This is a genomic window from Thioalkalivibrio sp. ARh3 (assembly GCF_000377265.1).
In the GTDB taxonomy this organism is placed as follows: Bacteria; Pseudomonadota; Gammaproteobacteria; order Ectothiorhodospirales; family Ectothiorhodospiraceae; genus Thioalkalivibrio; species Thioalkalivibrio thiocyanoxidans.
Genome location: NZ_KB897950.1, coordinates 225,083 through 280,279, shown reverse-complemented (window position 1 = coordinate 280,279; position 55,197 = coordinate 225,083). Strand labels below are relative to the sequence as shown.

General features: G+C 67.8%; 58 protein-coding genes and 1 pseudogene (2 of these 59 only partly in view). 30 read left to right on the top strand and 29 right to left on the bottom strand.

Annotated elements, in window-relative coordinates; translation table 11 throughout:
* Positions 1–171 carry the start of a YbhB/YbcL family Raf kinase inhibitor-like protein gene (locus C995_RS0109975; RefSeq protein ID WP_018864804.1) on the bottom strand. 306 nt of this gene lie to the left of the window's left edge, so the window shows 171 of its 477 coding nt (coding positions 1–171); its start codon is at positions 169–171; the stop codon falls past the left edge of the window.
* A gap of 99 nt (positions 172–270) precedes the next feature.
* Here C995_RS0109975 and C995_RS0109970 point away from each other — a divergent pair, with 99 nt between their 5' ends.
* Both C995_RS0109970 and C995_RS0109965 read left to right on the top strand, forming a co-directional pair.
* Positions 271–702 carry a hypothetical protein gene (locus C995_RS0109970; protein WP_018864803.1) on the top strand — a complete coding sequence of 144 codons (432 nt, stop codon included), beginning with the start codon at positions 271–273 and terminating at the stop codon, positions 700–702.
* Positions 703–712: 10 nt separating this feature from the next.
* A complete protein-coding gene (locus tag C995_RS0109965) occupies positions 713–1,675 on the top strand; it encodes a patatin-like phospholipase family protein (protein WP_018864802.1) in 963 nt (320 codons plus the stop codon).
* A 102-nt stretch (positions 1,676–1,777) separates the two neighbouring features.
* Here the strand turns inward: C995_RS0109965 and C995_RS0109960 are convergent, their stop codons facing one another.
* Positions 1,778–2,032, bottom strand: a complete 255-nt coding sequence (locus C995_RS0109960; protein WP_018864801.1) for a Smr/MutS family protein — start codon at positions 2,030–2,032, stop codon at positions 1,778–1,780.
* A gap of 7 nt (positions 2,033–2,039) precedes the next feature.
* Positions 2,040–2,528 carry a universal stress protein gene (locus C995_RS0109955; RefSeq protein ID WP_018864800.1) on the bottom strand — a complete coding sequence of 163 codons (489 nt, stop codon included), beginning with the start codon at positions 2,526–2,528 and terminating at the stop codon, positions 2,040–2,042.
* A 143-nt stretch (positions 2,529–2,671) separates the two neighbouring features.
* Here C995_RS0109955 and corA point away from each other — a divergent pair, with 143 nt between their 5' ends.
* The gene (corA, locus tag C995_RS0109950; protein ID WP_018864799.1) at positions 2,672–3,742 is read left to right on the top strand and encodes a magnesium/cobalt transporter CorA; all 1,071 of its coding nucleotides are present in this window, start codon (positions 2,672–2,674) and stop codon (positions 3,740–3,742) included.
* A gap of 234 nt (positions 3,743–3,976) precedes the next feature.
* Here corA and C995_RS0109945 read toward each other — a convergent pair whose 3' ends face one another.
* Positions 3,977–4,351: a PilZ domain-containing protein gene (locus C995_RS0109945; protein ID WP_018864798.1), complete on the bottom strand. Its 375-nt coding sequence runs from the start codon at positions 4,349–4,351 to the stop codon at positions 3,977–3,979.
* A 662-nt stretch (positions 4,352–5,013) separates the two neighbouring features.
* On the opposite strand from C995_RS0109945, the gene C995_RS0109940 reads away from it, so the two are divergent.
* The 3 genes from C995_RS0109940 to C995_RS0109930 all read left to right on the top strand — a co-directional run bounded on the left by C995_RS0109940 (position 5,014) and on the right by C995_RS0109930 (position 7,870).
* On the top strand, positions 5,014–5,961 hold the full coding sequence (locus C995_RS0109940) for a nitroreductase family protein (protein WP_018864797.1): 948 nt from the start codon (positions 5,014–5,016) through the stop codon (positions 5,959–5,961).
* A 204-nt stretch (positions 5,962–6,165) separates the two neighbouring features.
* Positions 6,166–7,344, top strand: a complete 1,179-nt coding sequence (locus C995_RS0109935) for a trypsin-like peptidase domain-containing protein (RefSeq protein ID WP_026279061.1) — start codon at positions 6,166–6,168, stop codon at positions 7,342–7,344.
* A 193-nt stretch (positions 7,345–7,537) separates the two neighbouring features.
* Entirely contained in the window at positions 7,538–7,870 is a 333-nt protein-coding gene (locus C995_RS0109930; protein ID WP_018864795.1) for a DUF3634 family protein, read from the top strand.
* Between the two features lie 258 nt (positions 7,871–8,128).
* Here the strand turns inward: C995_RS0109930 and katG are convergent, their stop codons facing one another.
* On the bottom strand, positions 8,129–10,321 hold the full coding sequence (gene katG, locus C995_RS0109925) for a catalase/peroxidase HPI (protein WP_026279060.1): 2,193 nt from the start codon (positions 10,319–10,321) through the stop codon (positions 8,129–8,131).
* A 780-nt stretch (positions 10,322–11,101) separates the two neighbouring features.
* Between katG and C995_RS0109920 the strand changes: the two genes are divergently transcribed.
* From C995_RS0109920 to C995_RS0109905, 3 genes are all read left to right on the top strand, one after another.
* A complete protein-coding gene (locus C995_RS0109920) occupies positions 11,102–11,368 on the top strand; it encodes a YlcI/YnfO family protein (protein ID WP_018864793.1) in 267 nt (88 codons plus the stop codon).
* A 22-nt stretch (positions 11,369–11,390) separates the two neighbouring features.
* Positions 11,391–11,690, top strand: coding sequence for a type II toxin-antitoxin system RelE/ParE family toxin (locus C995_RS0109915; protein ID WP_018864792.1), 300 nt, complete (start codon positions 11,391–11,393; stop codon positions 11,688–11,690).
* Between the two features lie 651 nt (positions 11,691–12,341).
* Complete coding sequence (locus C995_RS0109905) at positions 12,342–13,541, top strand: NnrS family protein (protein WP_018864790.1); 1,200 nt, start codon at positions 12,342–12,344, stop codon at positions 13,539–13,541.
* Positions 13,542–13,569: 28 nt separating this feature from the next.
* On the opposite strand, the gene C995_RS0109900 is transcribed toward C995_RS0109905, so the two are convergent.
* From C995_RS0109900 to C995_RS0109890, 3 genes are all read right to left on the bottom strand, one after another.
* A complete protein-coding gene (locus C995_RS0109900) occupies positions 13,570–15,000 on the bottom strand; it encodes an RtcB family protein (protein ID WP_018864789.1) in 1,431 nt (476 codons plus the stop codon).
* 76 nt (positions 15,001–15,076) lie between these two features.
* Positions 15,077–15,523 (bottom strand): archease, encoded by a 447-nt coding sequence (locus C995_RS0109895; RefSeq protein ID WP_018864788.1) that lies wholly within the window; start codon positions 15,521–15,523, stop codon positions 15,077–15,079.
* 15 nt (positions 15,524–15,538) lie between these two features.
* Positions 15,539–15,808, bottom strand: a complete 270-nt coding sequence (locus C995_RS0109890) for a hypothetical protein (RefSeq protein ID WP_231362424.1) — start codon at positions 15,806–15,808, stop codon at positions 15,539–15,541.
* A 321-nt stretch (positions 15,809–16,129) separates the two neighbouring features.
* On the opposite strand from C995_RS0109890, the gene C995_RS0109885 reads away from it, so the two are divergent.
* The 5 genes and pseudogenes from C995_RS0109885 to C995_RS14025 all read left to right on the top strand — a co-directional run.
* The gene (locus tag C995_RS0109885; RefSeq protein WP_018864786.1) at positions 16,130–16,759 is read left to right on the top strand and encodes a MarC family protein; all 630 of its coding nucleotides are present in this window, start codon (positions 16,130–16,132) and stop codon (positions 16,757–16,759) included.
* 116 nt (positions 16,760–16,875) lie between these two features.
* Positions 16,876–17,709 (top strand): M48 family metallopeptidase, encoded by an 834-nt coding sequence (locus C995_RS0109880; RefSeq protein ID WP_018864785.1) that lies wholly within the window; start codon positions 16,876–16,878, stop codon positions 17,707–17,709.
* 82 nt (positions 17,710–17,791) lie between these two features.
* Complete coding sequence (locus C995_RS0109875; RefSeq protein ID WP_018864784.1) at positions 17,792–18,358, top strand: DUF99 family protein; 567 nt, start codon at positions 17,792–17,794, stop codon at positions 18,356–18,358.
* 107 nt (positions 18,359–18,465) lie between these two features.
* On the top strand, positions 18,466–19,200 hold the full coding sequence (locus C995_RS0109870; RefSeq protein WP_018864783.1) for a DUF72 domain-containing protein: 735 nt from the start codon (positions 18,466–18,468) through the stop codon (positions 19,198–19,200).
* Between the two features lie 13 nt (positions 19,201–19,213).
* A pseudogene (locus tag C995_RS14025) lies at positions 19,214–19,312 on the top strand (DUF3012 domain-containing protein); the annotation flags it as partial.
* Positions 19,313–19,420: 108 nt separating this feature from the next.
* Here the strand turns inward: C995_RS14025 and C995_RS0109865 are convergent.
* A complete protein-coding gene (locus tag C995_RS0109865) occupies positions 19,421–20,185 on the bottom strand; it encodes an SDR family NAD(P)-dependent oxidoreductase (protein ID WP_018864782.1) in 765 nt (254 codons plus the stop codon).
* 142 nt (positions 20,186–20,327) lie between these two features.
* Complete coding sequence (locus C995_RS0109860) at positions 20,328–20,714, bottom strand: nucleotide pyrophosphohydrolase (RefSeq protein WP_018864781.1); 387 nt, start codon at positions 20,712–20,714, stop codon at positions 20,328–20,330.
* A gap of 264 nt (positions 20,715–20,978) precedes the next feature.
* Here C995_RS0109860 and C995_RS0109855 point away from each other — a divergent pair, with 264 nt between their 5' ends.
* On the top strand, positions 20,979–21,398 hold the full coding sequence (locus C995_RS0109855) for a hypothetical protein (protein ID WP_051075147.1): 420 nt from the start codon (positions 20,979–20,981) through the stop codon (positions 21,396–21,398).
* 46 nt (positions 21,399–21,444) lie between these two features.
* On the opposite strand, the gene C995_RS0109850 is transcribed toward C995_RS0109855, so the two are convergent.
* Positions 21,445–22,191, bottom strand: a complete 747-nt coding sequence (locus C995_RS0109850) for an RES family NAD+ phosphorylase (protein ID WP_018864779.1) — start codon at positions 22,189–22,191, stop codon at positions 21,445–21,447.
* A gap of 14 nt (positions 22,192–22,205) precedes the next feature.
* Positions 22,206–22,565, bottom strand: a complete 360-nt coding sequence (locus tag C995_RS0109845) for an MbcA/ParS/Xre antitoxin family protein (RefSeq protein ID WP_018864778.1) — start codon at positions 22,563–22,565, stop codon at positions 22,206–22,208.
* A 236-nt stretch (positions 22,566–22,801) separates the two neighbouring features.
* Here C995_RS0109845 and C995_RS0109840 point away from each other — a divergent pair, with 236 nt between their 5' ends.
* Both C995_RS0109840 and C995_RS0109835 read left to right on the top strand, forming a co-directional pair.
* Positions 22,802–23,644, top strand: coding sequence for a M48 family metallopeptidase (locus C995_RS0109840; protein WP_038070671.1), 843 nt, complete (start codon positions 22,802–22,804; stop codon positions 23,642–23,644).
* Positions 23,645–23,656: 12 nt separating this feature from the next.
* Entirely contained in the window at positions 23,657–23,983 is a 327-nt protein-coding gene (locus C995_RS0109835; RefSeq protein WP_026279054.1) for a DUF3634 family protein, read from the top strand.
* A 41-nt stretch (positions 23,984–24,024) separates the two neighbouring features.
* Here the strand turns inward: C995_RS0109835 and C995_RS0109830 are convergent, their stop codons facing one another.
* Both C995_RS0109830 and parE read right to left on the bottom strand, forming a co-directional pair.
* Complete coding sequence (locus tag C995_RS0109830) at positions 24,025–24,591, bottom strand: Spy/CpxP family protein refolding chaperone (protein WP_026279053.1); 567 nt, start codon at positions 24,589–24,591, stop codon at positions 24,025–24,027.
* A gap of 126 nt (positions 24,592–24,717) precedes the next feature.
* A complete protein-coding gene (gene parE / locus C995_RS0109825) occupies positions 24,718–26,604 on the bottom strand; it encodes a DNA topoisomerase IV subunit B (protein ID WP_018864774.1) in 1,887 nt (628 codons plus the stop codon).
* A gap of 333 nt (positions 26,605–26,937) precedes the next feature.
* Here parE and trxA point away from each other — a divergent pair, with 333 nt between their 5' ends.
* Entirely contained in the window at positions 26,938–27,813 is an 876-nt protein-coding gene (gene trxA, locus C995_RS0109820; protein ID WP_018864773.1) for a thioredoxin, read from the top strand.
* 105 nt (positions 27,814–27,918) lie between these two features.
* Here trxA and C995_RS0109815 read toward each other — a convergent pair whose 3' ends face one another.
* The 4 genes from C995_RS0109815 to C995_RS0109800 form a co-directional block, all read right to left on the bottom strand.
* Entirely contained in the window at positions 27,919–28,632 is a 714-nt protein-coding gene (locus tag C995_RS0109815) for a DsbC family protein (RefSeq protein WP_018864772.1), read from the bottom strand.
* A gap of 96 nt (positions 28,633–28,728) precedes the next feature.
* Positions 28,729–29,634: a site-specific tyrosine recombinase XerD gene (xerD, locus tag C995_RS0109810; protein ID WP_018864771.1), complete on the bottom strand. Its 906-nt coding sequence runs from the start codon at positions 29,632–29,634 to the stop codon at positions 28,729–28,731.
* A 14-nt stretch (positions 29,635–29,648) separates the two neighbouring features.
* Positions 29,649–30,464 carry a slipin family protein gene (locus C995_RS0109805; RefSeq protein ID WP_018864770.1) on the bottom strand — a complete coding sequence of 272 codons (816 nt, stop codon included), beginning with the start codon at positions 30,462–30,464 and terminating at the stop codon, positions 29,649–29,651.
* A 39-nt stretch (positions 30,465–30,503) separates the two neighbouring features.
* Positions 30,504–32,024 (bottom strand): nodulation protein NfeD, encoded by a 1,521-nt coding sequence (locus tag C995_RS0109800; RefSeq protein ID WP_018864769.1) that lies wholly within the window; start codon positions 32,022–32,024, stop codon positions 30,504–30,506.
* Positions 32,025–32,161: 137 nt separating this feature from the next.
* Here C995_RS0109800 and mobA point away from each other — a divergent pair, with 137 nt between their 5' ends.
* The 3 genes from mobA to glp all read left to right on the top strand — a co-directional run bounded on the left by mobA (position 32,162) and on the right by glp (position 34,602).
* A complete protein-coding gene (gene mobA, locus C995_RS0109795; protein ID WP_018864768.1) occupies positions 32,162–32,728 on the top strand; it encodes a molybdenum cofactor guanylyltransferase MobA in 567 nt (188 codons plus the stop codon).
* 73 nt (positions 32,729–32,801) lie between these two features.
* Positions 32,802–33,338, top strand: a complete 537-nt coding sequence (mobB, locus tag C995_RS0109790) for a molybdopterin-guanine dinucleotide biosynthesis protein B (protein ID WP_018864767.1) — start codon at positions 32,802–32,804, stop codon at positions 33,336–33,338.
* Between the two features lie 19 nt (positions 33,339–33,357).
* On the top strand, positions 33,358–34,602 hold the full coding sequence (glp, locus tag C995_RS0109785; protein WP_018864766.1) for a gephyrin-like molybdotransferase Glp: 1,245 nt from the start codon (positions 33,358–33,360) through the stop codon (positions 34,600–34,602).
* 51 nt (positions 34,603–34,653) lie between these two features.
* Here the strand turns inward: glp and C995_RS0109780 are convergent, their stop codons facing one another.
* Entirely contained in the window at positions 34,654–35,019 is a 366-nt protein-coding gene (locus C995_RS0109780; protein ID WP_018864765.1) for a PilZ domain-containing protein, read from the bottom strand.
* 62 nt (positions 35,020–35,081) lie between these two features.
* Between C995_RS0109780 and C995_RS0109775 the strand changes: the two genes are divergently transcribed.
* Positions 35,082–35,618, top strand: coding sequence for an RDD family protein (locus C995_RS0109775; RefSeq protein ID WP_018864764.1), 537 nt, complete (start codon positions 35,082–35,084; stop codon positions 35,616–35,618).
* 43 nt (positions 35,619–35,661) lie between these two features.
* On the opposite strand, the gene C995_RS0109770 is transcribed toward C995_RS0109775, so the two are convergent.
* The 3 genes from C995_RS0109770 to lptF are packed head-to-tail and all read right to left on the bottom strand — an operon-like array spanning position 35,662 to position 38,500.
* Positions 35,662–36,318, bottom strand: a complete 657-nt coding sequence (locus C995_RS0109770; protein ID WP_018864763.1) for a GDSL-type esterase/lipase family protein — start codon at positions 36,316–36,318, stop codon at positions 35,662–35,664.
* Complete coding sequence (lptG, locus tag C995_RS0109765; protein ID WP_018864762.1) at positions 36,315–37,388, bottom strand: LPS export ABC transporter permease LptG; 1,074 nt, start codon at positions 37,386–37,388, stop codon at positions 36,315–36,317. The genes C995_RS0109770 and lptG overlap by 4 nt, the downstream gene beginning before the upstream one ends.
* Complete coding sequence (gene lptF, locus C995_RS0109760) at positions 37,385–38,500, bottom strand: LPS export ABC transporter permease LptF (RefSeq protein ID WP_018864761.1); 1,116 nt, start codon at positions 38,498–38,500, stop codon at positions 37,385–37,387. The genes lptG and lptF overlap by 4 nt, the downstream gene beginning before the upstream one ends.
* Positions 38,501–38,589: 89 nt before the next feature.
* Here lptF and C995_RS0109755 point away from each other — a divergent pair, with 89 nt between their 5' ends.
* Together C995_RS0109755 and C995_RS0109750 are read left to right on the top strand one after the other, a co-directional pair.
* Positions 38,590–40,068, top strand: a complete 1,479-nt coding sequence (locus tag C995_RS0109755; RefSeq protein WP_018864760.1) for a leucyl aminopeptidase — start codon at positions 38,590–38,592, stop codon at positions 40,066–40,068.
* 16 nt (positions 40,069–40,084) lie between these two features.
* Positions 40,085–40,504: a DNA polymerase III subunit chi gene (locus tag C995_RS0109750; RefSeq protein WP_018864759.1), complete on the top strand. Its 420-nt coding sequence runs from the start codon at positions 40,085–40,087 to the stop codon at positions 40,502–40,504.
* A 30-nt stretch (positions 40,505–40,534) separates the two neighbouring features.
* Here the strand turns inward: C995_RS0109750 and C995_RS0109745 are convergent, their stop codons facing one another.
* Positions 40,535–41,134 carry a DUF938 domain-containing protein gene (locus C995_RS0109745; RefSeq protein ID WP_019624768.1) on the bottom strand — a complete coding sequence of 200 codons (600 nt, stop codon included), beginning with the start codon at positions 41,132–41,134 and terminating at the stop codon, positions 40,535–40,537.
* A gap of 90 nt (positions 41,135–41,224) precedes the next feature.
* Here C995_RS0109745 and C995_RS0109740 point away from each other — a divergent pair, with 90 nt between their 5' ends.
* Positions 41,225–42,091 (top strand): bifunctional nuclease domain-containing protein, encoded by an 867-nt coding sequence (locus C995_RS0109740; RefSeq protein WP_018864757.1) that lies wholly within the window; start codon positions 41,225–41,227, stop codon positions 42,089–42,091.
* A gap of 23 nt (positions 42,092–42,114) precedes the next feature.
* Here the strand turns inward: C995_RS0109740 and pgi are convergent, their stop codons facing one another.
* The gene (gene pgi / locus C995_RS0109735; RefSeq protein WP_018864756.1) at positions 42,115–43,773 is read right to left on the bottom strand and encodes a glucose-6-phosphate isomerase; all 1,659 of its coding nucleotides are present in this window, start codon (positions 43,771–43,773) and stop codon (positions 42,115–42,117) included.
* Between the two features lie 157 nt (positions 43,774–43,930).
* On the opposite strand from pgi, the gene glgA reads away from it, so the two are divergent.
* The 5 genes from glgA (at position 43,931) to C995_RS0109710 (ending at position 51,776) form a co-directional block, all read left to right on the top strand.
* A complete protein-coding gene (gene glgA / locus C995_RS0109730) occupies positions 43,931–45,406 on the top strand; it encodes a glycogen synthase GlgA (RefSeq protein WP_018864755.1) in 1,476 nt (491 codons plus the stop codon).
* Positions 45,407–45,493: 87 nt separating this feature from the next.
* Complete coding sequence (ppc, locus tag C995_RS0109725; protein WP_018864754.1) at positions 45,494–48,334, top strand: phosphoenolpyruvate carboxylase; 2,841 nt, start codon at positions 45,494–45,496, stop codon at positions 48,332–48,334.
* Between the two features lie 68 nt (positions 48,335–48,402).
* On the top strand, positions 48,403–48,684 hold the full coding sequence (locus tag C995_RS0109720; RefSeq protein WP_018864753.1) for a PP0621 family protein: 282 nt from the start codon (positions 48,403–48,405) through the stop codon (positions 48,682–48,684).
* A 21-nt stretch (positions 48,685–48,705) separates the two neighbouring features.
* Positions 48,706–50,355 (top strand): PAS domain-containing sensor histidine kinase, encoded by a 1,650-nt coding sequence (locus C995_RS0109715; RefSeq protein ID WP_018864752.1) that lies wholly within the window; start codon positions 48,706–48,708, stop codon positions 50,353–50,355.
* Positions 50,352–51,776 carry a sigma-54 dependent transcriptional regulator gene (locus C995_RS0109710; RefSeq protein WP_018864751.1) on the top strand — a complete coding sequence of 475 codons (1,425 nt, stop codon included), beginning with the start codon at positions 50,352–50,354 and terminating at the stop codon, positions 51,774–51,776. The genes C995_RS0109715 and C995_RS0109710 overlap by 4 nt, the downstream gene beginning before the upstream one ends.
* Before the next feature lie 10 nt (positions 51,777–51,786).
* On the opposite strand, the gene C995_RS0109705 is transcribed toward C995_RS0109710, so the two are convergent.
* From C995_RS0109705 to C995_RS0109685, 5 genes are all read right to left on the bottom strand, one after another.
* On the bottom strand, positions 51,787–52,383 hold the full coding sequence (locus C995_RS0109705) for a nucleoside triphosphate pyrophosphatase (protein ID WP_018864750.1): 597 nt from the start codon (positions 52,381–52,383) through the stop codon (positions 51,787–51,789).
* A complete protein-coding gene (gene rlmH / locus C995_RS0109700) occupies positions 52,380–52,850 on the bottom strand; it encodes a 23S rRNA (pseudouridine(1915)-N(3))-methyltransferase RlmH (RefSeq protein ID WP_018174539.1) in 471 nt (156 codons plus the stop codon). The genes C995_RS0109705 and rlmH overlap by 4 nt, the downstream gene beginning before the upstream one ends.
* A 15-nt stretch (positions 52,851–52,865) precedes the next feature.
* Positions 52,866–53,258 (bottom strand): ribosome silencing factor, encoded by a 393-nt coding sequence (rsfS, locus tag C995_RS0109695; RefSeq protein WP_018864749.1) that lies wholly within the window; start codon positions 53,256–53,258, stop codon positions 52,866–52,868.
* Between the two features lie 7 nt (positions 53,259–53,265).
* Entirely contained in the window at positions 53,266–53,916 is a 651-nt protein-coding gene (gene nadD, locus C995_RS0109690) for a nicotinate-nucleotide adenylyltransferase (RefSeq protein ID WP_018864748.1), read from the bottom strand.
* A gap of 69 nt (positions 53,917–53,985) precedes the next feature.
* Positions 53,986–55,197, bottom strand: partial view of a glutamate-5-semialdehyde dehydrogenase gene (locus C995_RS0109685; RefSeq protein WP_018864747.1) — the 3' portion only. It continues 93 nt past the right edge of the window; only the last 1,212 of its 1,305 coding nucleotides appear in the window; its start codon lies beyond the right edge, outside the window; the stop codon is at positions 53,986–53,988.

The following is a 55,197-nucleotide window of genomic DNA, read 5'->3' as shown; positions in this document are numbered from 1 at the left end:
GGCATCCGGGTCATGGCAGATGATGGCCAGCGAGCGGGTTTCCTGCGGGAGGTTGCTCCACTGCAGCGCCGGAGACGTGTCCTCGCCCTCGCCCGTGTGGCGCTTCGGGATCGGCTGGCCGGGGCCGAACGCGGAACTGGACAGCTGCATGTCGGACAGTGCAAAACCCATGACCAATCTCCTGTCGGAACGTAGCCACCACCCTACCGCGCACGGCGGACCCAAACCAACCGCTTGCAGCCGCTCGCCGTCACGCGGATCATCTAAGCCATGCTGAACGCCGTAAAACGCTGGCTGGGTCGCGAAGCCCCCCTGACCGGGGCCGCGCGAGCGATCGACCGCGGCCGCTCGGGGATCGAGACCGTGCTGGGCCTGCCCCACCGGCTCGCGGTACCGCTGCTGCGCCGCCACTTTGGCGAGGCCGTGCATCCCTCCGACGAAGAATTCCGCGAGACGGGCAAAAACGGATACTGGTCCCTGCCCACACCCGGTTCGGAGTTCGAAGTCCGCCTGTTCGGCGATGATACTGGGCGCGTCACGGTCGGCACGATCCGCGGTACCAGCGTCTACTCGGGTCTGGTGGTCGTCAGCGAATGGTCACCGGAAAACCCTGTCGCCGTATGGCAGGTGCGCCTGGAAGAGTCGGCCACGGACTCCGCGCGGGCCCTGCACGACTTCCTTCTGGGTGACGCCTCGTCCTGACGATCCGACGATGCGCGACCATGAACAGTCCATCTCGCTGGTACTGGGCAGCGGCGGGGCCCGCGGCCTGACACAGATCGGGATCATCCGCTGGCTGGAGGAACACTCGGACTACCACATCCGTTCCATCTCGGGCTCCTCCATGGGCGCGCTGATCGGCGGCATCTACGCGGCGGGCAAGCTGGATATCTACGAGGACTGGGTAAAGACCCTGCGCCGCCAGGATGTCTGGCGGCTGCTGGACTTCTCGTTCAGCGGCGCCGGGCTGATCCGGGGCGATCGCCTGATCGAAAAGCTGCGCGACATGCTCAGCGACATCGACATCGAAGAGCTGCCGATCTCCTTCACCGCCGTGGCTACCGACATCGAGCGCGAACGCGAGGTCTGGCTGAACACCGGCTCGCTGTTCGGCGCCATTCGTGCCTCCATTGCCATCCCCACCGTGTTCACCCCGGTGCGCCACCAGGGGCGGCTACTGGTGGATGGTGGCCTGCTGAACCCGGTGCCCATCGCGCCGACGCTGAACGATCACACCGACATCACGGTGGCCGTCAGCCTCAACGGGCGCATGGGCGACGAGCTCACGCGCGTCACCCGCCCCAATGCCTTCGATGACGCCGACGTGGACAAGCTCGCCCGCAGCGGACTGAACAAGCGGTTGCAGGAGGTATTGCCGGACCGGGTCGGTGGCTGGCTGCAGGACTGGCAGGACAAGCTGGGCCTGGGATCCACCACCGAGGGCATGAGCCGCGCCCAGGAGGCGCGGGCGCTCGGCCTGATCGATGTTGTCTCCCACTCCATCGAGGCCATGCAGGGCTCGATTGCGCGCTTTCGCATCGCTGCCTACAACCCCGAGCACCTGATCGAGGTCCCGGTCAACGCCTGCGGCATCTTCGACTTCCACCGCGCCCAGGAGATGATCACTCTCGGCTACCACCTCGCCGAACGCAGCCTGGGCCACCAACAGCGTTAGCTCCACCCCCCGTAGGAGGCCAGCCCCCTGGCCGACGGGGTTTTACCCGCGCCCCATCGGCCAGGGGGCTGGCCTCCTACACGGGAAAGGGAACGGCCTTGTTCAGTGCTTGAAATGCACGAACAGGCGCCCGTGATTCTTCGAATCCTTCTCCACCCGGTGATAGCGCTGCTTGACCTCCGGCTGCTGCAAGAAGCGCAGCACACGCTTTTTCAGCTGCCCGCTCCCCTTGCCGTGGATGATCTCCACCGTCTTGATGCGCTTGTCGCAGGCCTCCTCGATCACGCCGTTGAGCGCTGCATCGATCTTGCGCCCGTCGCGAAAGCACTCGTGCAGGTCGATCGACAGCCGCGACATCCCGAACTCAGTTCACCGTCACCACGATGCAGCGCGCCAACTGCTGCACCTTGTTCGACACACTGCCTGACACCAGCCCCTTCAAGTTGCCCAGGCCGCGCGCGCCCATCACGATCATGTCCGCGTGGTGATATTCGGCCTGCTGCAGGATCACCTTGGCCGGCGAGCCGTCCTGGACGTGTCGCTCGATGTCCGTCACGCCCCGTTCCGTGAAGTACTCGCTGGCCTTTTCGGTCAGTTTCTTCGCGATATCGTGAAGCACCTTCGGCGGTACAGCACCCGCGACCGCCGCACCGCCTAGCGCCACGGGCGGATCGTCCGGATCGGGCAGATCCGACAGCTTGCGGATGTGCGGGGGCACCTCCTCGCCCTGCAGTAGCACGCTAAGCAGGACCACTCGTGCCTGGTACTTCGCGGCCAGATCCGCGGCCACCTCCACCGCCCGCCAGGCGTTGTCCGAGCCGTCCACCGGCACCAACATGGTCTTCAGCTCCATTGTCCCCTCCCCATCCACTGCTGCTTGGCCAGACCGCTCCGGCGACAGCTCCAGCCTGCCAGACTTGCTGGACGGGCGCACGGCCGGCCCCCGCCCCCTATACTCCCGAACAGGAACGACCATCCCGGCCAAAGAGAGCCCCGATGACGCGACTGTTCGAGAAGACCTACCCCCAGCCCGGAACCGCCCCTGGGCACGGCGCACACAGCCCCGAACACCCCGCCGGAGAGGTCCGGCTTGAAGCCTGGCGCTACCACAACGAGCAGCTCGAACCGCTGGACCCGCAACAGGCCCTGGCCGAGGGCGAACCGGAATCAGGCTTCGTCTGGCTGCACCTGCAGGGCTGCCCCGGCCCGGAACAACTGCACGCCCTTGGCGAGGCCTTCGGGCTGCACCCGCTGGCGCTGGAGGATGTGCGCCATCGCGGCCAGCGCCCCAAGCTCGACTACTTCGGCGAGCACGCGGTAATCATCCTCAACCAGCCGCAACTGGACGGCGATAGCGTGCGCCTGGACCAGTTCAACCTGTTCGTGAATCCGCGCTTCGTCATCAGCGTGCACAGTGGCGAGACCGACCCGTTCGAGCCCATCCGCCAGCGCATGCGCGGCACCAACCGCAACTTCAACCGCCTGGGGGCCCCGTATCTGGCCTATGCCCTGATGGACGTGGTCGTGGATCAGGCCTTTCCGCTACTGGAGGAACTCGGCGACCGCATCGAAGCCCTGGAAGAACGAGTGCTCTCGCAGCCCGACCACGACACCCTCGGCCGCATCCACGCCGTTCGCCGCGAGCTGCTGGTGCTGCGCCGACAGCTCTGGCCCACGCGCGACGTGATCACCCGCCTGATGCGCGACGACCAGGACCCGTTCGGCCCCGAGATAATGCCCTGGCTGCGGGACGTCCACGACCACACTATCCAGATCATGGACCTGCTGGAGTCCTACCGCGACATGGCCTCCAGCCTGATCGAGGCCTACCTGTCGGCCGTCAACCAGCGCTCCAACGACGTGATCCGCGTGCTCACCATCATCGCCACCATCTTCATCCCGCTCACCTTCATCGTCGGCATCTATGGCATGAACTTCGACCACCCGGAAAGCCCGTGGTCCATGCCCGAGCTCTACACCTATTACGGCTACCCCATCCTGCTCGGCATCATGTTCGCCATCGTCCTCGGCATGCTCTACCTGTTCCGCCGCCGCCGCTGGCTCTAACCCCCAATCACCTGCAGGAGGCCAGCCCTCTGGCCCATCCGGCGCAGGCAGAATCCTATCGGCCAGAGGGCTGGCCTCCTACAACCCATATCCCGTCACCCAAATGGGGACAATGGCGGGGCCGGAACATGGTAAATCTCTGTCTTTAATTGCCTTTTTGCCTTTAGGATCGGACCTTGTCTATCGCGCCTGGTCGGCGCCGAAAACAAACGGCCAGGTGTGATCCCGTGGTGTCTAGGGTGTGCAGAGACTGTCATGCCGCGGACCACCCTGGACCGAGCGGAGGCCGATGCTCTCGCGCATCAGATCCAGCAGGCCATCGACCGCAAACGGATCTTCAGGCTCGAACATCGCTCCCACGCCATGCTCATCCAGTCGCATCACGATGCAATGCCAGACATGGGCCCGGCCATCCCCGGACTCCTCCGGGCTCACGGTCAGCCGCAGTCTCGTATTTTTCGAGACAACCGAATCCGTCAGTTCCAGATACAACCCGCTAAGGCTGACATCGCGGACCCGGCCGCTTGCTCTGCACTCAGAGTCGCCGGCCTTAGTCTCCACCTCGGCTTCCATACGTACGGCCCTGCGGCGCCCCTCTCGAAGATCCATTATCTAACTCCCGTCTTGGCCCCATCGGGCACTGGATTTTGATTTGGCGGCCCCAGACTCTAATGCATGCGGATAGCTCGGTTAACGGTACCGGGCAGTCCGTGAGCCAAGACTCAGGACGGGATCGCACCGTGATAACCAATTGACGTGACGCGCTTTTATATTTCGAAGTGGCACTATCGTGGTCCTCGAATGCGCGTTCGGGTCCAGAAATTTCCCTCGGGGTACCAGGCTCGGCATGCCCCCCGCGAGTGGGAAAAAACACGCCCACCATTCCGTTGGCAGGCCACGTCTCCCATGCACTCCGCACCTGGCGCCAGCGGGTCGGTCCACGGGCCACACGGAACCTGGTTCACTTCAGGCCGGTCTCGTCCCGACGACCCCGGCAGTGCAAAGAAATAGCACCCCACCTCCCCCTGTGGGAGCCTGCTTGCAGGCGAAGCCCCGGCCAAAGCCGGACACGGGCAGGAGCTTCGCGTGCAAGCACGCTCCTACAATTTGTGCCCCCTCATCCTCCCGACCGCCACGCCACGAAGAGCCAGGGCCTCCCCCACGCAGCCCCCCTACGCGAGAACGCTCGAGAAAGAAGACACCCATGTTCTTCGGGCGCTCGGGCGACGGCACCCATCGCCCGTGCGCGGCAGGGACGGTATGTTGGCGAAATGGAGATCGACCCCGTCATCCGCGAATGGCTGCACCTGGCCGGTCAGGCGCCCTCCTCGCATAACACCCAGCCCTGGCGGTTCCGCGTGGACCGCGCGGGGGTGGAGGTCTGGACGGACCCGGCGCGTTCGCTTCCGGTGAACGACCCGACCGGGCGCGAGCGCATCATCAGCTGCGGCTGTGCGGTGCTGAACCTGCGCGTGGCCGCCGCCACTGACGGCCACGGGCTGAACGTGCGCCCGGAGCAGGCGGGCGACGGCCCGTTCGTGCGGTTGCTGACCGGGCACCACGGCGGGGCGGGCCGGCGGGATCTGGCGCCACTGCGGGACTGGATCGGCGAGCGTCGTTCCTGGCGCGGCCGCTTTCTGGCTGACGAGGGCTCGCCGGACATCGTCGAGAAGCTGGTGCAAGCCGCCCACCATGAGGGAGCCTGGCTGCGCCCGGTCACGGACGCCGAGATCCGCAGGGAGATCGCTGACCTGATCCGGGCGGCGACGACGGCACAATGGAAGAACCCGGCCTGGCGCCGCGAACTGGCGCACTGGATGCGCCCGCCCTCCCGCGGCGACGGGCTGCCGGTCGGGCGTGTAACCGGCGGTCTGACCCGCTGGAGCGTCCGCCATCTGGTGTCCGCACGGGCGATGGCCCGCGGCGAGGCGCATATGGCCCGGGCAGCCCCGCTACTGCTGGCGCTGGGCACGGGGATCGAAGGCCCGATGCAGTGGCTGACGGCCGGACAGGCCCTGCAACGTGTACTGCTCGAGGCCACCCGGCACGGGCTCTGCGCACGCTATCTGAATCAGCCGATCCAGCAGGCCGAATGGCGCCCGATGCTGGCCGAGGTCCTCGGCGGGGGCCAGCCACAACTGCTGTTTGCGCTGGGCCGCCCGGACGGCACGCCCCGCCCCACACCGCGCCGCCCGCTGGACGAGCTCCTGAAGCACTGAGGCAAGCGGGAGCTTGGGGTCTGCCTGCGGACTTGGCAGGTCCGGGGATCCATCACCGCGGTACAGCGTCCGCCTTTTGGTATGGCTGTGCCTGCCCCCTGCGTCGGCGGCGGAGCGGGGTCTATGCTCGAGGGGACGTGGGTTCGGTGCGGATCCGCGCGATGCTGGCGAAAAGAGAGGGGCATTATGGCGGGGCCGTATCGGATGCTGCATGGGGCCGGATTGGTGCTGGTACTGCTGGCAGTGGTATCGGCCGCAGGCTGTACCATCAGCCCGCCGATGGAGGGCCTGGATGACGAGCGCAACACGATCGCGGTGGCGCGCGAGGCGGGGCCGAGCGTGGTCTCGGTACGGGTGTCGAGAGCAGCAGAAGAGGACGACGCGGACGCCGACGAGATGACCGAGGTGATCGGGGGCAGTGGCTTCGTGGTGAACGACGCGGGCCAGATCATCACCAATTTCCACGTGATCGCGGCCACGTTAGGCGAGGCGACGGAAGACCGCATCGAGCTGGCCCAGGGGGCCTCGCTGACGGTGTCGTTCCTGGGGACACCGGAGGTGGAGCACGATGTGCGGGTGGTCGGTGCCAACCCGGACGTGGATCTGGCGCTGCTGGAACTGGTGGACCCGGAGGCGGCGCCCGACCCCGGTCCGATCCCGCTGGGGGACTCCGACCGCCTGCAGGTCGGCCAGAAGGCGATCGCGATCGGCAATCCGTTCGGTCTGCATTCGACGGTCACCGCCGGGATCGTGTCAGCGCTGGAGCGCGAGCGCCCGGGGCTGGTGGGGATCGAGATCCCCTACATCCAGACCGATGCGGCGATCAACCCCGGCAATTCCGGCGGGCCGCTGCTCGATTCCAGCGGCGAGGCGGTGGGGGTGAACAATGCCATCCTGGCGCCGGCCGGGACCTTCGCGGGCATCGGTCTGGCGGTGCCGAGCAACCTGGTCACCGAGGCGATGGCGGAGCTTCGCGCGGGCGGTTTTTCCGGCCTGGCGGCCGCGGCGGCGCAGCTGCCGGAACGCCCGCGCATGGGCATGGAGGTGGCGCTGCGGGTAGCGGACTACCCGCGCGGCCTGCGCGCGGAACTGGGGCTGCCGGAGCATGGCGTGGTGGTGACCGACGTCTCGCCCGACGGGCCGGCCGACCGCGCCGGCATCCGGCGGCCGGAGAACGTGGTGCTGGTAAACGGGCGCGCGTTCCCGGTGGATATCGACGTGATCACCCATATCGACGGTCAGCGCGTTGCACGGCCGATCGACATCCAGCGCGTGATCCTGGGGCGCGAGGAGGGCGACGTGGTGACGCTGAAGGTGTGGCGCGACGGCACCGAGCGCGAGGTGGAGATCGCGCTGGAGATCGTTAAGCCGGGCGAGGATTGAGCGCGAAGGGCGGGAACCGCCGCCCTCCTTGCCAGCCTGGGCAAATTGGGCAGCCACCTTTGTGTCCCCGGTGGCCCGCGGCACGGATCGCGAAGTAGCCCATCAATCGCGCTGACTCGACGACGGAAAACCCGGAACCGCGGTGGGCGTGCGCTACACTGGGCGCCGTTCCCGTCCCGCGATGCAATCCATCATGCTGCTTACGTTGCTGATCATGTTCGTCCTGCTGGGCCTTGGCCTCGCGCTGATGCTCTGGCATGCACGGCAGGTGTTTTCGGTGGAGTTGCGCGATGGCGCGGCCCGCGTGCGGCGCGGCAAGCCGCCGGCCGGGTTCGTGCGTGGCTGCGAGGACGTGGCACGCCAGTTCGGCCTGACGCGGGGCCGGATCGCCGCCGTGCGCACCGACTCGGGTGTTCAACTGCGCTTCTCCCGCGATCTTCCAGAGAAGACACACCAGGCCTTTCGCAACGTCTGGACACCACCGCCGGGCGGCGGAGGTGGCGGCGGCATGCGCGCGACGGGATAGCGGGCCGATCCAGCGGATTGCCGTGGCCTCAGCAAGGGCTCGCAATGACGAAAGGGTCCACGCTCGCGGGGAAAAGGCACGTGAGGGGCAGGCCCTGGTTCTTTCCCTCGAACAGCCGCGGGAGCAGGAGGCGTGCGGCCCAGGATACGCGCACCTGCGACCAGCAGGAGCCAACGCCCTCCGCGGCAAGAAAACGCCCGGGATGAACCCGGGCGTCTTGGCCTGCACGCCGGACAAACTGTCCGGCTCAGACCAGCATCACTGCTGATACTGCTCCAGGTCGAAGCGGTCCGCGTTCATCACCTTGGTCCAGGCCTTGATGAAGTCCTGCACGAACTTCTCCTCGTTGTCGTCCTGGGCGTACACCTCGGCGTAGCTGCGCAGGATGGAGTTGGAGCCGAACACCAGGTCGATGCGGCTGGCGGTCCACTTCACCTGATCGTTCTGGCGATCGCGCACCTCGTACACGCCGTTGCCCGCGGGCTGCCAGGCGTAGGCCATGTCGGTCAGGTTGACGAAGAAGTCGTTGGTTAACTGCCCTTCGCGGTCGGTGAACACGCCGTGCTTGCTGCCACCATGGTTGGTACCCAGCACGCGCATCCCGCCGAGCAGCACGGTCATCTCCGGCGCGGTCAGGCCCATCAGCTGGGCGCGGTCGAGCAGCATCTCCTCCGGCTTGACCACATAGTCCTTCTTCAGCCAGTTGCGGAAGCCATCGGCCAACGGCTCCAGGGGCGCGAAGGAGTCGGCGTCGGTCATCTCGGCGCTGGCGTCACCCCGGCCCGGGATAAACGGCACCAGGACATCGTGACCGGCCGCCCGGGCCGCCTGCTCGATGCCCACGCTACCCCCGAGCACGATCAGGTCGGCCACACTGGCCCCGGTCTCGGCGGAGAGCTGCTCGTAAACCTTGAGCACGCGGGCCAGGCGTTGTGGCTCATTGCCTTCCCAGTCCTTCTGCGGCGCCAGGCGGATATGGGCGCCGTTGGCACCGCCGCGCATGTCGGAGCCGCGGAAGGTGCGGGCGCTGTCCCAGGCGGTAGCGACCATCTCGGCGATGCCAAGGCCGCTCTCGGCGATCTTCTGCTTGGTGGCCTCGACGGAGTAGTCGGTATTGCCAGCCGGCACCGGGTCTTGCCAGATCAGGTCTTCCTGGGGTGCGTCTGGCCCGATGTAACGGGTCTTTGGACCGAGGTCGCGGTGGATCAGCTTGAACCAGGCGCGGGCGAAGCAGTCCTTGAAGTACTCGGGGTCCTTGCGGAACGCCTCGATGTACTTCCGATAGATCGGATCCATTTTCATCGCCATATCCGCATCGGTCATGATCGGGTTATGACGGATGGACGGATCCGTGGCATCGACCGGCTTGTCCTCCTCCTTCATGTCGACTGGCTCCCACTGCGAGGCCCCGGCGGGGCTCTTCTTGAGCTCCCACTCGTGGTCAAGCAGGGCATCGAAATAGCCCATGTCGAACTGGGTCGGGTTCTTGGTCCAGGCACCCTCGATACCCGAGGAGACGGCGTTGGTGGCCTTGCCCTGCATATTGGGGTTCTTCCAGCCAAAGCCCTGTTCCTCGACATCGGCCCCTTCGGGCTCGGGACCGAGGATGGAGGCATCACCGTTGCCGTGACACTTGCCTACGGTGTGGCCGCCAGCGGTCAGCGCCGCGGTCTCCTCGTCGTTCATCGCCATGCGGGCGAAGGTCTCGCGGACCTGCTCGCCGGTCTTGAGCGGGTCGGGCTTGCCGTTGACCCCTTCCGGGTTCACGTAGATCAGGCCCATCTGGACGGCCGCCAGGGGGTTCTCCATGGTCTCGGGCTTGTCGACGTCGCCATAGCGCGTGTCGGAGGGTGCCAGCCACTCCTTCTCGGCCCCCCAGTAGGTGTCCTTCTCGGGGTGCCAGATGTCCTCGCGGCCAAAAGAGAAGCCGAAGGTCTTCAGGCCCATGTTCTCGTAGGCCACGTTGCCGGCCAGGATGATCAGGTCGGCCCAGCTGATCTTGTTGCCGTATTTCTTCTTGATCGGCCACAGCAGGCGGCGCGCCTTGTCCAGGCTGACGTTGTCCGGCCAGCTGTTGATCGGCGCGAAGCGCTGGTTGCCGGTGCCCCCGCCCCCCCGGCCATCGGCGATGCGGTAGGTGCCTGCCGCGTGCCAGGACATGCGGATCATCAGGCCGCCGTAGTGGCCCCAGTCGGCCGGCCACCAGTCCTGGCTCTCGGTCAGCAGCGCGTGCATGTCCTTCTTCAGCGCTTCGAAGTCGAGCTTCTTCACCTCTTCCCGATAGTCGAAGTCCTCGCCCATCGGGTTCGTCTTGCGGTCATGCTGGTGCAGGATGTCCAGGTTCAGCGATTCCGGCCACCACTCCGTGACGGAGTGGCCCTCGGTGGTCTGGCCACCATGCATGACCGGGCACTTGCCCATGTTCTGCTGCTCACCCATGTCGTTCTCCATGTTCGCTGCGTCGAGATTGTTCGTCTTTCGGAAACCGCCATCCGTGCACACGGCAATAGGCTTCCTCGAGGGCGGCGAACCATTCCACTCCGGACTCCAACCGGCCGAAGAGCGGCTTGCTACCCGTTTGTTTATGAAGGTAGGCCCCAGGAGTCATGGGTACCAGTTGAGATTGCCCATCCCGGCGATAGCCGGCGGTTATCGCGCCGGCGAGTGCTACGGATTGCGCACAGAGGGCAACATCCAGTCCACGCCCCCACCAACATCCCTACCCCGCTCACCTTCATCATCCGCAGATACGGTTACCCAGTCCGACCCGCCAACCGGACTCCCGTTCACCCCGCCCCCCAGCGCCGATTGCGCCATCCCGGCCACTGTGCGCAGTGAATCGGCCGTCAGAGCGACCACGGCAACGCGGCGGGCCACCCCCCACCACAAAGCCACCACATCCCTAACGTCACGCGGCATCTGGTAGCACAACCCCCATTTCCCACACTCCCGTCGCCCCACGCGTAACCGCCGAAACAGCCGGCACCCCGTCGATCGCTGTGCCGGAACACGCGGAGGCCTTTCTCGACCGCTGCCGCGACAACAACCGCGCGGTCAACCCTGCCACTGCCGCCTGACACACCCAACGACCCGCACCGTCAACGACTGACCGCCCGCCCCAAGCCCCAAAAGCCATCAAAACCGCCGCAAGAAACCCGGTACAGAACACCACGCTTCCAATGTGTGCCGGCAGCCTGTATTGCATTTGCGATACATGGCGAGGAGGTCGTTGTGGAGACACAGGATAAAAACACGACGTTGCCAGCCCTGCGGGTCAGCGATGGCTTTCGGCATCAGGTGGAGCAAGCCCTTGGGGAGGGAGAGACACTGTCGGCCTTCATCGAGGAGGCCGTGCGGCACGAGATTGACCGTCGGCGCGCCCGGGCCGGGTTCCTGGCGCGCGGCCTGGAGTCCGCGCGCAGCGCCCGGGAAACGGCGGAGTACTACCCGGCCCAATCGGTGCTGGACGATCTCGACCCTCTGTTAACCAAGCAGTAACCCGCCCGCTGGAGTCTCAAGGATGAGTTACTCGGTACGCTTCACGGCGCAGGCGCGCGAGGATCTCCTGCGACTTGTCGCTTTCCTCGCCGATCGCGACCCGGCGGCCGCGGCCCATGCCCGAGACGCCATCGGCGAGGCGGTGTCGCCACTGGAGCGCTTTCCGCTGAGCTGCCGCACGCCCGATGCCTCCCACCCGCGCATCCGCGAACTCCTGATTCCGTTTGGCCGCTCTGGTGATGTCGCCCTGTTCGAGATCGACGATGCCGAGACGGTCACCCTGCTGGCGTCTCGGCACCCGCGCGAGGACGACTATTTCTGATGCGCCCGGAGGCAATAACAGGACCAGGCCATTGGCTCAGAGGGTGTCACAGCGACCGCCAATCAATGGGCTTCCATGGAGCCATGACCGCGGACGACATGGCCATTCGCCATCCGAGAGGAGCTGCGCAGATGGCAATCACTGAAATTCGCGGGATCCGGGTGGGTTAGTCGCGAATGTTGTGGCCTGTACTTCTTCCCATTTTTGTTCTCGGGATGGCTGTCGCGATCCTCATTTCGCGGGATCGAGCGGGTTTCGGCACGCGCGCGTCGTATGCGTTGCTCGCAATCCTGGCGCCACTTGCGCTTCTTGCAGTGGGGAGCTGGCTGCAGGTGGGCCAGGCGTCCGGATGGCTGCTCAACGGATGGGCGATCCTGACTTTGGTCAGCCCCTACTTGGTGCGGACGCTGTATGTATTCCGGGAATCCCGCCGGGGCGTCAACGACTAATGCGGTCATCCGAACGAGCGGGGTCGGACCATGCCTTTTGCCCTTGGACCTCATCGAGTCGCTTCGCACAAGCGACCGGTGCCTTGCGGGCCGGCTCGCATGAAGCAGTAATAAAAATGCAAGATAATGGGAAGGGCCGATTTTCCGGGTGGTGCCCGTAGCGATGGCAGGTACCGGCTCGGCGGAGCCTAAGGGGGCAAACGTGAGGGTAAACATCGAGGTTCCGGGACAGTATCGCTTCGGCCTGAGCCACCTTGGCTTCCGCCCGTTCTTTCTGCTGGCCGGGCTGTACGCCGTGCTGGTCGCGGGTCTGTGGACCTGGCTCTACCACGTCGACATGGCGGCGCTGCCCACGGCCGCCTTTGGTGGGCCCTTCGCCTGGCATGGCCATACGCTGATATTCGGCTACGGGATGGCGGTCGTCGCCGGTTTTCTGCTCACGGCCGTGCGCAACTGGACCGAGATGCAGACGACCCACGGGCCCGCCCTGCTGGTACTGGCCGGGCTCTGGCTCGGCGGCCGGGTCGCGGCGTTGTTCGGGGACCCCGGGCTGGTCGCGATGGCGCTGTTCGATCTCGGCTTTACCCTCTGGCTGCTGGCCGCCCTGGCCCGCCCGGTGTGGAAGGCGCGTCAGTGGGGCCAACTGGCGGTGATCGGCAAGGTCGCCTTGCTGGGGGCCAGTAACGGCCTGTTCTATCTGGGCGCCTTCGACCTGCTCGACGGGGGGCAGCGCCTGGGGCTCTACTCCGGGGTCTACCTGCTGCTGTCGCTGATCCTGATGATGGGGCGCCGGGTGATCCCGTTCTTTATCGAGCGCGGGCTGGACGGGGCCTTTACGCCGGTGAACCGGGTCTGGCTGGACCGCCTGGCCCTGGTGCTGTTGCTGGCCTTCTGGCTGGTGGAGGTCTTCCTGCGCTGGCCAACGGTCGCGGCGGCGCTGGCGGCCGGTCTGGCCGTGGTGCATGGCGTGCGCTGGGCGGGCTGGCATACGCCGGCGCTGTGGGGCAAGCCGCTGCTCTGGGTGCTGATGCTGGCCTACGGCTGGATCGTGATCGGCTTTGCGCTGCGGGCCGCGGCCGAGTTCACGCCCCTCGCCCCGATAGCCGCGCTGCACGCCTTTACCTACGGGGGCATCGGCCTGATGACCCTGGGCATGATGACGCGCGTGGCCCTGGGCCATACCGGCCGCAATGTCTTCGATCCACCGCGCATCCTCGGGGTGCTCTTCGCCCTGCTGGCCATCGGGACGCTGGTACGGGTGGTCGGCCCCCTGCTCTGGCCGGCCCTGACCGCAAGCTGGATGGGCGCCTCGCAACTCCTGTGGATCGCCGCCTTCGCGGGATTCGTCTGGGTGTACGCCCCGATGCTGGTAAAGCCGCGCATTGACGGGCGTTACGGCTAGTGAGACGCCCTCTTCCGGCGGGACGTGTTCAGCCCTTGATGCACACCAGGGGCTCGACGCGGGCGACGAGGCGTGCAAGGCCGGCCTCGTGGGTGGCCTGCACGACCTCGGCGACGTCCTTGTAGGCGCCCGGGGCCTCCTCGGCCACGCCGCGCAGGCTGGGGCTGCGGATCACGATGCCGCGCGCGGCCAGTTCATCGACCAGGGCGCGCCCGCGCCACTGGCGGGTGGCCTGATGGCGACTCATCGCGCGGCCCGCACCGTGACAGGCGGAGCTGAACGACAGGTCCTCCGCCTGGCGGGTACCCGCCAGGATGTACGAGGCGGTGCCCATGGAGCCGCCGATCAGCACCGGCTGGCCGGCATCCCGCAGTGCGGCCGGGAGCTGCGGATGGCCAGGGCCGAAGGCCCGGGTCGCACCCTTGCGGTGCACGTAGAGTTCACGTTCGCGGCCGTCGATCACGTGGCGCTCGGTCTTGCAGGTGTTGTGCGAGACGTCGTAGAGCAGACCCAGCTGCGCCGCAGGCAGGACGTCGGCAAAGACCTGGCGGGTCAGGTGGGTGATGATCTGGCGGTTGGCCAGCGCGCAGTTGATGGCGGAGCGCATCGCCCCGAGGTAGCGCTGGCCCACCTCGGAACGAATCGGCGCACAGGCCAGTTCGCGGTCGGGCAGGTGGATCCCGTGCTCCTCGGCGGCCAGGGCCATCTCGCGCAGGAACTCGGTGCCGATCTGGTGGCCCAGCCCGCGCGAGCCGCAGTGGATGCTGACCACCACCGCACCCCCTTCCAGCCCGAAGGTGCGGGCTGTCTCCTCGTCGTAGATCTCGGTGACGTGCTGCACCTCAAGGTAGTGGTTGCCGGAGCCCAGGGTGCCCATCTCCTTGCGCTGCCGCTTGCGCGCGAGCTCGGATACCGCGTGCGGGTCGGCACCGGCCATGCGGCCGCGTTCCTCGGTGCGGTCGAGGTCGGTGTTCTCGCCATAGCCCTGGGAGACGGCCCAGGCGGCGCCGCCGTCCAGCATCTCGGTCATCTGCTGGTCCTGCAGGTGGATGCGGCCGGTGCTGCCGACGCCAGCGGGGACGGTGGCAAACAGCGCATCCGCCAGCTCGTGCTTCACCGCCTCGATGTCCTGGCGGGCGAGCCCGGTGTGCAGGGTGCGCACCCCGCAGGAGACATCGAAGCCGACCCCGCCGGCGGAGATCACGCCGCCCTCGTCGGGGTCGAAGGCAGCCACACCGCCGATCGGAAAGCCGTAGCCCCAGTGGGCATCCGGCATCGCATAGGAGGCCTGGACGATGCCGGGCAGCGTGGCGACGTTGGTGGCCTGTTCGGCAACCTTGTCGTCCATCTGGCTGATCAACTCGGCCGTGCCGTAGATAATCGCGGGGACCCGCATATCGCCCCTGGGCTCGAGCTGCCAGGCGGTGTCGGAGAGGCGGGAAAAGCGGCTCAGGTCCATGGTGTTCCTCCCGGCCTCGGGTAACCCCGCAACGGCCTTCAGGGGAAGGGACAACGGGCTGCCGCACACGGCGCGTTCAGATGTCGAGCACGCATTGTGCGAGCCAGCGCCCGTCGTCCTCGCGGCGCACGTCGAGCTGCGTGAAAGTGGCCCCCTTCACCTCCACGCAGGGCTGGTGACGCGCAACATCGGTCTTCTCGCCCCACGCCTCGGCCAGCAGGCGGTCGCCCTCGCTCCGCACGCGAAAGCGCGAGAACAGAAGACCGTTCACGGCCATCTCGTACACCAGGCCGTTGAGAAAATCATAGAGCAGGATTTCCGGGTCTGCGGCCTGCGCATGGATCTCCACGCGGATCTCCGGGCGCACGGCATCCGGATCGGTAATCACCGCGGTCATCGCGTGAGCAGCAGCGGCGAAGGCCTCGTCGAGGGTGCTACCGAACCCGCGCACACCCATATCGGCCACATGCGGGAAGTGCTCCCAGCGCTCCGCCGGGACCGGCCGTGGCGGCGTTGCGCTCATGCCGGCGGGCCCGTATCAGCGCATGCGCTGACAGGCGGCCAGCGGCCCCGCCCAGGCGTCGAGAAGCTGCTGGCGCACACGGGCATCGTCACAGCGGTGCAGTTCCTGTCGCGTGGCAGCGAAGGTGTGCGTGACCCAGCCATCGTCCGCAGCGCATTCGACCTGGATCTCCCAGCCACCGTCACGCGGCTCGACATCGAAGGTGTAGTTGCTCAGGTGCAATTCCTCCAGCAGGCCGCTGACGACCTCCCGGGCCCGGGCAACTTCCTCAATCGACAGCACCATGGTCTCCTCCGACATATTTCCCCGCAGCCACTGTCCGAACCGGCAGATGGCGTGTGCGAACGGCGGGCGCCACGTAGTGTCGGGGCGGGCCCATCCGCGCGGTCCGGCCCCTCGCGACGAGCGGCAGCAGACGCGCCCCACTCTCGAGGCCCGACATCGCTGTCACACCCGATCGGGCAGGACGCCTGGGCCTGCGCCCGTCATGCCGAGTCCGCAACAGGCTCGTGCATCTGCAATGATGTAGGCCATTGATGGCTCGCGTGCAACACAACGGCGGCCGCTGGAGCCTGGTACAGAACGCCAAAGGGAACGGGGAGAGTAATGCTGGAACTGGGTGTGGTCGCGCTGGCGACCTTCTTCGTGACCGTTGGCCCCGTGGACGTGGCGGTGGTCTTCGCCGTGCTGAGCCAGGGCATGACACGCGCACAGCGCCGCCGTATGGCCTGGCGCGCCGCGTTGCTGGCGACGGGCATCCTGATGCTGTTCGCCCTGCTCGGCGAGTCGCTGCTGTCGCTGCTGGGCATCACCATGCCGGCGCTGTACACCGCCGGCGGCATCCTGCTGTTGCTGATCGGGATCGACATGGTCTTCGCCCGCAGCTCCGGCGGGGTCTCGGCAACCCCGGCGGAAACCACCGAGGCACGCAGCCGGGGCGACATCTCCGTGTTCCCGCTGGCCACACCCATGCTGGCCGGGCCGGGCGCGATGGGGGCGGCGATCCTGCTGATGAGCCGGGCCGGCGACGACTGGGCAGCCCAGGCCGTGGTGCTGGGCGCGCTGGTGGCGATCATGGTGCTGGCCCTGATCTGTCTGCTGGTGGCCTCAAGGCTGCAGCACCTGCTGGGAGTGACCGGCGCCCATGTGCTGACACGCATCCTCGGCGTTCTACTGTGCGCGCTGGCCATGCAGTTCATGTTCGACGGCCTCGAGAAAAGCGGCCTGCTGGGGTAGGTTCGCAGGACCGCCCGGGGCCGCAGGTCTCCGGCCGGAAAATCCTCTATGCTCGGAACAAGGCGGCCCGTGTGGCCGGGGGTGGGCCCCTGCCACCACCCGCGGGAGGGCAAGCCATGCGTTCCAGTCTTGCTGTGCGGCGCCAGTCCCTGGCGATCATGCTGCTGGTAGTGGTGAGTTTCGCGCTGGCGGCCTGTGCGCCGCGGGTGACGGTGCAGGAGGAACGCGCCCTGGGGGCGGATCTGGCGCGGCAGATCAACCAGGAGCTGCCGATCGTCGACGACCCGGCGATCGACCGCTACATCAACCGGCTGGGCCGTTCGATCGCCCGCGTGGCCGACCCGCACGGTGACTTCGACTATACCTTCTACGTTGCCAACACCCCGGAGATCAACGCCTTCGCCGTGCCGGGCGGGCATGTCTATGTCTATCGCGGACTGATCGAACGCGCCGCGAACGAGTCGCAGCTGGCGGGGGTGCTGGCGCACGAGGTCGCCCATGTGGTGGAGCGCCACGGGATCGAGCAGTGGCAGCGGGCGCAGCAGGCCCAGCTGGGGCTGGCGGTGCTCTACGGCATCCTGCTGAACCGCGACCCCGGGGCCATCGAGCAGGTGGCGATCCAGCTCGGCGCCGCGGGGGTGTTCGCCGGTTACAGCCGCACCGCCGAACGCGAGGCCGACGATCTGGCGATCGGCTACCTGGTGGACGCGGGGATCCATCCGGCCGGGTTGGTGGAATTCTTCGAGGTGCTGCTGGCGGAGCGTGACCGCGACCCGGGACGCCTGGAGCAGTTCTTCGCCACCCACCCGACCACGCGCGAGCGCATCGAGCGCACCCGGGCGGAGATCGAGGCGCTGCCGCCGGGCACCCTCGCCGGGCTGCGGCGTGACCACGACGATTTCCAGCGATTCCGCCGGCAGGTGAGCGCGCTGCCCGACGGCGGGACCTGACGGCGCGTCCGGCGTCGCCGCATGCGCTGAACAAGGCCGGGATGACTTTGTTCGGCACTGCCCCGGAGGGAGTTGGAAGGAGATGCAGGAGCGCCTTTCGCATATCGCAGGTTTCGACGACGCCCCCTTCGCCCGACGACATCGGGGCGACGTGATGGTGGTGGGCACGGTGTTCGCCGGCGCGCGGCTGGACGGGGTGATTTCGACCCGGGTGCGCCGCGATGGGGCCAACGCCACCGTGCGGCTAGCCGAATGCCTGCTGGCCAGCCCGTTCGCGCCGCAGCTGCACGCAATTTTGTTGCAGGGGATCGCCTTCGCCGGCTTCAATGTGGTGGACCTGCGGGCACTGCGCGAACGTACCGGACTGCCGGTGCTGGTGGTGACACGCCGGGCGCCGGATCTCCAGGCGGTGCGCCGGGCGCTGCTGGAGCACGTGCCGGGCGGCACCCGCAAGTGGCGGCTGATCGAGGCCGCCGGGCCAATGGAACCGCTGGCCGGGCTGCAGGTGCAGCGCTGCGGGATCAGCCGCGAGGCGGCGGGGCACTTGCTCGAAGCGCAGCAGATTCACAGCCGGCTCCCGGAGGCGCTGCGGGTCGCGCACATGATCGCGGGCGGCGTAACCGCCGGGGTCAGCCGCCATCGGCCATGACCATGGACACACAGGCCGTGTTTCGCGAGCAGTTCGGTTTTCAGGTGCCTGGGGATGAACCGCACGGGACGCCTGCACTCGTGTCAGGCCAACCACGAGGGTGACCGTTGGCTCGCGCGTATATCGGTACCTCCGGCTGGAACTACCGCGGGTGGAAGGACGACTTCTACTGCGGGATTCCGCAACGCGAATGGCTCGCGCATTGCGCGCGCCACTTCACCGGGCTGGAGATCAACGGCACCTTCTACCGCCTGCCGGAGTTGTCCACCGTGCAGCGCTGGGCCGACCAGGTGCCGCCCGAGTTCGGCTTCGCGATCAAGGGCAGCCGCTACGTCACCCATATCCGCCGGCTGAAGGACGCCGCGGATTCGGTTCGGCTGCTGCGCGAACGCATGCAGCCGATGGGCGCGCGGCTGCGGGCGGTGGTGTGGCAGCTACCGGCGAACTTCCGTCTGAACCACGAACGTCTGGAGGCGTTTACCGCCGCGCTGGGAGGCTGGCCGGAGGTACGCCACGCGATCGAGTTCCGCCACGTCAGCTGGTTCAGCGATGCGGTGGCGGAGCAGCTGGAGGCGGCGGGTGTCGGCATCTGTCAGTCCGATGCCCCGGACTGGCCGTGCTGGGAGGCGGTGACGAGCCCGCTGGCCTACTGCCGGCTGCACGGCCATACGCGCACCTATGCCTCGGCCTACAGTGATCGCCTGCTGGAGCACTGGGCCGGACGGGTGCGCGAGTGGATAGCACAGGGGCGCGAGGTGCATGTCTACTTCGACAACGATGCCGAGGGGGCCGCGCCACAGGATGCCCTCCGCCTGATCGAGCGACTGCAGGATGCCGCCTGAGGCATGACAAACAGGTGGTCCCGCCTCGTGCGAGGCCATGGCCAACACGCCCCAGGCCCAATGGACGATGAACGACGCCTTCGCCTTTGCGAGCCACTGCGTGGGGCGCTGATGCGGGTTTCCGGCGTAAGTCCCGGAGCCCCGCCTGGGGCTCGACCGACAGGTTGCCGCGGCCCCTGCGGGGCGCGCAGCACGATAACGAATGGCGCACCCCGGCTGACTACTGCGAGCAGAGGCCGCCGTCGACGACGTAGGTGTTCCCGGTGCAGCCGGAGGCGGCGTCGGACAGCAGGAATACCGCCATCCCAGCGCATTCCTCGTTGCTGACGTAGCGGCCCAGCGGGATCCGGGCCTCGAAGGACTTGTGCACCTCGTCGGCGTGGCCCGGGTTCGCCTGCTCCTCGATGGACTGCATCATGCGGTTGGCAACGGGCCCGGGGTTGAGCGTATTGACGCGGATGTTCTCCGGTCCCAGCTCGGCGGCCAGGCACTTCATCATACCCACCACCGCGTGCTTGCTGGACACGTACGGCGAGAGGCCGACGGCGCCGCGCAGCCCGGCCACGCTGGATGTGATCACGATGCTGCCGCCATTGCCACGGCGCAGGGCCGGCAGGGCCGCCTCCGCGCCCAAGCGCACGCCATGCACGTTAACGGCGAAGACCTTTTCCCAGGCCGAGTCCGAGCGGCTGTCGAACGGGCCGACCTCGCCTTCGATCCCGGCGTTCAGGAACACGCCATCCAGGCGCCCGAAACGTTCCAGCGCGGTCGCGACCATGCGCTCGTTGTCCTCGCGCCGCGTGACGTCCACGGCCAGGCCCACCGCCCGTTCGCCCAGGGACTGGGCAATGGCCTCGACCGGCCCGGCCTCACGATCGGTAATCACCACACTGGCACCCTGCTCGTACGCCATGCGCGCCGTGCTCTCGCCAATACCACCGGCGCCACCGGTGATTGCGATCACTTTTCCTTCCAAGGGACTCATGCTGTGTCTCCTTCGTCATGCAGTCGGGTAACCGCGGCAAGGCGCTCGCGGACAAAAACATTATCAGGCCGGCAAAGGCCCGGTATCTTGATGCGGGTCACGACTCTCTCCGCATACGCCTCCCGGCGGGACGAAGAACGATTTACAGGTTCGTGTACTTGCGCGCGCGGCCACGCGCCTTGTCCACCGGGTATTTCTTCGCGTTGGTTTCCAGCTTGTCGTTCGCGGCCTGTACGAGATCGATGTCCAGCTTGCGGGCCAGCATCAGCAGATAGATCTGCACATCCGCGATCTCGGACCGGACCTCCTCCAGCGCCTCGCCGGACAGGCCGCGCGACTGCTCCTCGGTCAGCCACTGGAAGTGCTCGATCAGCTCGCCGACCTCGCCTGCCAGCGCCATCGAGAGATTCTTCGGCGAATGGAACTGCGCCCAGTCGCGCTCCTCGACAAACGCCTCCAGCCGCGTCGCCAGCTCATCCAGTTCGCACCTGGTGGTCGACCCCATGGTCATCGCTCCCGTCGCATCCATTTCTCTGGACTCGACACCGTAACGAATCCGCTCGCTTCGGTAATAGCCCTGCCTCGCGCCAACCCGCCCGACACGGCATACGCCGAAATTCGGTAAGGTTTCCCGAACCGGCTTTTCAGCCCGGCAACAAGAGCGCGAAGGACTGCACCGATGGGACTATCAGACCGCAATTACGACCGCGACGGGCCACCACGGCGGAAGCGGACAAAGAGAGGACGCGCAACCCCCGAAGCGCTGCTGGATCGCAGCAGCAAGCAGCTCCTGCTGGTCGGGCTCATCCTGGCGTTCGTACTGGCGCTGGCGTACCTGGTGCATTACCACATGCAAATCCGGGCGGTGAACAACATGCTCGAGCGCCTGGGCCTGATCCAGGCCGAGACCGCCGAACGGCTCGTCACCCCGGCAGTCGACGCGCTGCACGAGCGTCAGGAACGCCTGCAGATCCAGCGCCAGCGCGAGCAAGCCGCCCGACAACGCGAGGCACAGCAAGCGCGCAGAGAACGCGCGTTCGAGCGCGCCTTCGTCGAACAGTACGAGGTCCCGGAAGGCTGCGATAGCTGGGACTCCCAGGCCCAGATGGTCGAATGCACCAACCATCGCATTCGGGCCCGCCAGGAGTTCAGGGCCGAGTTCTTCGGCGAGTCCACCCCCAACCAGATACTGCTGGAAAGCGGACCACGGTAGCCGCGATCACCCGTGGCGACCGGACCACAGCGCCCGGGAACAACACTCAGGCCGGTAGCGGCAACCCACCCTGATGGAGGAACCGGGTCAGCGGGAAGTCGTGGAATGTGCCATCGCCAGGCTTGAGAAAGCGGACGTGCTCGGCGGTGAGCTGACACAGCCAGGGATCCTGGCGTGCAGGCTTGTTGCGGGTGAATGGACGCGGGCTGTAGAGCGCGAGATTCAGGCCACCCGCGGTATCGCGGGCGGATGTGTATTCGAACAGCTCGATACCGGCCTCGCGCAGGATCGCCCCCAGGGCCTGGGTGGCCTGATAGTCGGCGGGGTGGCGCAATCGCTCCGCGTATTGCGCGAATGGCGGCTCCTGGAGCCGCAGACCGTCAGCACTTTGATAGCGGGCGGCGAACAGGGTGTGCTGGGTGTCGAGCTTGCGCGCCGGCGGCGTGGCCATACCGTGCCAGAAGACGAAGCGGTAGTAAGCGGCCTCGGCCAGGACGGTGCGCTCGCGCAGGGCACCATAGAACAGACTGGGCTCATGGCGCCGGCCAAAGCGCGAACCGTGGCGCAGTGGTGGATAACGAAACGGGGTCGCCAGCAGATAGTGCAGCCGCTCGGTACCCGGGCGCAGGGGCGGCTTGGTGGCCTCCAGCATCTCTTCCAGTACGGCCTGGCGGTCGAGCGAGGAGACAAGCTGGTTGGTGGCCACCTGCTCCTGGCTCTCGACCAGGCGCAGGACCTCGCCACGCAGCGTGACGCGCGGCGCCGTTGCCACCAGCGCATTCCAGTCCGGCATGGCAGTGCGCCGACTCAAAGCTTGCCGCGGATCGCGTCGAGATACTCCAGAACGCCGACCAGCCCCTGCACCGTGCGGATCTGCTCGGCCGGCACACCACCCGTGTGGTGGTTCCGCGTGTGCATCCAGTGCTTCATCGCAGCGGGATCGCCACCCGTCAGGACGTACAGGGCGCGGTAACAGCGAATCAGCAACAGCGCGAGCTCACCCGGCTTGCTGGCCGGGTCGATATTGCCCCGGCTGATGTCCGTGCGCCCGCGCCCGACGACCGCACCCAGGTCCGCCTGGGTCAGGCCCAGCGCCTTGCCGGCATTGACCAGTGCCTCGCGCAGGACATCTGCACGCTCCGCAGCCGGAATCGTTGCGACACTCACAGGCGACCTCCATAAACGTCCGGTTGCACAATTCCTGCAATTATGTGCTTGACGCACATTATGGACCCGCAGGCTCCAAAGCGCCAGTCACAAGGGTTCTCGACGTGCCTTGCAACCCGCAACGGGCGGAATGTCACGAACCGGACGTGCGCCGGCGTGACGGGGCTCCCGATCCACGACAAAACCCTCTAATGTTGGGAAGTGAGCAGACGCAATCGACCAGAAAGAGGCATGGTATGACGGCAATCGGGATGCGAGCGGTATATGGGCGACTTGCCGCCGTCTTGGCACTGGCCGGGATGTTTGTGCTGGCGAGTGCCTGCGCACCACGAGTATCGGTGCAGGAGGAGCGCCAGCTGGGCGAGGAGCTGGCCGAGGACCTGAACGCGGAGCTGCCCATCGTCGAAGAGCCGGCCATCAACGACTACATCAATTCGCTGGGGCGCTCGATCGCGGCGGTAGCCGATGACCGCGAAGAGATCGACTACACCTTCTATGTCGTCAACGGGCCCGACGTGAATGCCTTCGCGGTGCCCGGCGGCCATATCTATGTCTACCGCGGTCTGATCGAGCGGGCCGATGACATGTCCGAGCTGGCCGGCGTGCTGGCGCACGAGGTCGGGCATGTGGTGAAGCGCCATGGCATCGACCAGTGGCGCCGCGCGCAGCAGGCGGAAATGGGGCTTGCCGTCGTCTACGGCGTGATTCTCGGACGCGATCCTGGCGCGGCGGAGCAAGTCGCCGTGCAGGTCGGCGCGGCCGGCGTATTCGCCGGCTACAGCCGCGAGGCGGAGCGCGAGGCGGATGACGTCGCCATTGGCTATATGGTGGATGCCGGCATCCACCCCATCGGCCTCGTCTCGTTCTTCGAGACCCTGCTGGACGAGCGCGACCGCGACCCCGGCCGGGTCGAGCAATTCTTCGCCACCCACCCCACCACCCGCGAGCGCGTCGAGGACACCCAGGCAAGCATCGACGCGCTCCCGGAGGAAACACTGGACGGACTGGCGCGAGACAGCGATGATTTCCAGCGCTTTCGCCGCCAGGTCGAGGCACTACCGGAACCGGAGTCGGATTAGACCAACATGTCCATGCTCACCGCCTTACTGCTGATGATCGCGCTGCTACTGGCCGCGGCGGCATTGATCATCTGGCAGGCCAGCATCCTGTTCAGTCTCGAGATCGTGGACGGCAAGCCGCGGGCGCGGCGCGGCGACGTGCCCATGCACTTCGAGCATACCGCTCGGGATGTCGCCCGGCGCTACGGGATCCAGCGCGGGCGCGTGACCGCCATGCGTACCCGCGAGGGCGCGCGCCTGCGCGCCTCCGGCTCCATCCCCCGCGAGGCGCAGGGCGAGCTGCAAACCGCCCTGAAGCGCATCAAGCTCGGTCGCCGCAAACGCCGCAAGCGCCGCTAAACGAGTACGGGGCGCCGATCCGCGCCCTCGTACGGCACGGATCAGTGGCTGTGATGATGGCCGTGATCGTGCTGATGATCGTGCGCACCGGGCCGATCTTCGTCGTAGCCACGGGCACGCTGGTAGGCCTCCTTCTGCTCGTCAGACAGCAGCTCGTCCATTTCCAGGTGGTAGGACAGGTGGACGTGGCGTAGCCGCCCACGCAGCTCGCCGATCTCGACCGTCAGCGCCTCGATCTGGTCGCTGGTGATCTCGCGCGAGGCAAAGCGCTCGTCGAGTTCACGCTCCAGATCGACGATCCGCTGCCCCAGCTCCCGCGCCTGCTCGCGCATGGCATCGAACAGCCGCTCGGTTTCCGCCTGCTGTTCCGCGTTGAGGTCCAGTTGATCGGCCACCTCCAGCACGTGTTGCGGACCGGGATAGCCATGTAACTCCGCCGGCAGGGCCATTCCCAGCCCCTGCCCGTCCAGCAGACCCTCCTGCTCCTCGGCCGACAGGGCCTTGATCTCGCGGTCCTGCATCGTCATATACGGATTGGCCAGCGCGGGCGCCATACAGCCGGCCAGCGCCAGTCCGAAAACCCAGCGCATGGGGGACAGAGATTTCATCGGGGACTCCATGGGTGATGCTTCCTGGGGCATGACGCCTGATCGAGCCCAAAGGGATGGCCGGGTTCCGCCACAAGCCGCGGGCAACTGTCCGAGCGCGGACACATGTATTGGCATGTAATCTCGTTAAACGGCGACGTCGGCCAGGTGGCCCTTGCCTTCCAGCCAGGCGCGGCGATCTGCGGCGCGCTTCTTGCCGAGCAGCATGTCCATCAGCTGCTGGGTGTCATCGGCGGCGTCCAGGGTGAGCTGCACCAGACGCCGGGTGTCCGGGTTCATCGTGGTCTCGCGCAGCTGCAGCGGGTTCATCTCGCCGAGGCCCTTGAAGCGGGTCACGGCGACCTTGCCCTTCAGCTTTTCCGCCTCGATGCGCTCCAGCACGCCGGCCTTCTCGTCGTCGTCCAAGGCGTAGAAGGTCTGCTTGCCGACATCCACGCGATAAAGCGGCGGCATTGCGATGTACACATGCCCGCGCTCGACCAGCGGTCGGAAGTGCCTCAGGAACAGCGCACACAGCAGGGTGGCGATGTGCGCGCCATCGGAGTCGGCATCGGCCAGGATGCAGACCTTGCCGTAACGCAGCCCCTCCAGGCTCGCCTGGCCCGGATCCACGCCCAGGGCGACGGAGATGTCATGGATCTCCTGTGATCCGAGCACCTGATCCGGGTCGACCTCCCAGGCGTTCAGGATCTTGCCGCGCAGCGGCATGATCGCCTGAAAATCGCGGTCGCGCGCCTGCTTGGCGGAACCACCGGCCGAGTCGCCCTCGACCAGGAACAGCTCGGTGCGCTCCAGGTCCTGGCTGGCGCAGTCGGCCAGCTTGCCCGGCAGCGTCGGGCCCTGGGTGACCTTCTTGCGCACCACCTTGCGCCCGGCGCGGCTGCGCTTCTGCGCGTTCTGGATCGCCAGTTCGGCGATGCGCTCGCCCTGCTGCGGGTGCTGGTTCAGCCACAGGCTGAAGGCATCCTTGACCACGCCGGAGACGAACGGCGCGGCCTGGCGCGAGGACAGCCGCTCCTTGGTCTGCCCGGCAAACTGCGGGTCCTGCATCTTGAACGACAGCACGCAGGCAACCCGCTCCCAGACGTCCTCCGGCGCCAGCTTGATCCCGCGCGGGAGCAGGCTGCGGAACTCGCAGAACTCGCGCACCGCATCGGTCAGGCCGGTGCGCAGGCCGTTCACGTGGGTCCCGCCCTGGGGTGTCGGGATCAGGTTCACGTAGCTCTCGCTGACCACCTCGCCGCCCTCCGGCAGCCAGGTGACGGCCCAGTCCACCGCCTCGGTGGCGCCGGCCATCGAACCCATGAACGGCTCCTCCGGCAGGCGCTCCAGGCCGTCCAAGGCCTCGACCAGGTAGTCGCGCAGGCCCGCCTGGTAGCACCACTCGCAGGCCTCGCCGGTGGTCTCGTCGCGGAAGGTGACGGTCAGGCCCGGGCACAGTACGGCCTTGGCGCGCAGGATGTGCTTGAGCTTCGGCACCGAGAACTTCGCCGAGTCGAAGTACTGCGGGTCCGGCCAGAAATGCAGCGTGGTCCCGGTGTTGCGCTTGCCGACCTCGCCGACCGCCTCCAGGTCCTGCGTCTTGTGCCCGCCGGCGAAGGCCATGCGGTACTCGCGCCCGTCGCGCTTGATCTGCACCTCGAGCTGCTGCGACAGGGCGTTGACCACCGACACGCCGACCCCGTGCAGACCGCCGGAGAACTGGTAGTTCTTGTCCGAGAACTTCCCGCCCGCGTGCAGCGTGGACAGGATCACCTCCACGCCCGGACGATTCTCGCGCGGGTGCAGGTCCACCGGCATGCCGCGGCCGTCATCCGAAACAGAGACCGAGTCGTCCTTGTGCAGGATCACGTCGATGCGTTTCGCATGGCCGCTGATCGCCTCGTCCACCGAGTTGTCGACCACCTCCTGCGCGAGGTGGTTCGGGCGGGTGGTGTCGGTATACATGCCCGGGCGCTTGCGCACCGGGTCCAGCCCCTCGAGGACCTCGATATCGGATGCGGAATAGCTCACACAAACCCCTTTGTTGATATGGATCGTGCCCCGCGCCAGGCACGGCCTCGGCCATCATGCACCGTCATTGCGAGGAGCTGCAGGCGACGAAGCAACCCCCCAACGAAACCCCCGGCGTTGGTCCGGGCCAGCGTCGGGGCCGCCCGCGGAGATCGCCACGGCGCTGCGCGCCTCGCGATGACGAGGCTGGCTGGTATTACGTTGCCGGCGACCCGTGCGCCGAACTGTGCGCAGCGTACCAAAGCCCGCCGGGGAAAGGCTGCTTGCAATCCCGGTTCCGATCCCAACAATGCAGGGCAGATTCCGTATCCCCGCCTTCACAGGAGGTTTCCGATGGAAGAAGCCGCAAGCGTAACCGGCGAGGACATCCTCGACGTCACCCAGGAAAGCTTTCAACAGGCCGTACTGGACGAGTCGCACCAACGCCCGGTGGTGGTCGACTTCTGGGCCGCCTGGTGCGGGCCGTGCCAGCAGCTGATGCCGCTGCTGCAGCAACTGGCCGCGCAGTACGCCGGCAAGTTCCGCCTGGCCAAGGTCAACAGCGACGAGCAGCAGGCCCTGGCCCAGCAGTACGGCGTGCGCAGCCTGCCCACCGTGATGGTCTTCCGCCACGGCAAGCCGGTGGACCAGTTCATGGGCGTGCAGCCGGAGCCGAACATCCGCGCGATGATCGACCGCTACCTGGAAAAGCCCTCGGACAAGATCCTCGAGCAGGCGCGTGAACAGGCCAGGACCGGCGACGTGGACGGGGCCCTGGCCACGCTCAAGGCCGCACTCGAGGAAGACCCCGACAATGGCGACCTGCGCATCGAGCTGGCCCGCGCACTGGCCCAGTCCGGCGATGCCGAAGCCGCCGAGGCGGAGCTGAACAAGCTGCCGATGGACCAGCACGAACAGGACGCGGTGAAGGAATTGCGCGCGCGGCTGGTATTCGCGAAGACCGCGGCGGGCATCGACCCGCAGGCCGTGGCAAAGGAGATCCAGTCCGGCGACCCCAGTCCCGAGGCGCTGGAGAAGATGGCCGCCTACGCGATGCTCTCCGGGCGGGCCGAGGAGGCGCTGGGGCTGTACCTGCAACTGATGAAGCAGCACCGCGCCTACAACGACGGCGCCGGCCAGAAGGGCCTGCTGGCCGCATTCAAGGTGCTGGGCGATGACCATCCGCTGGTCGGACAGTACCGACGGCAGATGGCCTCGCTATTGTATTGATAAGGCAAGCCGCCCCATCCGCGCGGACGGGGGCCTCGTGGGCAGCCCCGCTCCCGCAGGTGCTGCATCGGCCAGAGGGCTGGCCTCCTACAGGGAGGTGCTGGCTCAGCTACCGCCGATGATCCGCTCGATCACGGCCTCCGGCTCCTGGTAGCCGGACATCTGCTGGCCGTCCTCGGTGATTAGCGCCGGGGTCCCGCGCACGTTCAGCTGCTGCCCCAGCGCCATGTGCATGTCCTGCGGGGTGTCGCAGCTGCCATCGATGTCTTCCAGCTTGTCGCCGACCTTGGCGCGATCCATCGCGTCCTCGCGATCGTCCGCACACCAGATGCGGTCCATGATCTGCGGGGAATCACGCCCCAGCACCGGGAACATCAGGTAGCGCACCTTGATCCCGGCCTCCAGGTACTGCGGGATGTCCTGGTGAAGCTCGCGGCAGTAGGGGCAGTTCGGATCGGTGAACACGTTCAGCACGCCGCGGGTGTCGCCGTTCGGCGAATAGACGACCAGCTCCCCGTCGTCGATCGCGGCAAACATGTCGGCACGCACCCCGCGCAGCGATTCCTGGGTCAGGTTGTCGCGGGTTTCGAGATCGATCAGGTTGCCTTGAAGCAGATACTGACCGTCCCCTGAGACATAGAAGATCTCGGTGCCGTAACGCACTTCAAAGACCCCTTCCATGCCGGTTTCCTGGATGCTGTCGATCTCGGCATCGGGGATAACCTGCGCCATGCGTTCCTCGATGGCATCGGTCGCAGCGGCGGTGGAGGTGAAGGCGGCCAGCAGGATGGCCAGGGGCAGTGCGCGTTTTACAAACATGGACTCTCTCGTGGCTGTGCAGGAAAAGGGGGCCAGTCTAGCAGGCTCACCAAATGCGGCCCGCGGGATTCCGGCGCAAGACTGGACTAGTAGACGTCAGCCGCGGGGATGATGTTCCGCATGCAGGCTCTGCAGGCGGGCGCGTGCGACGTGGGTATAGATCTGCGTGGTCGACAGGCTGCTGTGGCCCAGCAGCATCTGCACCACACGCAGATCCGCGCCATGGTCCAGCAGATGGGTCGCGAACGCATGGCGCAGGGTATGCGGCGACAGTGGCGCCTCGATGCCGGCCACCCGGGCGTAGTGCTTGATGCGATACCAGAAGGCCTGACGCGTCAGCCCCCGGCCACGCCGGGTCACGAACACGGTATCCACCGGCGGGTGGCCAGCCATCAGCTCGCTGCGCGCCTCGCGCAGATAGCGTGTCAGCCAGTGCACGGCCTCCTCCCCCAGCGGCACCAGGCGTTCCTTGTCGCCCTTGCCGGTCACGCGGACCACGCCCTGGCGGCTGTTCACCTCGGACTGTTCCAGACCGACCAGCTCGGACACGCGCAGGCCGGTCGCGTACATCAGCTCCAGCATCGCGCGGTCGCGCAGGCCGACCGCGGTATCCAGTTCCGGGGCCGCCAGCAGGGCGTCGACCTGGCCCTCGGACAGGCTGTCCGGCAGCGGCCGCCCGGCGCGCGGGGACTCGATCCCGGCGCTGGGGTCATCCTCGCGCTCGCCCTGGTGCACCAGATAGCGGTAGAACCGCCGCACGCTGGACAGGGCACGGGTGATCGACTTCGGCCTCGCGCCCGCCTGCATGCGGGCACTGACGAATCCCAGCAGGTCGGCACCACTCGCCGCCTCCAGTGCGACCCCGCGCCCGTGCAGCCAGCGCGCCAGGGCCTCCAGATCGCGGCGATAGGCCGCCAGGGTGTGATCCGACAGGCCCTCGACCGCCCAGAGTTCGTCGAGGAAACGGTCGAGGGTGTCGGACTGGACAGCCGCGACGGTCACTTCCCGTGCTCGGCCTACGGGTTGCCTCCCGGGTTAGCAGGATTGCCCGGGGCTTCCGGGTTCTCCGCGCGGAACTTGCCGGCCAGGTTCTCGAACACCTTGGTCAGCTCCAGCGGCAGCGGGAAGAAGATCGAGTTCGCGTTGCCGTTGGTCGACATGTCGGACATCGTCTGCAGGTAGCGCAGCTGCAGCGCGGCCGGACTGGACTCCATCTTCTGCGCCGCCTGCACCAGCTTCTCGGCCGCCTGCAGTTCGCCCTCGGCGTGGATGACCTTGGCACGCCGTTCGCGTTCGGCCTCGGCCTGGCGGGCGATCGCGCGGATCATCGAGTCGTCCAGGTCCACATGCTTGATCTCGACGTTGGTGACCTTGATGCCCCAGGCATCGGTCTGCGAGTCGAGGATCTCCTGGATGTCGTTGTTCAGCTTGTCACGCTCGGAGAGCATCTCGTCCAGGTCATGCTTGCCGAGCACCGAACGCAGCGTGGTCTGCGCGAGCTGGCTGGTCGCGGCGTAGTAGTCCTCGACCTGGATCACCGACTTGGCGGAATCCACCACGCGGAAGTACAGCACCGCGTTCACCCTGACCGTCACGTTGTCCTGCGAGATCACGTCCTGGCTGGGCACGTCCAGGGTGATGATACGCAGGTCGATCCGGACCATCTGCTGGATGCCCGGGATCACGATGATCAGGCCCGGGCCCTTCACCGACTGGAAGCGGCCGAGGAAAAAGATGACACCGCGCTCGTACTCGCGCAGCACCTTGATCGACATCACGATGATGGCGACCAGGATGACTAGCGGGACGACAAAGAAACCGAGATCGTTCATGTCCTGCTCCTTCTGGGTTGTAGGCCTTGCGGCGGCGGGTCAGCCGGCCGACGCAGCGCCCGGGGTGTCCTCTTCGGTCACGGGTTCGACCCGAAGCCTGAGCCCTTCGATGGCGGTCACGCGCACCTTCTGACCTTCGCGGACCGGTGCCGAGGTCTCCGCGTTCCACTGTTCGCTGTGGACCCAGACCCGACCGCTGCGGTCGAAGTCCTCGCGTGCCTCGCCGACCATGCCGATCATCTCTTCATAGCCGGTGGCGGGCTTCTTGCCGCGCAGGCTGAACAGCCGGCCCAGCACCCAGACCGACAGGATGCCAATGGCGATCGCCGTACCGACCACCAGCGGGATCGCCACATTCAGCTGCGGGTCGTCCCACAGGATGATGGAGCCAACGATGAAGGCCACGATTCCTCCTATGCCCAGCGCCCCGAAACTGGGTACGAAGGCCTCTGCAATCATGAAGATCATGCCCAGCAGCATCAGCGCCAGGCCCGCGTAGTTCACCGGCATCACCTGCAGCGCGAAGAACGCCAGGATCAGCGCAATCGAACCGATCACCCCGGGATAGATCGCGCCCGGATTGGCCAGCTCGAAGATGATGCCGTAGATCCCGATCAGCATCAGGATATAGGCGATGTTCGGGTTGGTGATCAGCGACAGCAGCTGGGTGCGCCAGTCCGGATCCATGCGCACGATCTCCAGCCCCTCGGTGGCCAGCGTGCGCTCGCCGTCGTGCATGCGCACGGTATGGCCGTCGATCTGCGCCAGCAGGTCGTCGAGGTTGTTCGCGACGAAGTCGATGACGTTCTGTTCCAGCGCGGCGGTCGCGGTCAGGTTGGAGCCCTCGCGCACCGTCTCCTCGGCCCACTCGGCGTTGCGATCGTAGCGCTCGGCCAGCCCGCGGATGTAGGACACCGCGTCTTCCAGGATCTTGCGCTCCATCGCATCGTCGCCCCGGCGTGGCGAGGGGGGATCGTCGTCCAGCAATTCTTCCTCGGTGGCCGGCTCGACCTCGCCGTTGTCCCCGTTGCCATTACCGTTGTCGCCGTTGTCCCCGTTCTCGCCGTTGCCATTGTCGTTGGCCTCGTCGACCGCTTCTTCTTCCTCTTCCGGCGGATCCATGCCCGGCAGGCCGCCCCCGCCCATTTGCACCGGCGTGGCGGAACCAAGGTTGGTCGCCGGGGTCATCGCGGCGACATGCGAGCCGTAGAGGATGTAGGTCCCGGCGCTGGCCGCGCGGGCGCCCGAGGGATGGACATAGGTAACCACCGGGACATCCGACTGCAGGATGTTGCGGATGATGCTGCGCATGCTGGTATCCAGCCCGCCGGGGGTATCCAGCATCAGCACCATGATCTCGGCGTCCTCGGCCTCCGCACGCTCGATACCACGGCGGATGTAATCCCCGGTGGCTGGACCAATGGCATCTTCCACGGTCAGCACCAGTGCCTGCCGTTGCCCGGTGTCCGCCAGTGTGGACACCGCCAGCCAGCCAGCCCCCAGCAGCAGGAACGCCAGCCATATTGCGGTTCGCCAGAGGCGCATGCCGCCTCGCTTCATGGGCTTCCTCTCCCGTCGGTCCTGTTTCGTCGTACACTCGGCAACGGTTCGCCCGGTACGCACTCCCACCCTAAACCATAGGCTATTGCGCCGCTGATTCCCCAATCCCGATGTCCGCATCCCAAACGAACAAGGCAATGCATCGGCCACTCGGCCTGATCCTGGCCGGCGGGCGGGGGCAGCGCATGGGCGGGCGCAACAAGGGCTGGGTGGAGTACCAGGGCCACCCACTGGTGGAACAGGTGATCGAACGCCTCCGGCCGCAAGTGGACTCCATCGTGATCAGCGCCAACACCGATATCGACCGTTATCGCGCGCTGGGGTTTCCCTGTCTGCCGGATACCCGCCCGGACTATCCCGGACCGCTGGCCGGCATCGCCACGGCATGGGCGCACTACCCCGGGCACACTCTGCTCTGTGTCCCGGTGGACGCCCCGCACCTGCCAACGGACCTGGCCAGACGCCTGAGTCAGACACTGGAATCCGGCAACGCCCCAGCCGCGATCGCCCACGACGGCGATCGCCTGCAACCGCTGTTCTCCCTGCTCGGGCCCGAGCTGGCCGCGCGCCTGGAGGCGGACCTCGCGTGTGGATCGCTGGCGGTCGGCCGCTGGTTCCACGACATCGGTGCGACCGTGGTCGACTTCTCCGACCAGCCCGGGGCCTTCATCAATCTCAACACCCCCGAGGATCTGGTTGGTTGAGCGCCCATTCCCTTCCGCTACAACCGGTTGTCGCTATACTCGGGCGGGCTCAAGGAAACGCAAGCATACCGCCATGATCCAGCACCCGACCAGCCTCCCGCGCATCGGCTTTGCCGCCTGGAGCGGCAGTGGCAAGACCACCCTGCTCAAGGCCGTGATACCCGCCCTGCGCGCCCGCGGCCAGCGCCCGGCCGTGATCAAGCATGCCCATCACGCCTTCGATGTGGACACCCCCGGCAAGGACAGCTACGAGCTGCGCCACGCCGGCGCGGACCAGATGCTGGTCGCCTCCTGCCGACGCTATGCGCTGATGGTGGAGACCCCGGAGACCGACGATGGCCGCGTGCCGGACCTGGACATGCTCTGCTCGCGCCTGGACCCGGAGCGCACGGACCTGATCCTGGTCGAGGGCTTCAAGCAGGCCGACCTGCCGAAGATCGAGGTCCACCGTCCCTCTGTCGGCAAGCCCCCGCTCTACCCGGAGGTCCCCGGCGTGATCGCGGTCGCGACCGATGCCACCGAACTGGACTTCGACGGCCCCCTGCTGCCGATCAACGACCCCGATGCGGTCGCCCGCTTCATCATCGACTACTTCAACCTGCACCCCTGATCCGGAGACGCCGAGCGCCATGTCCGTGCCCAGCTGCGACGAGTTCGACCCCAACGCCCTGACCCTGGAGCAGGCGCGCGCCGCCATCCTGCAGGCCTGCGATGCGCTGGCCGAATCCGAGACGGTGCCGCTGGCATCGGCCCTCGGACGCACCCTGGCCGAGCCGATCGCCGCCCGCATCGACGTCCCGCCAGCCGCGGTCTCCGCCATGGATGGCTATGCCCTGCGTGCAGACGACACCGTCGAGGGCCGCGAGCTGATGCTGGCCGGGACCTCGGCCGCCGGGCACCCCTGGGACGGCACGGTGGCACCGGGCCAGTGCGTGCGCATCCTGACCGGGGCCGTGGTCCCGGAGGGGGCCGACGTCGTGATCATGCAGGAGCAGATCGAGCGCGTCGGCGAGACCGGGATCCGCCTGCACAACGGCGGCCTGGCGCCCGGGCACAACATCCGCGGCCCGGGCAGCGACACCGCCAGCGGTACCGCTCTGTTCGACCAGGGGCAGGTCATTGGCGCCGCCGAGATCGGCGTACTGGCCAGCCAGGGGATCGCGGAACTGCGCGTGCTGCGCAAGCCGCGCGTCGCGTTCTTCTCCACCGGCGACGAGCTGGTGCCGCTGGGCGAGCCGCTGGGCCCGGGCCAGATCCACGACTCCAATCGCCACACCCTGCGCGCGCTGCTGGCGTCCTACCCGGTCGAGGCGCTGGACTACGGCGTGATCCGCGATACCGAGGCGGCGGTGCGCGAGGCGCTGGAGCGCGCCGGACAGGAGGCGGACCTGATCATTACCACCGGTGGGGTCTCGGTCGGCGACGCCGACCACGTGACCCGCGTGCTCCAGGCCTCGGGGCAGGTCGGCTTCTGGAAGATCGCGATCAAGCCCGGCCGCCCGCTGGCCTTCGGGCGTTTCGGCAACGCCCACTTCCTGGGCCTGCCCGGCAACCCGGTGGCGGTAATGACGACCTTCGCGCTGCTGGTACGCCCTGCCCTGCAGGCCCTGGCCGGACGCGACACCACGCCGCCGCACACCATCAGCGCGCGCCTGGTGGAGGACCTGCGCAAGACCCCCGGGCGCAAGGACTTTCAGCGGGCCGTGCTCGCCACCGATGAGCGTGGATGGGTCGTACGTTCGGCCGGCGGCCAGAGCTCGCACCAGCTGCGCGCGATGAGCGAGGCCAATGCCTACATCGTGCTTCCGCGCGAGTCCGACGGGGCGCGCGTGGGCGAATGGGTGGAGGTGCTCCCGTTCCGGGAGGTCTTCTGATCGCCGCATCCTCGATGGATGCGGACCGGAGGCTCCACCTGGAGGGCGGACCTACTCGCGGGTCGGGATGGACTCGGCCATGGCGGCAAACTCGCGCTCCAGCAGGGCCTCGTCGCCCAGATTGAGCTCGACCAGCCGGCGCAGGTGCGTCGCCGATTCCAGCGGCATCGCCTCGATCTCGAGCCCCAGCCACAGGCCCTCCTGCCAGCGCGCGCGGCCCTCGAACGCGATGCGCGCCTCGTCGGACAATGGGATGTCCAGCGTAACCTCCGCACCCGACTCCAGTACGGGGATCTGCGACCCCTCGACCAGGACACCGCGCAGCGAGATATCCTCGACGCGCACGGGACACTCCCCGTTCGCATGGATCAGGGTGGCCGGAAACTCCAGGGGGATACGTTGAAACCGTCGCTCCATACAGGAAGACTACGCGCTCCTTGCCCATTTCACCAACTCGTGCCCCGAACCCGACCCTGCCCATGAGCCAAGACCCCAAGAATATCGAAGGCCTGCCCGCCGGCCTGCTGCGCCGCTTCGGCGCAATCATCTACGACGCCCTGTTGCTGGTCGCGATCTGGATGGTGCTGGGCATGATCGTGGTGGCACTGGGCAACCTGACCGGCTGGTACTCCACCCGTGTGCATTTCATCGCCAACCTGTTCGTGGGCTGGGCGTTCTTTTTCTGGTTCTGGACACGCACCGGGCAGACGCTGGGCATGCAGACCTGGAACATCCAGCTGCGCACCGAGCATGGTCAGCCGGTCACCGCCTGGCAGGCCACGCTGCGCTATCTGGTGGCAGCCGCCCAGTGGCTAGTGATACTGATGGCGATCTGGGCGGTACGCCAGCACGGCGCCGTGGCGACCGTGGCGGTCACCGCCGCGGCGATCTTCGCGCTGGGGCTGTCGCAGTTCCATCCGCGGCGCTGGATGCTGCACGACTGGCTGTCCGGTACCGAGCTGGTGCGCATCCCGGGCCTCGCCAAGCCACGCTGGAAAAAGGACAAGACGGACTGAACCGTGGCCGCCGGCGGCCACGGAGCCCGCAGGGTCCTTTCCATCAGGGGGCAAGCCACAGGCCAAGATCCTCCAGCCCGTCGGCGATTTGTTCCGCCATTTGCTGATAGCCCGCCGCATTGGGGTGGATGCGGTCCGCGCGCAAGTCGCCGTTCGAGAGCACCCCCGACAGCACCCCGCCGATCAGCGGGACATCTTCCTCGCGCGCCAGCTCCCCATAGATGCCGTCGTCGCGCAGGCGTCCCGTCGCCGCCGCAAAGGCCGAGGCCGAGGGCACGCCGATCAGCAGCGGCTGGGCACCATGGTTGCGCACCTCGTGGATCAGGGCCCGCAGGTCCTCCTTGACCGCCGACGCGGCCCGCTGGCGCAGGAAGTCATTGCCGCCAAGGCCGATGATCACCAGATCGGGCTCGTGCTCGCGCAGGCTCGGGCCCAGCCGGTCGCGCGCGCTGTCCGCCCGGTCGCCCGGTACCCCGTCGTTCACCACCTGCCAGCCGGTGATCTCGGCCAGCCGCGCCGGAAAATCCTCGCCGCGCGAGGCGCCGGTCCCGTGGGTCACGCTGTCCCCGAACGCCAGCACGGTGGCCGCGCGCGGCAGCGGATCCAGGTCACCGGGTCCGCTGCCGCCACAGCCGGCGAGCAGGGCCAGCAGCCCGGCCATCCCGCCTGCGAGAAACAGCCGCCGCGACCAGGCCATCATGCCCGTGCCGCCGTACGCCGCAGGGCGAGAAGGGCAATCACCAGGAACAGCAGCACCGGCAGACTGGCAGCCAGCAGCGGTGGCAGGTTGTACACCAGCCCGAGGTGGGTGATGGCCCGCATCACGATCACGAACGAAACCCCGATCGCGATCCCGATGAACAGGCGCTGGCCAGCACCGCCCTCGCGCTGCGAGCCGAACAGGAACGGGATCGCCAGCAGCAGCATCACGAAGGTGCTGGCCGGAAGGGTGAAGCGCTGCCAGAACGCGACCTCGTACGGGGCCGCGTCCAGCCGGTTCTCGCGCAAATAGTCGATATAGCGGGACAGATCGAGCGCGGCCATCTGGCTCGGCTCGACCACCAGTACATCGAAATACTCGGGCGCGATCAGCCGATCGATCGTCTCCTCCGCCCGGTGCTCGGTGACCACGCGCTCATGCGACAGGCGCGAACGCTCCACGTCCTCCAGACGCCAGTCGCCGTCGCCGTACTGCGCCCGCGCCGCGCGGGTAATCTGGCTCGGCTCGCGATCACCGGTGAACTCGATGATGCGCACACCCATCAGCTGATTCCCGGCCAGCACCGATTCGGCATGGATCATCCGCTGACCATCACGCGCCCAAAGCCCCATGGAGCCCACACTGATCTCCTCGTCGAAGGCCGAGGCCTTCAGTGCCTGGGCATGCGTCTCGGAGGCCGGGGCAAAGAACTCGCCGATAACGAGCATTACCATCACCACAACCAACCCGGCCTGCAGCACCCAGGCGATGAACCGGCCCAGGGTCATGCCCGCGGCCCGCATCGCCGTCAGTTCGCTGTTCGCGGCCAGGTTGCCGAGCCACAAGAGCCCGCCGACCAGTGCGGCCGGGGGCAGCATTTCGTACATCCGCCGCGGCAGAGTCAGGGCCACGTAGAGCATCGCCTCGGCCACCCCATAGTCGCCGGTGCCGGTGTCGCGCAGCTCGTCGATCATCGCGAACACCGCATCCAGCGCAACCAGCAGCACGACGGCCAGCGAGGTGCCGATCAGCACCTGGCGGATCACATAGCGCCCCAGCACCGTGGTCATGAGGTCCCTCCGGCATCCCGCAGCCGGGGCGTGGCCGGTCGCAGTCGCAGCAGGCCCTTGTGCCAGGCCAGGCCCACCCACAACAGCAGCATCAGGCCGTGGGTCCACCACAGCCCCAAGGCCAGCGGTGTGCGGCCGTCGGCCAGCTGCCCCTGCCCGAGGATCAGGAAGTTCGCGTACAGCACGTACACGCCGATCGCGGCGGGGATGCGCGCATAGCGCCCCGTGCGGGGCGGCACCTGTGCCAGCGGCAGCGCGAGCAATGCCAGCACCAGGATCGACAGCGGCATCGCCAGACGCCATTCCAGCTCGGCGCGGGCTTCGGGGTCGTCGCGCTGCGCCCACAACGCGGCGGTCGGCAACGCATCCAGGCTGGCGCGCCGCGTGGTTGGATCCGGCTCGGTGATCTGGGTGCGCAGACGCTCGAACTCCAGCATGCGGAAGCTCGCGGTACCGGGCTCGCCTACATACCGGTAGCCGTTCTCCAGCAGCAGGAAGCCGCTGCCCTCGGCGTCGGGATCGGGCACCGCGCGCTCGGCCACGGTGATCTGCGACTCGCCATCCACCTCGCGATAGATGAAGACCTCCAGCAAGGCCTCGCGGTCCTCGCTCATGCGCTCGGCAAAGAAGACCTGATCGCCCACCCGCGAACGCAGGAACCGGCCCGGGGCAATCCCCACCAGGTCGGAGCGCTGCTCGGCCAGGTCGCGCAGCTGGTCGATCTGCGCCTCGGTGCGGGGCACGACCATGGTCATCAGCACCAGCAACAGGATCGCGGCCGGGGCCGCCACCCAGAACAGCGCACGGTAGAGGGCCGCGAACGACATCCCGCTGGCCTGCAGCGCGGTCATCTCGCTGTCGCGCTGCATGCGCCCGAACACCAGCATGAACGCCAGAAACAATGCGACCGGCCAGAGAAAGACGATACCCTTGAACGCCCCGAACGCGACCATCCCGGGGAGGAAATCGACCGGCAGGCTGCCCTCGGCGACGTCGCGCAGTACCCGCGCCAGCACACCGCCGATAATGACCAGCAGCAGGACCACGCTCACCGCGGCCTGGGTCAGCCACAGCTCGCGGGCGATGAAGCGCTCGGCGCGACGCAGGATCATGCGCCCGTCACCCCGCGTCGGACGCGACGCGTGGTCGGGCGCCGCTCGGCGCTGGTAACATGCTCGGACTCATTTTCGGGAGGCATTTGATGCAATTCTCCGTCACCACCTCGACCCTCGACAAACCCCGCGCCGGCATCCGCGCCGCCGGGATCGCCCACAAGCGCAAGCCGGCCGCGGGCGCCAGCGCCCTGAATGCCGTGCGCGACGGCGAGATCGCGGCCCTGCTGAAGGCCGGCGAGATGGATGGCGAGGCCGGCAGCCGCTTGTTGCTGCCCGGCAGTGGCAGCAAGGGTAGCGCACTCCTGATTGGCCTGGGTGCGAAGAAGGACTTCGACGCCCGCGCCGCGCGCAAGGCGGCGCAGGCCCTGGCCGCCGCGCTGGTCGAGCGCCCGGCCACCAGCGCCGCGATCGCGGTCGCGGACTTCCAGCCGCGCGGCAAGGACATCGCCTGGGTGGTGCACACCCTGGTCGCGGCGATCGCGGAGGCCGCCTACCGCTTCACCCCGTTCAAGGGCAAGGAGAAGACGACTCCGGTGAAGCTGGACAAGATCCAGCTGTGCGTGGAGCGCAAGGACGCCGAGGCCGCGAAAAAGGCCTGCACCGAGGCCGCGGCGATCGCCACCGGCGTGAACCGCGCGAAGGACCTGGGCAACACCCCGCCGAATGTCTGCTACCCGGAGAGCCTGGCCGACACCGCCCGCGAGATGGCGAAGCAGTACAAGCAGCTGAAGGCCACGGTGCTGGACGAGAAGGACCTGGAGAAACTCGGCGCCGGGGCCATCCTGGCGGTGGGCAAGGGTTCCGAGCGCCCACCGCGCCTGATCGCGATGGAGTACTCCGGCGGCAAGAAGGGCGACGCCCCGGTGGTGCTGGTCGGCAAGGGCATCACCTTCGACACCGGCGGCATCTCGCTGAAGCCTGGTGCCGAGATGGACGAGATGAAGTACGACATGTGCGGCGCCGCCAGCGTGTTCGGGGTGATCGAGGCCTGCTGCGAGCTGGGGCTGCCGGTCAACGTGGTCGGCGTGGTCACCAGTGCCGAGAACATGCCCGACGGCCGCGCAACGCGCCCCGGCGACATCGTCACCACGCTGTCCGGGCAGACCGTCGAGATCCTGAACACCGACGCCGAGGGCCGCCTGGTACTGGCCGATGCGCTGACCTGGGTGGAGCGCTACAAGCCGAAGGCGGTCATCGACATCGCCACGCTGACCGGGGCCTGCATCATCGCCCTGGGCCACCAGGGGGCGGCGATCCTGGGCAACAACGAGCGCCTGGCGAAGGGCCTGCTGGCCGCCGGCGAGGAGACCGGCGATCGCGGCTGGCAGCTCCCGCTGTGGCCGGAGTACCAGGAACAGCTGAAGAGCAATTTCGCCGACATGGCCAATATCGGCGGGCGTCCGGCCGGCACCATCACCGCCGCCTGCTTCCTGTCGCGCTATACCGAGGACTACACCTGGGCGCATGTCGACATCGCCGGTGTGGCCTGGAAGAGCGGCAAGGAGAAGGGCGCGACTGGCCGCCCGGTACCGATGCTGATGCGCTACCTGCTCGACCAGGCCTGATCCGGGTCGGGCGCGGATGACCCACGTCAGCTTCTACCTGCTGCAGGACCCGGCCCCGGAGGCGCGCCTGCGCTTCACCTGCCGCCTGGCGAAAAAGGCCAGCGGCCAGGGGCATCGCGTGCACATCCACACCGGCTCGCCAGAGCTGACGCGCACGCTGGACGAGTGGCTGTGGACCTTCGAGGACACCGCCTTCCTGCCGCACAGCACCGATGTGCGCGATGCGGACGTCCCGGTCTCCCTGCACGAGGCCCATGCCCCGTCGGATCGCTGCGACGTGCTGATCAACCTGGCGCCGGAGGTGCCGGAGTACTGCGGGCGCTTCGAGCGCGTCGCGGATATCGTCGGCGGCGAGGAGTCGGAACGCGAGGCGGGCCGCGCCCGCTATCGCTACTTCAAGGAACGCGGCTACCCGCTGAAGCACCACAACATCTGACACGCACCACGCCAGGGAAACACGGACCCTTCAGGCCTTGTGCCAGATCAGCACCTGGTTGTTGACCGGCATCTCCACCACCTCGGCCCGACCGAGTCCATGCTGCCCGGCCAGCGCGTCCAGATCGGCGCGGTCGCGCACGCCCATGCCCGGGTCCTGCTGGCGCAGCATCGCGTCGAAACGGGCATTGGACGCCGCCGTGTGCACGCCGTCATGCGCGAACGGACCGTACAGGGCGAAGACCCCGCCCGGCGCCAGCACCCGCCCCACGCCGGCAAAAAAGGCCTCGACCGCCGGCCAGTGCATGATGTGCACGGTATTCGCGCTGTAGACGTAGTCGAACGGCCCCTCGGGCCAGGGGTCGGCCAGCACGTCCAGCGCCACTGGCGCCCGCAGATTCGGCAGCGCCGCGTCCGCGCGCCAGGCCTCCACCCCCGGAAGATTCTCCGCGACATCGCTTGGGAGCCAGTCGAGGTGTGGCAGGGCACCGGCGAAATACACCGCGTGCTGCCCCGTTCCTGCCCCGACCTCCAGTACGCGCCCGGGTGCCGCAAAACGCGCGCGCAGCACGGACAGGATGGGGTCGCGGTTCTCCTCCGCGGCCGGGGCATGGGGCTTGTGGCGGGACATCATCTCTCCTGCATCGGATTTCGGGTCATTCTGGACGCACCCGGGACGGACTGCCATGATCGAGGGACATCCTGACCACAGGCCCGCCCGATGTCGCATCCCCGCTGGTTTGCCTGGCCCCGGCTCCTGCTGCTTTCGCTGGCGCTCGCCCTGGTGCTCGCCGTCAGTGACGCCCTCGCCCGCGAAGTCGATCCGGAGGCGCTGGAACGCGTGCTGCCAGTGGAACTGGCGACCGTCGGCATGGACGCCCAGACCGGCGCCCCGATCGCCCTGCTGCGTGACCCCGACTCCGGCGACGTGGTACCGATCGTGATCGGCCCCGAGCAGGCGCAGTCCATCCTGCTGGCGATGCACGAGGTCCAGCTGTCGCGCCCGCAGACGCACGACCTGATGATCGACCTGCTGGAAGAGCTGGATGCGACCCTGGAACGCGTGATCGTTGACGGCCTGGTCGACGGTACCTACCTCGGCTGGCTGGAACTGCGTGTGGAGGGCGAGGACGAGCCGCGCTACGTCGACACCCGCCCCAGTGACGGCCTGGCCCTGGCCGTGCGCACCGGGGCCACGATTGCGGTGTCGCCCGACGTCCTCGAGGCCGACGTGCCGTTCGAATACAGCCCGCCCGGTGACGACGAGGTGGTGACCGCGCTCGGTATCACCGTGATCGCGGTGCGCGACGACCTGCGCGAGGCACTGGAACTGCCGGATGAACCCGGCGTGCTGGTCAGCCGCGCCCAGGGCGCGGCCGCAGCCGCCGGCCTGGCGCAGGGCGCGCTGATCCTGGAGGTGAACGGGCAAACACCCGAGACCCCGATCGAGTTCCTGGATGCGGTCTCCGAGACCCCGGATGGCGAAGAGGCGGAGATCCGCTTCTGGCTGGACGGCGAGGAACAGACCATCACCCTGCCCACCGACGTCCCGCAGATCGAGGAGGCGGACGACGCCCTGGCCGTATAGGTACCGCCGCCGGAGAGGGGCGGTCAGTCGGCAGCCGGCAGCCGCGGGCGCAGCCAGTCCAGCGTCGCGGCGGTGGCCGCGTCCGGCTGCCCACCCTCGCCGCGCAGGGCCTGCAGGGCCTCGCCGGCCAGCTGCTTGCCAAGCTCCACGCCCCACTGGTCGAAGGCATTGATGCCCCAGAGCGTCGCGAGCACATAGATCTTGTGCTCGTACAGCGCGATCAGTGCCCCGAACGTGGCCGGGTCGAGCTGCTCCAGCAGGATCACGGTGCTCGGCCGGTTGCCCGGGAAGGTGCGGTGCGGGGCCAGGGCATCGATCTGCTCGGGGGCGACCCCGGCCGCGGCCATCTCCGCGCGCACCGCGTCCTCGTCCTTGCCCAGCGCCAGGGCCTGCGCCTGCGCCACCAGGTTCGCCAGCAGCAGCGGGTGCTGGGCCGGCAGATCGTGCTCCGGCCGGGCCACGCCGATGAATTCCGCCGGGATCACCCGCGTGCCCTGATGCAGCAGCTGGAAGAACGCGTGCTGGCCATCGGTGCCGACCGCCCCCCAGACGATACTGCCGGTCTCCTCCTCCACCGGCCGGCCGTCCAGCCGCACCCGCTTGCCGAGACTCTCCATCTCCGCCTGCTGCAGATAGGCGGGCAGCAGGGCCAGGCGCTCGTCATAGGGCAGGACCGCGCGGGCGCAGGCCCCCAGCAGGTTCTGGTTCCAGTAGTCGACCAGGGCCATGCGCACGGCGGCATTGCCGGCCAGGGTCGCGCCGCGCACGTGCTCGTCCATCGCATGCGCCCCGCCGAGGAAGGCGCGAAAGCCGTCCATGCCCAGCAGCAGCGCTACCGGCAGACCGATCACCGACCACACCGAATAGCGGCCGCCAACCCAGTCCCAAAAGCCAAACATGTTGGCCGGGTCGATCCCGAACTCCACCACCCGCTCGCGCGCGGTGGACACCGCGACGAAGTGGCGCGCGACCGCCTCCTCGGGAAAACGGCCGAGCAGCCAGTCGCGCGCGGCGCGGGCATTGGTCAGGGTCTCCTGCGTGCCGAAGGTCTTGGAGGCGACGATGAACAGGGTCGTCTCGGGGTCGGCCTCGCGCAGCTCGGCGGACAGCGCGGCACCATCCACGTTGGAGACAAAGCGCACGGTCAGGGGACCGCCCTCGGCGGTCGGCCGGGCATGCGCGGCCAGTGCACGGCAGACCATGCGTGGCCCCAGGTCGGAGCCGCCGATGCCGATATTGATCACGCGCCGGATCGGCCGGGCGGTGTAGCCCGTATGTTCGCCCGCGTGGACCCGGCGCACGAAGGTCTCCATGCGCTCGAGTTCGGCGTGCACCGGCCGGGCCAGATCCTCGCCTTCGACCTCGCAGCGAGCCCCGGGCGGCAGGCGCAGCGCCGAATGCAGGGCCGCGCGCCCTTCGGTGGTATTCACACGCCCGCCCGCGAACAGGCGTTCCAGCGCCCCGGCCACACCGCAATGCTCCGCATGCGCCGTCAGGGCCTGCCAGGCCGGGCCGTCCAGCCGCTGGCGCGTCCAGTCCAGACGCAGCCCCGCGATCGCCTGCACATCCCGCTGCACCCGGCCCGGGTCCTGTTCCAGCAGGCTTCGCAGGGGGTGCTCGTTCAGTCGCTCCGCATGTCCAGCCAGATCATCGTGCCGTACCGATCGGTTCCCTGACGCCATCCGTGTGCTCCTCGCGATAGTGTTCCCAGATTGCAGTGCTCGATCCGGCGGTTCAATGCCCCCGCCCTGCGGGCCACCCCGTTCCATATTGCTGCGGGCGCCTGCGTTACACTCTTGGAAACGCAACCGGGGCTTCCGGTTCCACCAGGGAAATATCATGCGCATCCTTTTCGCCAGCAGCGAGGCCTACGGCCTGACCAAGACCGGGGGCCTCGCCGACGTCAGCGCCAGCCTGCCCGTCGCCCTGCGCCGGCGTCGGCAGGACGTGCGGCTGGTCGTGCCCGGCTATCCAGAGGCCTGCAGCCAGCTGGCCCACGCGCAACCCCTGCCCGGCCCCCCAGATGCGCCCTGGCAGCTGATTGAGGGCCATCTGCCCGGTACCAAACTGCCTGTCTACCTGGTCGACTGGCCGGAGTATTTCCAGCGGGCCGGCAACCCCTACAGCGCCAGCAATGGCATGGACTGGCCGGACAACGCCCAGCGTTTCGCCGGGTTCGCCCGGGCGATTACCGCCATTGCCCGCGACGAGGCCGGGCTCGACTGGGCACCGGAACTGTTGCACCTGAATGACTGGCAGACCGGCCTGGTCCCCGTATTCCTGGACCCCGAACGCAGCGGCGCCCCGCGCCCGCGAACGATCTTCACGATCCACAACCTCGCCTATCAGGGCCTGTTCCCGGCGCAGGCGATGGACGATCTGGGACTGCCGTCCGATTTATGGACCCCGGACGCCCTGGAGTTTCACGACCAGTTGTCGTTCATGAAGGCCGGGCTGGTGTTCGCCGATGCCATCACCACCGTCTCGCCCACCTACGCCGGCGAGATCCAGGAACCGGAGTCGGGCATGGGGCTGGACGGCGTGCTGCGCGCCCGCGCCGAGGATCTCTACGGCATCCTGAACGGCGTGGACTACCGCGCCTGGGATCCCTCCCGCGATCGGCACATCGCCCGGACCTACTCGGCGGAGGACCTGTCAGGCAAGGCCGAGAACAAGGCCGCTCTGCAAAAACGCATGGGACTGGACGTGGACCCCGACGTACCGATCCTCGGGCATGTCGGGCGCATGGTCGAGCAAAAGGGCGTGGACCTGATCCATGCGGCCTGCACCCCGTTGCTGGAGGCCGGACGCGTGCAGCTCGCGCTGGTCGGTTCCGGACAGAAGGACCTGGAGCACGCGACCGGCGCCCTGGCCCGGACCTACACCGGCCGCGTCGGGGTACATATCGGCTACGACGAGCCCCTGGCGCACCAGATCGAGGCCGGTTCCGACCTGTTTCTGATGCCCTCGCGCTTCGAACCCTGCGGCCTGAACCAGATGTACAGCCTGCGCTACGGCACCCCCCCGGTGGTGCATGCCACGGGCGGGCTGGCGGATACCGTCGTGGACGCCACCCCCGAACACCTGGCTGACGGTACGGCCACCGGCTTCAGCTTCACGCCCGACACGGTCAGCGCGTTCACCCGGGCCCTGGAACGCGCGCTCGAGCTCTACCACCAGCGCGCCGACGGGCGCTGGGAACAGATCCTGCGCACCGGCATGGGCCAGGAGTTCGACTGGGCCACCAGCGCCGAACGCTACCTCGCCCTGTACCGCCAGCTGGCTCCCCGCAAGCGACAGGCTACGAACGGCTGATCTGCGCTATAATCGTTATCTTTTCGCGCATGCAATGAGACCCACTAAGGCCGGCCCAGCGCCGGCCTTGTGCTTGCAGAAGGGCCTATGACTCAGAGCGACCAAGACGACCGATTCCTGCCCAAGGACAAGGAACTGCGCGCCCGCGTGCGCCTGTTCGGCGAACTGCTGGGTAACGTGATCCGCAAGCTGGAAGGCCAGACCGTGTTCGACGCGGTGGAAAAACTCCGCCGTGGTTTTGTGAGCCTGCGCAAGGAAGAAGACCCTGAGCTGCGCCAGCGCCTGATGGCGGACATCACGCACTTCGATGCGGCCCTGACCGAGCGCGTAATCCGAGCGTTCAGCATCTACTTCAGCCTGGTCAACATCGCCGAGGAGGACCTGTTCTACCGCTGGCGGCGCGCCCAGGTCTCCAGCGGCGAACCGCTGTGGACCGGCTCGTTCGACCAGACGCTGCGCGAACTGCACGACGAGGGCGTGACCGCCGCCGAGCTGGAGCAGCTTCTCTCGGAACTCCACTACCAGCCGGTGTTCACCGCGCACCCCACCGAGGCCCGTCGCCGGACCACGATGGAGAACCAGCGCCGGGTGTTCGAGACAGCCGACCGCCTCAACCAGCCGGGGCTGGGCGAGGACGAACGCCGGCTCATCATCGAGGAGCTGGAGACCCAGATCCAGTTGTTGTGGCGCACCAACGAAGTGCGCGTGAAAAAGCCGCAGGTGCAGGACGAGATCAAGTACGGGCTGTTCTATTTCGAGGAGAGCCTGTTCGAGGCGATACCGCAGTCCTACCGCTTCCTGGAGAAGGCGATCCGGCGCATCTACGGCGTGCACCCCGACGGCAGCCTGCCGGTGCGCATCCCGGCCTTTCTGCACTTCGGTTCCTGGATCGGCAGTGACCGCGACGGCAACCCGAACGTCACCCCGGAAGTCACCGAACTGGCCTGCCGCCTGGCGATGGAGCAGGTCCTGCGTGAATACATCAAGCGGGTGAACCACCTGCGCAATGTCCTGACCCACTCGGCCTACATGTGCCAGCCGTCACAGGCATTCCTCGACAGCCTGGACGCCGACAGCAACATCGCCAACGCCGTCTTCCATGGCGCCTCCGACCGCTTCGAGAGCGAACCCTACCGGCGCAAGCTGTACATCATGCGCTATCGCCTGCGCGAGACGCTGGGGACGGTCTGCCGCCGCATCCAGGGCGAGGCGGCCGTACTGCCGACCAACAGCGCCTACGCCAACGCCGATGCCTTCCTGCAGGACCTGAACCTGATCCGCGACTCGCTGATCAGCCATGGCGACCGCAACATCGCCTCCGGCGCGCTGACCGACCTGATCCGCCTGGTCGAGACCTGCGGCTTCCACCTGCACCACCTGGATGTGCGCCAGGAGTCCACGGTCCACAGCGAGGCCGTCACCCAGTTGCTGCAGCAACTGGCCCCGGAAGACGACTACAACGCGCTGGACGAGACTGGCCGCCAGAAGGTGCTGAGCGACCTGATTGCAGCCCCGTCGCTGCCCGAGCTGAACCGCGAGGCTCTCGGCGAGAGCGCGCTGGAGACCCTGCGCGTGTTCGAGGTCATCCAGGCGATGCGTCGCGAGATCGGCCCGAATGGCATCGGCACCTACGTGATCTCGATGACCCACGCCGCCTCGCATGTACTGGAGGTCCTGCTGCTGGGCCGCCTGGCGGGTCTGGCCGGCGAGGACGAGAACGGCGAGCCGTTCTGTCACCTGCGCATCTCGCCGCTGTTCGAGACCATCGAAGACCTCCTGCATGTCGAGGACGTGCTGGAAGGCCTGCTGTCCAACCCCGTGTATGCCCGCCTGCTGGCCGCCTCCGGCAACATCCAGGACGTGATGCTCGGCTACTCCGACTCGTGCAAGGACGGCGGCATCCTCGCCTCCTCCTGGAACCTCTACGAGGCCCAGAAGAAGATCGTCGGTATCACCGACCGCTTCGGCGTGCGCTGCCAGCTGTTCCACGGGCGTGGCGGCACCGTCGGGCGCGGCGGCGGCCCGACCCACGAATCCATTCTCGCCCAGCCCCCGGCCACCGTGCAGGGCCGGATCAAGTTCACCGAGCAGGGCGAGGTGCTGTCGTACAAGTACTCCAACGTGGAGACGGCGGTCTACGAACTGGGGATGGGCGCGACGGGATTGATGCTCGCCTCGCGCAGCCTGATCCGCCCGGCGCGCCAGGACCGCGATGACTACCGCGCGACCATGGACGAGCTGGCCCGCGCCGGCGAGGACGCCTACCGCGACCTGATCGACCGCACCCCGGGGATCCTCGACTACTTCTACGAGATCACGCCGGTACAGGAGATCGGCTTCCTGAATATCGGCTCGCGCCCCTCGCACCGGCGCAAGACGGATCGCTCCAAGAGCTCGATCCGCGCAATACCCTGGGTGTTCGGCTGGGCGCAGTCACGCCATACCCTGCCTGCCTGGTACGGGATCGGTTCGGCCCTGCAACAGTGGCGCGGCGACAACCCGGAACGTCTGGAACAGCTGCAGCGGATGTACCAGGAATGGCCGTTCTTCCGCTCCCTGCTGTCGAACTGCCAGATGGCGCTGACCAAGGCCGACATGCGCACCGCGGCCGAGTACGCGCGCCTTTGCAGCGACCCGGAACTGGCCGAGCGGCTGTACTCGCGCGTGCGCGAGGAACACACGCGCACGGTCAACGAGGTCCTGCGCGTGGCCCGGCTGGACAACCTGATGAACGAGACACCGCTCCTGGCGCGCTCGCTGCAACGGCGCAACCCGTATCTGGACCCGCTCAACAGCATCCAGATCCACCTGCTGCGCGAGTCCCGCCAGTTCGACGCCCAGGCCGACGACGGCGCGGACAACCCCTGGCTGTCGCCCCTGCTGCGCTCGATCAACGCCATCGCCGCCGGGATGCGCAACACCGGCTGAACGGCGCTACCCACTGCCCCTGCCGACCCGTGGGGGCGGCGCGCACATCCATGCGTTAGAATCGCAGCATGCGCCTACTGCTGCTCATTGTTGCCATCGTCGCCATCTTTCTGGCGGTCCGCACCTTGGTGCGCTCCACCGGCGCACGCAAGAAGCCCGTCTCGCGCGACGCCCGCCCCGAGCGCCTGAAGGAAGGCGGTGCGGTGATCCGCTGTGCCTTCTGTGGCGTACACGTCCCGGAGGCCGAGGCCTACCGCGATGGCGATCGCCTGTACTGCTCCCCGCAACACGCCCAGGTCGACCGCAACCGGCAGAACACCGGGTCCGGCTCCGACTCGGGCCCCGACTGACTGACCGGGAGGTCGGCATTCATGGGGGAGCCCATCGCGCTTGATGCCGACACGCGCCGCTCGGCCTGGCTGTTCGCACTCTATCGAGTCTTTGTCGCCAGCGTCCTGCTGATCCTGGGACTAATCCCCGACGGTCCGGTGGGGCTGCACGCCGCGGCCCCGGAGATGTATCCGGCAGTCGCCGGCGGCTATCTGGTCTTTGCGCTGTTTGTCGCGGCGATGACCTGGCACCCGACCCGCGATCCTGCCACGACCAGCCTGGCGACCCTGGCGCTGCTGGGCGGGATTGGCGACACGATCAGCCTGGTCGCGCTGGTCCTGGTCGCCGGTGGTGTAGGCACCGGCATCGGCCTGTTGCTGATCCCCGCGGTGGTGGCCGCCACCCTGCTCTCCGGCGGACGCCTGAGCCTGTCGCTGGCGGCCGTGGCCACCCTGGGCCTGCTCACAGCCGAAGCAGCCGCGATTGTCCTGCTGGGCCAGGATGGCTCGGGCCTGACACAGGCCGGGCTGCTCGGTGCCACGCTCTTTGCCGCCGGGCTGCTGGCGCGGCACGTCGCACGCCGCGCGGGGGCGACCCGCGCCCAGGTCGAGCGTCAGGAAGAGGACCTTGCCAGTCTCGCCGAGCTCAACGCCCAGATCATCGCGCGCATGAGCGCCGGGGTCATCGCGGTCGACCCGGATGGCGAGATCCGCTCGATCAACGAGGCCGCCCGCCGCCTGCTCCCGCCCCGTCCCGGCCGCCAGCTCGCCGCGATCTCGCCCTCGCTGGCCCGGCTGGTCGAGCAATGGCAAAAGGCCGGGATGCGCACGGACACGCAACAGCTGCCGGGGGATCGTGACCAGCCCGCCCTGCAGGTCCGCCTGACTCCTCTGGGCGAGCGCGGGACGCTGCTGATCCTCGAGGATCTCGCGGAGATCCAGCGCCAGGCGCAGGCCAGCAAGCTGCAGGCGCTGGGTCGGCTGACCGCGAGCATCGCGCACGAGATCCGCAACCCGCTGGGTGCGATCAGTCACAGCGCCCAGCTGCTCGCCGAATCGCCCCAGCTGACCCGACCCGACCAGCGCCTGCTGACCATCATCAACAAGCAGAGCAAACGCGTGAACGAGCTGATCTCCAACGTGCTGAGCCTGTCGCGGCGCGATACCGGGCAACGCGAGCGTCTGAACCTGCAGGAGTTTCTCGACCGCTTCGTCGACGAATTCTGCGGCGCGATGCAGATCCCTCGCGTCGCGCTGCACGCCAGGGTCGAGCCGCATGACTCCGAGGTGCTGTTCGACCCGTCGCAGTTGAACCAGGTCCTGTGGAACCTGTGCACCAATGCCCGCGTGCACGGCGGGCACGACCAGCCGGGCGCACCGCCGATCGTGCTGCGTGGCGGGGCCGGGCAGGTCGCCCGTGTTGTCAGCCTCGACGTGCTCGACGCGGGTCCCGGCATTCCGCCGGACCAGCGTTCCGACCTGTTCGAACCGTTCGTCTCGGGCAGCAACGGGGGCTCCGGGCTGGGCCTGTACATCTCGCGCATGTTGTGCGAGAACAACGGGGCAACCCTGGAATACGTCAGCACACCCACCGGCGGGTGCTTCCGCATCCTGTTCGCTCCAACCGAGGCCGGCGCGGACAAAGGCAGCACGGAAGCATCGTCGACGGAGCCCGCGAGGGAACGCGCATGAGCATTCGCCACGTCCTGGTCGTGGACGACGAACCGGACATCTGCGAACTCCTCGAGATCACCCTCTCCCGCATGGGGATCGAGGCCACCACAACCGAACGCCTGAACGGGGCGCGCGAACTGCTCGCCCAGCAGGATTTCGACCTCTGCCTGACCGACATGCGCCTGCCGGATGGCGACGGGCTGGATCTGGTGCGCCACATCCAGGGCCAGCGCCCGGACCTGCCTGTGGCCGTGATCACCGCCCACGGGAGCGTGGACACCGCCGTCCAGGCCCTGAAGCTGGGCGCATTCGACTTTGTCAGCAAGCCGGTGGACCTGCAGCAGCTGCGCGAGCTGATCGACACCGCACTGCGAATGGAACCCGCTCCTGACCTGCCCGGGACACTGAATGCCGGCACGGTCCTGGAGGCCGATACCACCCGCACCGACAGCCCCTTGCTCGGACAGGCACCACCGATGCAGACCCTGCGCACGACGATCCAGAAACTGGCGCGCAGCCAGGCGCCGGTGTTCATCCGTGGCGAGTCCGGCTCCGGCAAGGAGTTGGTGGCACGCGAGATCCATCGCCTGGGGCCGCGCAGCGATCGCCCGTTCGTGCCGGTCAATTGCGGGGCGATCCCCGGCGAGTTGATGGAGAGCGAGTTCTTCGGCCACCGCAAGGGGGCCTTCACCGGGGCCACGCAGGATCACACCGGGCTGTTCCAGGCCGCCAGCGGCGGGACGCTGTTTCTCGACGAGGTCGCCGACCTGCCACTGCCCATGCAGGTCAAGCTGCTGCGCGCAATCCAGGAGCGCGCGATCAAGCCCGTGGGGGGCACGCGCGAGATCCCGGTGGACGTGCGCCTGCTGTCGGCCACGCACCACAACCTGGAGCGCGCGGTGGCCGAGGGGCGCTTCCGTCAGGATCTCTACTACCGCCTGAACGTGATCGAACTGAAGGTCCCCGCCCTGCGGGAACGACGCGAGGACATCCCGGCGCTGGCCCAGTCCGTGCTGGCCCGGATCAGCGAGCAGTGGAGTACCGAACCGCTGGACCTGGCGCCGGACGCCCTGGAGGTCCTGGCTCGGCATCCGTTCCCGGGGAACGTGCGCGAGCTAGAGAACATCCTCGAGCGCGCCGCCACGCTCAGCGAGGGCCCGACGATCCACGCCGACAGTATCGACCTGCCCCGTTCCGCACACGGCGAGCCCGCGTCATCGGCCGAGGCCCCTGGCTTTGTGCCACCCCCGCCCCTGCGCAAGGAACCGGCCGGCCCGGCGGACGACGTTGCCCTGGACCAGCGCCTGGCCGAGCAGGAACGCCAGGCCATTGCCACGGCGCTGCAGCAGACCGGCGGCAACCGCACGGCGGCGGCACGCCTGCTCGGGCTCAGCTTTCGCCAGCTGCGCTATCGACTCAAGAAGCTTGGGATCGAGTGAGAGGGACGTATCAGGCGCGGCGCAGCGGCGGGTCGGGGATCTCCGCCAGCCACTGCTCCAGTTCGAACAGCGGAAGCCCGACCACGTTGGTATAGGAACCGGCGATCCATTCGACAAAGGCGGCACCACGCCCCTGGATCGCATAGGCCCCGGCCTTGCCGCGCGGCTCGCCCGTCGCCCAGTAGTGCTCGATGTCGGATGACGTCAGCGGCCGTATGCGTACGCGGGTCGTCACGGTGCGCGCCCGCATGGATTCACCAGGCCGGCCCAGCGCCATCCCGGACACCACCCGGTGCTCCCCGCCGGAAAGACGCTGCAGCATGGCCGCGGCATCGGCGAAATCCGCGGGCTTTCCCAGGGCCTCGTCATCCACGACCACCACGGTATCCGCCGCCAGCACCCACTGCCCCGGGATGCCGCGCTCGAGGGCCGCCTCCGCCTTGGCGATGGCAAGGCGCTCGACCAGCGCCTCCGGTGACTCGCCCGGGCGCGGCGTCTCGTCCACGTCCATCGGGGCCACCTCGAAGGCGAGCTGGATCTGCTCCAGCAGTTCGCGGCGGCGCGGGGAGGCGGAGGCCAGCAGCAGCGGATGCGACACGGACGTCACGCGCGATGATAGGGGTGGTTGTTCAGCAGCGACCAGGCGCGGTAGAGCTGCTCGGCGACCAGCACCCGCACCAGCATGTGCGGGAAGGTCAGCGGCGACAGCGACCAGGCCCATTCCGCACGGGCGCGCACGGCCTCATCCAGCCCCGCGGCCCCGCCGATCACCAGCGCGACATCGCGTCCGTCCTGCTGCCAGTCGGCCAGGCGCCGCGCGACGCCCTTGGTGTCCACGCCCTTGCCGCGCTCGTCCAGCAGGATCACGCGGGCGCCCTCGGGGATGGCCTTCAGCAGGATCTCGCCCTCGCGTCGCAGCAGCGTGGCCGTATCCATGGACTTGGCCCCGGAGGGGCCGGCCAGGGCCTGCAGGTTCAGGTTCAACTCGCGCGGGAGACGACCGGCATATTCATCGAAACCGGCTGCCACCCAATCGGGCATGCGCTTGCCGATCGCGATCAGGTCCAGGCGCATGGCGGCGCGCGGCGGTCAGCCGCGCAGGCGGCGGACGCGCTCCAGGCTGGGGTCTTCCGGGGCGGCCTTTTCGGTATCCGCGGCCTCCTCGGCCAGCCAGAGCTTTTCCAGGTTGTAGAAGTCGCGGGTCTCCGGGAGCATCACGTGGACGATCACGTCGTTCAGGTCCACCAGCACCCACTCCTGGCTCTCCTGGCCCTCGACCCCCAGCGGCTGGATGCCGGCCTTCTTCGCCTCGAGCGCGACCGATTCGGCGGCCGACTGCACATGCCGCCCGGAGGTCCCGGAGGCGATCACCATGAAGTCGGCCAGTGTAGTCTTGCCACGCACATCGAGGGTGCGGATGTTCTGCGCCTTGATGTCTTCCAGCGCGGTGGTCACGAGTTCAAGCAGTTGTTCGCTGTTCATCTGTCGATCAGGTTCCGTGATGTCGGTTGGCCCCGGCCCGGTACAGGCCGTGGTCCTGAATGTAGCGGTTGACGGCCCCGGGCAGCAGGAAGCGCGGGCTGCGCCCGGCAAGCAGCTCGTCGCGGATGGCCGTGGCGGAGATATCGAGCTGGGTCACCGGCTGGAAGTACACCCGGCCCGCCGGGCTGGAGCGCAACGCGGCCGGATCATGGGTGGCCGCGTTGCCCAGCCACCCGCCCAGTTCCTGCGAGGCGGGACTGCCCGGGCGGTGCGAGACCACGATATGCGCCAGCTCGAACAGCTGTTCCCAGCGGTTCCACGACGGCAGACCGGCGAAGGCGTCCATGCCCATGATCAGCACCAGCGGGGCCTCCGGCCCCAGTTCCTCGCGAAAGCTCAGCAGGGTATCGACCGTGTAGGAGGGCCCTTCGCGGTCCAGCTCGCGGCGGTCGGCCACGAAGCCGGGCACATCGCGGATCGCCCGCTCCACCATCGCCAGACGGTCATCGCTGCCGGTGCCCGGGCTCGCGCGGTGCGGCGGCACGTGGCAGGGGATGAAATGCACCCGCTCCAGGCCCAGGTGCTGCTGGATCTCCAGGGCCGGGCGCAGGTGGCCGAAGTGGATCGGGTCGAAGGTGCCGCCGAGAATCCCGATCACGCGGGCATCGCCCCAGGGAGACGCTGATTCCATCGCGCGCAGCAGATCAGCCCCAAACCCGGCAGCCCCCTAGCCACGCACATGACCGTCGCCGAACACCACATACTTGAGGGTGGTCAGGCCATGCAGGCCCACCGGGCCGCGGGCGTGCAGCTTGTCGGTGGAGATGCCGATCTCCGCGCCCAGGCCGTATTCGAAGCCATCGGCGAAGCGGGTGGAGGCGTTCACCATCACCGAGCTGGAGTCCACCGCGCGCAGGAAGCGCCGGGCCCGGGTGTAGTCCTCGGTCACGATGCTGTCGGTATGGTGCGAGCCATAGGTATTGATGTGGTCGATCGCCGCGTCCAGGTCGTCGACCACGCGGATCGCGAGGATCGGTCCCAGATACTCGGCCACCCAGTCGTCCTCGCTAGCCTCGGCGATATCCGCCCCGCGGTCAGCGAGGATGGCACGGGTGCGCGCACAGCCGCGCAGGCTCACCTGGTGTTCGCCCAGGGCGGCCGCCAGGCGCGGCAGGAAGGCCTCGGCCCGGTCCGCGTGCACCAGCAGGGTCTCCATGGTGTTGCAGGTGCCGTAGCGCTGGGTCTTGGCGTTCACCGCCACGGCCAGCGCCTTATCGAGATCGGCCCCGCCATCCACATAGACATGGCAGACGCCGTCCAGGTGCTTGATCACCGGGATCTGCGACTCGTTGCTGACCCGCTCGATCAGGCCCTTGCCGCCGCGCGGGACGATCACGTCCACGTACTGCGGCATGCGCAGCAGCGCCCCCACCGCCGCGCGGTCGGTGGTCGGCACCACCTGCACCGCCTCGCGCGGCAGCCCGGCCTGCTCGAGCCCGGCCTGGATGATCGCGGCCAGGGCCTGATTGGAGTGCAAGGCCTCGGAGCCGCCGCGCAGGATCGCGGCGTTGCCGGACTTCAGGCACAGGGCGGCGGCGTCGATGGTCACGTTCGGGCGCGACTCGTAGATGATGCCGATCACGCCCAGCGGCACGCGCATCTGGCCCACCTGGATGCCGCTCGGCTGGTAGGCCATGTCGGTGATGGTGCCCACGGGATCGGGCAACCCCGCCACCTGGCGACAGCCCTCGATCATGGTGTCGATGCGCGCGTCGGTCAGCGCCAGGCGATCCAGCATCGCGGCGTCCAGGCCGCGCTCGCGACCGGCCTCCAGATCGCGGCTGTTGGCCTCCGCCAGCTCCGCACGGCGCGCGGCGATGCCCTCGGCGATCGCGAGCAGAGCCGCGTTCTTCGCGCCCGGCTCGGCCTCGGCCATGCG

Bases quoted from the DNA above. Each gene is read 5' to 3' on its own strand.
- glp (WP_018864766.1), top strand. From the start codon at position 33,358: ATGTCCGTGCCCAGCTGCGACGAGTTCGACCCCAACGCCCTGACCCTG.
- C995_RS0109755 (WP_018864760.1), top strand. From the start codon at position 38,590: ATGCAATTCTCCGTCACCACCTCGACCCTCGACAAACCCCGCGCCGGC.
- C995_RS0109850 (WP_018864779.1), bottom strand. From the start codon at position 22,191: ATGCCGGACTGGAATGCGCTGGTGGCAACGGCGCCGCGCGTCACGCTG.
- C995_RS0109770 (WP_018864763.1), bottom strand. From the start codon at position 36,318: ATGATGGCCTGGTCGCGGCGGCTGTTTCTCGCAGGCGGGATGGCCGGG.
- C995_RS0109745 (WP_019624768.1), bottom strand. From the start codon at position 41,134: ATGTCCCGCCACAAGCCCCATGCCCCGGCCGCGGAGGAGAACCGCGAC.
- rlmH (WP_018174539.1), bottom strand. From the start codon at position 52,850: ATGCGCCTGGACCTGATCGCGATCGGCAAGCGCATGCCCGATTGGGTG.
- C995_RS0109890 (WP_231362424.1), bottom strand. From the start codon at position 15,808: ATGGTGCTGTCGATTGAGGAAGTTGCCCGGGCCCGGGAGGTCGTCAGC.
- C995_RS0109860 (WP_018864781.1), bottom strand. From the start codon at position 20,714: ATGGATGCGACGGGAGCGATGACCATGGGGTCGACCACCAGGTGCGAA.
- C995_RS0109830 (WP_026279053.1), bottom strand. From the start codon at position 24,591: ATGAAATCTCTGTCCCCCATGCGCTGGGTTTTCGGACTGGCGCTGGCC.
- C995_RS0109720 (WP_018864753.1), top strand. From the start codon at position 48,403: ATGCGCCTACTGCTGCTCATTGTTGCCATCGTCGCCATCTTTCTGGCG.
- C995_RS0109865 (WP_018864782.1), bottom strand. From the start codon at position 20,185: ATGAGTCCCTTGGAAGGAAAAGTGATCGCAATCACCGGTGGCGCCGGT.
- C995_RS0109715 (WP_018864752.1), top strand. From the start codon at position 48,706: ATGGGGGAGCCCATCGCGCTTGATGCCGACACGCGCCGCTCGGCCTGG.
- C995_RS0109775 (WP_018864764.1), top strand. From the start codon at position 35,082: ATGAGCCAAGACCCCAAGAATATCGAAGGCCTGCCCGCCGGCCTGCTG.
- C995_RS0109895 (WP_018864788.1), bottom strand. From the start codon at position 15,523: ATGAGCGCAACGCCGCCACGGCCGGTCCCGGCGGAGCGCTGGGAGCAC.
- C995_RS0109965 (WP_018864802.1), top strand. From the start codon at position 713: ATGCGCGACCATGAACAGTCCATCTCGCTGGTACTGGGCAGCGGCGGG.
- C995_RS0109900 (WP_018864789.1), bottom strand. From the start codon at position 15,000: ATGGACCTGAGCCGCTTTTCCCGCCTCTCCGACACCGCCTGGCAGCTC.
- mobA (WP_018864768.1), top strand. From the start codon at position 32,162: ATGCATCGGCCACTCGGCCTGATCCTGGCCGGCGGGCGGGGGCAGCGC.
- C995_RS0109835 (WP_026279054.1), top strand. From the start codon at position 23,657: ATGCTCACCGCCTTACTGCTGATGATCGCGCTGCTACTGGCCGCGGCG.
- lptF (WP_018864761.1), bottom strand. From the start codon at position 38,500: ATGATCCTGCGTCGCGCCGAGCGCTTCATCGCCCGCGAGCTGTGGCTG.
- C995_RS0109780 (WP_018864765.1), bottom strand. From the start codon at position 35,019: ATGGAGCGACGGTTTCAACGTATCCCCCTGGAGTTTCCGGCCACCCTG.
- corA (WP_018864799.1), top strand. From the start codon at position 2,672: ATGACGCGACTGTTCGAGAAGACCTACCCCCAGCCCGGAACCGCCCCT.
- trxA (WP_018864773.1), top strand. From the start codon at position 26,938: ATGGAAGAAGCCGCAAGCGTAACCGGCGAGGACATCCTCGACGTCACC.
- C995_RS0109840 (WP_038070671.1), top strand. From the start codon at position 22,802: ATGACGGCAATCGGGATGCGAGCGGTATATGGGCGACTTGCCGCCGTC.
- C995_RS0109875 (WP_018864784.1), top strand. From the start codon at position 17,792: ATGCAGGAGCGCCTTTCGCATATCGCAGGTTTCGACGACGCCCCCTTC.
- C995_RS0109805 (WP_018864770.1), bottom strand. From the start codon at position 30,464: ATGAACGATCTCGGTTTCTTTGTCGTCCCGCTAGTCATCCTGGTCGCC.
- C995_RS0109880 (WP_018864785.1), top strand. From the start codon at position 16,876: ATGCGTTCCAGTCTTGCTGTGCGGCGCCAGTCCCTGGCGATCATGCTG.
- C995_RS0109930 (WP_018864795.1), top strand. From the start codon at position 7,538: ATGCTGCTTACGTTGCTGATCATGTTCGTCCTGCTGGGCCTTGGCCTC.
- C995_RS0109915 (WP_018864792.1), top strand. From the start codon at position 11,391: ATGAGTTACTCGGTACGCTTCACGGCGCAGGCGCGCGAGGATCTCCTG.
- C995_RS0109935 (WP_026279061.1), top strand. From the start codon at position 6,166: ATGCTGCATGGGGCCGGATTGGTGCTGGTACTGCTGGCAGTGGTATCG.
- C995_RS0109710 (WP_018864751.1), top strand. From the start codon at position 50,352: ATGAGCATTCGCCACGTCCTGGTCGTGGACGACGAACCGGACATCTGC.
- C995_RS0109955 (WP_018864800.1), bottom strand. From the start codon at position 2,528: ATGGAGCTGAAGACCATGTTGGTGCCGGTGGACGGCTCGGACAACGCC.
- lptG (WP_018864762.1), bottom strand. From the start codon at position 37,388: ATGACCACGGTGCTGGGGCGCTATGTGATCCGCCAGGTGCTGATCGGC.
- C995_RS0109815 (WP_018864772.1), bottom strand. From the start codon at position 28,632: ATGTTTGTAAAACGCGCACTGCCCCTGGCCATCCTGCTGGCCGCCTTC.
- C995_RS0109740 (WP_018864757.1), top strand. From the start codon at position 41,225: ATGTCGCATCCCCGCTGGTTTGCCTGGCCCCGGCTCCTGCTGCTTTCG.
- C995_RS0109750 (WP_018864759.1), top strand. From the start codon at position 40,085: ATGACCCACGTCAGCTTCTACCTGCTGCAGGACCCGGCCCCGGAGGCG.
- mobB (WP_018864767.1), top strand. From the start codon at position 32,802: ATGATCCAGCACCCGACCAGCCTCCCGCGCATCGGCTTTGCCGCCTGG.
- ppc (WP_018864754.1), top strand. From the start codon at position 45,494: ATGACTCAGAGCGACCAAGACGACCGATTCCTGCCCAAGGACAAGGAA.
- rsfS (WP_018864749.1), bottom strand. From the start codon at position 53,258: ATGAACAGCGAACAACTGCTTGAACTCGTGACCACCGCGCTGGAAGAC.
- glgA (WP_018864755.1), top strand. From the start codon at position 43,931: ATGCGCATCCTTTTCGCCAGCAGCGAGGCCTACGGCCTGACCAAGACC.
- C995_RS0109945 (WP_018864798.1), bottom strand. From the start codon at position 4,351: ATGGATCTTCGAGAGGGGCGCCGCAGGGCCGTACGTATGGAAGCCGAG.
- C995_RS0109970 (WP_018864803.1), top strand. From the start codon at position 271: ATGCTGAACGCCGTAAAACGCTGGCTGGGTCGCGAAGCCCCCCTGACC.
- C995_RS0109885 (WP_018864786.1), top strand. From the start codon at position 16,130: ATGCTGGAACTGGGTGTGGTCGCGCTGGCGACCTTCTTCGTGACCGTT.
- katG (WP_026279060.1), bottom strand. From the start codon at position 10,321: ATGGAGAACGACATGGGTGAGCAGCAGAACATGGGCAAGTGCCCGGTC.
- pgi (WP_018864756.1), bottom strand. From the start codon at position 43,773: ATGGCGTCAGGGAACCGATCGGTACGGCACGATGATCTGGCTGGACAT.
- C995_RS0109800 (WP_018864769.1), bottom strand. From the start codon at position 32,024: ATGAAGCGAGGCGGCATGCGCCTCTGGCGAACCGCAATATGGCTGGCG.
- C995_RS0109960 (WP_018864801.1), bottom strand. From the start codon at position 2,032: ATGTCGCGGCTGTCGATCGACCTGCACGAGTGCTTTCGCGACGGGCGC.
- C995_RS0109940 (WP_018864797.1), top strand. From the start codon at position 5,014: ATGGAGATCGACCCCGTCATCCGCGAATGGCTGCACCTGGCCGGTCAG.